This is a genomic window from Micromonospora sp. Mcm103 (assembly GCF_024519755.1).
GTDB classification, from domain to species: Bacteria; Actinomycetota; Actinomycetes; order Mycobacteriales; family Micromonosporaceae; genus Micromonospora; species Micromonospora aurantiaca.
Genome location: NZ_JALJRJ010000005.1, coordinates 1 through 56,002, shown reverse-complemented (window position 1 = coordinate 56,002; position 56,002 = coordinate 1). Strand labels below are relative to the sequence as shown.

The window sequence follows — 56,002 nt, the reverse complement described above, 5'->3', positions numbered from 1 at the left end:
AGACGGCCGACTTGAGCTTGTGCGGCGCGCGCAGGCCCCGGTAGCGCAGCTCCAGCGCGACCGCGAGCCCCACCGAGTCCTGCACGCCGTAGCGGCACCAGGTGTCGCCGACACAGGACTTCACGGTGCGCAGCGCCTTGCCGTACGCGTGGCCGGACTCGAAGCCCGCGTCGACGAGCCGGCGCCAGATCTGCGGCAGTTGGTCGACGCGCGCGCCGAACAGGTCGATCCGCTGCCCGCCGGTGATCTTCGTGTAGAGCCGGAAGTCGCGCGCCACCTCGCCGATCGCGATCAGCTTCTCCGGGGTGATCTCCCCGCCGGGGATCCGGGGCACCACCGAGTAGCTGCCGTCGCGTTGCAGGTTCGCCAGGAAGTGGTCGTTGGTGTCCTGCAGCGACGCCTGCTCGCCGTCGAGCACGTGCCCGGTGCCGAGCGAGGCCAGGATCGAGGCCACCACCGGCTTGCAGATGTCGCACCCGCTGCCGCGCCCGTGCTCGGCGACGAGCCGGGAGAACGTGCTGACGCCCCGCACCCGGATCAGGTCGAACAGCTCCTGCCGGCTGTGGTCGAAGTGCTCGCACAGCGCCGTCGACTGGCGTACCCCGGCGGCGTCCAGCAGCTGCTTGAGCATCGGCACGCAGGAGCCGCAGCTCGTACCGGCCCGGGTGCACGCCTTCAGCGCCGGCACGTCGGTCGCCCCGCCGGCGATCGCCGCGTCCAGGTCGGCCCGGGTCACCGCGTTGCAGGAGCAGACCTGCGCGCCGGCGGGCAACGCGCACGCACCGGCGCCCGCGCCGCCGGCCGGCGCCAGCAACGCCAGCGGGGGAGCGGGCAGCGGTCCGCCGACACTGGCGCGCAACGCCGGGTACGCGCTCGCGTCCCCGACCAGCACGCCGCCCAGCAGCGTCCGCGCGTCGTCGGAGAGGACCAGCTTCGCGTACGAGCGGGTGGCCGGGTCGGTGTACGTCACGTCGAGGCAGCCGGGGGTGACGCCGTGCGCGTCACCGAACGAGGCCACGTCCACGCCGAGCAGCTTGAGTTTCGTGGCGGTGTCCGCGCCGGGGAACGTGGCCGCGCCGCCGAGCAGCCGGTCCGCGACCACCTCGGCGGTGGCGTACCCGGGCGCGACCAGACCGTGGCAGACCCCGTCCACCGCCGCGCACTCGCCGACCGCCCAGATCCGCTCGTCGGCGGTCCGGCAGGACGCGTCCACCAGAACCCCGCCGCGCGGGCCCAGCGGCAGCCCGGCCGCGCGGGCCAGCTCGTCACGTGGCCGGATCCCGGCGGCCACCACCACCAGTTCCGCGTCGACCGCACGGCCGTCGGCCAGGTCGAGCGCGGCCACAGAGCCGTCCGGGCCGGGGCGCAGCGCCGTGGTTGCCACCCCGAGGTACGGCGTGACGCCCAGCTCCTCGACGTACCGCCGGAGCATCGCGCCGCCCGCCTCGTCCACCTGCACCGGCATGAGCCGGGGCGCGAACTCGACCACGCTGGTGGCGAGCCCGAGCAGCCGCAGCGCGTTCGCCGCCTCCAGCCCGAGCAGCCCGCCACCGATCACCGCCCCGGTACGGCGGCCCCGGGCGTGCTCCCGGATCGCGGCCAGGTCGTCCAGCGTCCGGTAGACGAAGACGCCTGGTAGATCGGTGCCGTCGACCGGCGGCACGAACGCGTACGAGCCGGTGGCCAGCACCAGCGCGTCGTACGGGTACTCGCCGGAGGCAGTGGTCACCACCCGCCGTGCCCGGTCGACGCCGGTGGCCGGTTCACCCAGTCGCAGGTCCACTCCGGCGTCGGGGGTGTGCAGGTTCAGTTCGCCGGCGTCCACCCCGTCGAAGACGGCCGAGAGCCGCACCCGGTCGTACGCCGCGCGCCGTTCCTCGGCGAGCACCGTGACCCGCCACCGTCCGTCGGTGTCCCGGGCCCGCAGCGCCTCGACGAAGCGCTGCCCCACCATGCCGTTGCCGACGACGACCAGCCGCTCGCTCATGACATGACCTCCACCGTCTCGCGTACCTCGTCGGTTGTGGACGGATCCGCCTCGGCGAGCCAGGCGGCGATGCCGGCCACCGCGTCCCGGCAGCTGCCGCAGCCGGTGGCGGCCCGGGTCGCCGCGGACAGCTCCGCCGCCGTCCGGGCGCCCGCCCGCCAGCACGCCACCAGCGCGCCCTTGCTCACGTCGTTGCACCGGCACACTGTCGCGGCGTCCGGCATCAGCGCCGGTGACGCGGCAGGTCCGGCCGGCGCCTCGCCGAACGCCCGGCCGAGCAGCAGCGAGCGCCGGTCCGCCGGCACCGGCGCGCCCCTGTCGAACAGCTGCACCACGGTGCCGACCGCCGGGTTGTCGCCGAGCAGGATCGCGCCGGTCAGCCGCTCGTCCCGGATGCGCAGCCGGGCGTATGTGCCCCGGGCCGGGTCGGCGAAGGTCAGCTCCTCGACCGGCGGCCCGTCCGGGTCGCCGGTCCCGTCCACGTCGCCCATCGCGGCCAGGTCGATGCCGGCCGCCTTGAGCCGGGTCACCGCCGGCCGGGGCCGGTACCGGGCCAGCGGGTCCGCGCCGGTCAGCACGTCGGCCACCACCCGGGCCTGCGCCCAGGCCGGCGCGACGAGCCCGGTCAGCGTCCCGTCGTGCTGGGCGCAGTCGCCGATCGCCGAGATCCGCCTGTCGCTCGTCCGCATCCGGTCGTCCACCACCACGCCCCGCTCGACGGCGAGTCCGGCCGCCGCGGCGAGCGCGGTGTCGGGGCGTACCCCGCAGCAGAGCACCAGCAGGTCGGCGTCGAGCGGTTCGGCGTCGCCCAGGTGCAGGCGGACGCCGCCGGCGCCGGCGCTCACGGCGGTGGCCGGCACCCCGAGCCGGGACCGGACGCCCAGGCCGGCGAGCGTGCCCGCGAGGACCGCGCCGGCCGGCGGGTCGAGCTGGCGTTCCATCAGGTGTCCGACCGGGTGGACCACAGTCACGTCGAGCGCCCGGGCGGCCAGCCCCCGGGCCGCCTCCAGACCCAGCAGCCCGCCCCCGAGCACGATCACGCGCCGCGCGCCCTCGGCGGCGGCGAGGATCCGCCGGCAGTCGCCGAGCGTGCGGAACGGGACGACCCGCTCGGGCAGCGGGGCGAGGCCGGGCAGCGGCGGCACCACGGCCCGGCTGCCGGTGGCGAGCACCAGGTGGTCGTACCCGTGCCGTTCGCCGTCGTCGGTGACCACCTCGCCGGCGGCCCGGTCCACGGCGGTGACGGCCGCGCCGGTGCGGACCTCGACGCCCGGCCCGACGGCTTCGACCAGCTCGACGTCCGGCTCGCCGATGCGTCCGGCGAGCAGCGTGGAGAGCATGATCCGGTTGTACGCGCGGTGCGGCTCCGCCCCGAGCACGGTGATCCGCCGGTTTCCGCCGCGTGCGTGCAGCTCGGCGGCGAGCCGGGCGCCGGCCATGCCGTAGCCGACGACGACTATGCGTTCGTTCATGCCGGCTCCACCCGGACCGCGCAGATCTTGAACTCGGGCATCCCGGAGACCGGGTCGAGCGCGTCGTTGGTGACCGAGTTGGCGCGTTGCGCGCCGGGCCAGTGGAACGGCGCGAAGACGGTGTCCGGCCGGATCGCCGTGCTGAGCCGGGCCGGTGCGCACAACTCACCCCGGCGGGAGACCACACGTACCGGTGCCCCCTCGGTCACGCCGATCCGTGCTGCCAGGTCCGGGTGCAGCTCGACGAAGCCGCCCGGTGCGGCGCGGCGCAAGGCGGCCACCCGCCGGGTCTGCGCGCCGGATTGGTATTGAGCCAGCACCCGGCCGGTGGTGAAGTGCAGCGGGTAGTCGGCGCACACCGGCTCGGCGGCCGGCCGGTGGGTCACCGGATGGAACCGGGCGCGGCCGTCCGGGGTGGGGAAGCGGTCGGCGAACAGCCGGGGCGTGTCCGGGCCGTCCCGGTCCGGGCAGGGCCAGAAGACGCCGGTGTCGGCGTCGATCCGGTCCCAGGTGATCCCGGCGTAGTCGGCCGGCCCGCCGGACGAGGCCCGGCCCAGCTCCGCGAACACCTCGCGCGGGTCGGCCGGCAGCGGCGTTCCGTCCCCGATCAGCCGTGCGGCGAGCGCGGCGAGGATCTCCAGCTCGGTACGGACCCCGGCCGGTGGCTCGCGCAGCGCGCGGCGGCGCAGCACCCGGCCCTCCAGATTGGTCATCGTGCCGTCCTCCTCGGCCCACTGGGCGACCGGCAGCACCACGTCGGCCAGCTCGGCCGTCTCGGAACGGACGAAGTCCGCCACCACGAGCAGGTCCAGGGCGCGCAGCCGGGACTCGACCCGCGCGGCGCGGGGCGCGGACACGACCGGGTTGGAACCGAACACCAGCAGCGCCCGCGCGCCGGACGGCGTGCCGAGCGCGTCCAGGAGCTGGTACGCCGGCACCCCCGGCCCGGGTAGCGAGTCCGGTTCGACGCCCCACACCCCGGCGACGTGCTCGCGGGCCGCCGGGTCGTCGATGCGCCGGTAGCCGGGGAGCTGATCGGCCTTCTGCCCGTGTTCCCGGCCGCCCTGCCCGTTGCCCTGCCCGGTCAGGCAGCCGTAACCCGAACCGGGGCGGCCGGGCAGGCCCAGGGCCAGCGCCAGGTTGATGAAGGCGGTGACCGTGTCGACGCCCTTGGCGTGCTGCTCGGCCCCCCGAGCGGTGAGAATGACCGCGCGGTCCACTGTGGCGAGCGCGCGGGCGGTCGCGTACAGGTCGGCCACCGGCACGCCGGAGAGCCGTTCCACCTCCGCCGGCCAGTAGCCGGCCACCGTCCGCCGGACGTCGTCGAAGCCGGTGGTCCGCTCCGCCACGTACGACCGGTCCAGCCAGCCCTCGGTGAGCGCGATGTGCAGCAGCGCGTTCGCCACCGCGAGGTCGGTGCCGGGCAGGGGTTGCAGGTGCAGGTCGGCCTGCCGGGCGGTGGCGGTGGCGCGCGGGTCGACAACGATCAGCCGGCCGCCGCGTTCCCGCAGGTCGGCGACGTGCCGCATCAGCGGCGGCATGGTCTCGGCCGGGTTCGCGCCGACCAGCAGCAACGTGTCCGCGTGGCCGAGGTCCGCGAGCGGGAACGGCAGTCCCCTGTCGATCCCGAACGCCCGGTTCCCGGCCGCGGCGGCCGACGACATGCACCAGCGACCGTTGTAGTCGATGTGCCGGGTCCGCAGCGTCACCCGCGCGAAGCGGCCCAGCGCGTACGCCTTCTCGTTGGTGAGGCCGCCGCCACCGAAGACCGCCACCGCGTCCGGCCCGTGCCGGTGCTGCACGTCCCGGACCCCGGCGGCGACACGGTCGAGCGCCTCGTCCCAGGTCGCCGGGCGCAGCTCGCCGCCGGGCCGGTCGCGCAGCAGCGGGGTGGTGAGCCGGTCCGGGTGGTCGAGCAGGTCGGCGGCGGTCCAGCCCTTCTGGCACAGCCCGCCCCGGTTGGTGGGGAAGTCGCGGGCGCCGACCTCGACACCGTCGCCGGTGGCGCGCAGCACCATGCCGCACTGCAAGGCGCAGTACGGGCAGTGCGTGGCGGCCTCGGCGGGGCGTGACCCCGTTCGCGTCGCCGTGCGTGCACCGTCTGTCATGTCGGAAAAGCGTGCCGTCGGGCGGTTTCCGGTCCGGGTCTGCTCTGTTTCGGTCCTGTCACGAGCGCTTCACACCGCACGCGGGTGACGAGACGTTCCGTAGGGCTTAGAATGTGGGACGAAAATCTCATATATCGGGAGGCATGATGAGCGTGGCGGACGCGTTCGACGCGGTGGCCGGCAGCTACGACCAGGCCCGACGCCGCCTGGTGCCCTGCTTCGACGCCTTCTACGGCACCGCTGTCGAGGTGGCCGCACCCCCGCTGCGCGCCGCGCTCGCCGCCGGGCGTACCCCCGAGGTGCTGGACCTGGGCGCGGGCACCGGCCTGCTGTCCCTGCTGCTGACCGCGGCCGTCCCCGGGGTCCACCTGACGCTCGTGGACGGTCCCCCCGGCATGCTCGCGGTGGCCGCCGGACACCTGGAGGAACGCGGCGTGGCGCACCGCACGGTCCACGCCGACCTGGCCGGCCCGCTGCCCGCCGGCCGGTACGACGCGGTGGTGTCCGCGCTGGCCATCCACCACCTCGACGACGAGGGCAAGCGTGCGCTGTACAAGCGGGCCGCCGACGCGCTCGTCCCCGGCGGGGTGTTCGTCAACGCCGAGCAGGTGGCCGGGCCCACCCCCGCGCTGGACCGCCGCTACGACGAGGTGTGGACGGCGCGGATCACCGAGCTGGGCTCCGACGCCGAGGAGATCGCCGGCGCCCGGGAGCGGATGCGGCACGACCGGCCGGCCCCGGTGGCAGACCAGTGCCGGTGGCTGACCGAGGCGGGCCTGGTGGACGTGGACTGCTTCTTCAAGGAGTGGCGTTTCGCGGTCTTCGGCGGTCAGCGGCCGGACGGTTCGGCGAGGTGATTCTCGAGCCGATCGGCGAAACGGGGCGCGCCGGCCTTCCGTAGATGGGCGATCAGTTCGGCCGCGTCCTTGTCCTCGGCGACCAGGCTGCGCCGGTAGTAGTCGATCTGCCACACCAACGTCCTCATGACCAGAGGCATCGAACGGTCGGCCACCCAGTTGAGGAACTCGTCGCCGGTGCGGACCGACAGCGATTCCCGTACGCATTCCGGCGGAAAGGCGCGCCGGTCGTCGGTCACCAGGATGTCGGCGCGGCTGTGCACGGCGGCGGCCAGCACGTGCCGGTCGTCCGGGTCCGGCGGGCACGGGACGTCGTTCGGCGAATAGCCGGTGACGAGGCCGTACGGGAACGCCTGGACGAAGCGGCGTCGCTGGCCGCCGATCGCCTGCTCGGAATGCTCGGGCCGCTTACGGCGCAGGCGATACATCCATTCCGCCAGAACGTCCTCGCTGTACCGCAGATCGAAGACGGCGCAGTCGCCTTCGAGCGCGAGAAGGCTGATCCAGTCGCGAAGGGTCCTGGAATAGAGAATGTTCGCGTCCAGGAACACCAGTGGGGCGCTGGGGATCACAGTGGACACCCTACCCAGCGCCCACTGGCCGGGCCCGGAACTACACGTCGTCGGTGAAACCCAGCGCGTCGGACTCCCACATCAGGGCCTCGTACGACTTCCGTCGCTCTTCCATCTGTCGTTGCCGGAATGCGAGGACGTCGCGGAGGAAGAGGCGTCGGTGGCTGCCGACCCGGTGCGACGCGATAGACCCGTTCTCCAGGAGGCGGACGAGTGTGGGGCGGGACATGCCGAGCAGCTTCGCCGCCTCGGTCGTCGTCAGTTCGCGGGAGATGGCGCTGATCGCGACGCCGTCGCCGCGGGCGAGCATCGCCGAGATCTGATGGAGGACGTCGAACATCTGGGCGGGAACCTCGACCTCTTCACCGTCCGCCGAGACGAGTCGGGCCACGCCTTCGCCCGCAGCGAGGGGGTGCCGCACGAGGAACTCCTCCATGGCGGCCGCCTTCTGGCGCTCCGCTCCCTCGGTGGGCATGACCGAGGCGGCCACGCCGGTGCTGAGGCTCATGACGGCTCCCTGGGGCAGATGTGCGTCCTAACCGTTCGGACTAACTCCATCGTCACCTCCAAGTGCAATATCCGCAACCGACTTCGGTTGTTTCACCTGTCGATGTCCTAATCCCCGATCGGTGGGGACGAGGATGACTGGTGGTCATACCGGTGGGTAGTCTTCCCGGCATGACCGCCAAGGTGACGCTGTCGTTCTCCGACGAGACGATCGAGGAGGCGCGCCGGTTCGCCAAGCGGGAAGGGCTCTCCCTCTCCGCCTGGATGGACCAGGCCGCCCGGGAGAAGGCGCTGCGCGAGGTCTTCACCGCGCACGCCGACGCGGTCGGCCGGGCCGGTCTGGACCTGGAAGCCGCCGCCCTGGCCGACGCCCAGGAAGTCGCGCTCGTCGACGACGCCCTGTTCGGCGGGCGCCCGCGTGCTGCGTAGGGGCGAGGTCTGGCGCATCTCCGGCGCCCGGGAACGGTTCGGTCTGGTGATCAGCTCCGACGTCTACAACGCCACTGCGGTACCCATCGTGATCGTGGCCGAGGTGGTGGAGGAGTCGCTGCTGCGCGACTCGCCGCTCGCCGTGCGGATGGGCGCGTACGTGGTGATGCCCGACCGCATCTCCTCACCGATGAAGAAGTGGTTCACCGAGTGCGTGGACGTGGCCGACACCGAGACCATGCAGCGGGTCGGCCGGGCGCTGCGGATCCTCCAGGAGCTGTGACCGCCTCACCGGCGCGCTCCGGCGGACGTGCGATCTCCGTTGCCGAGCCGACGCGCGCGGGGCACGCCCGGGAAACCACCGGCTGACAGCGTCGCCTCGTCATCGACGAGGAGGAGTGGCCCGTGAGCACGCTCGTTTCCGCACCCACGACGCCGCCGGCCACCACCGCCGGCCGGCTCACCGAATGGCGGCCGGAGGACCCGGCGTTCTGGGCGGCCGGCGGCGCCCGGGTGGCCCGGCGCAACCTGTACGTCTCGATCTTCGCCGAGCACGTCGGCTTCTCCGTGTGGAGCCTCTGGTCCGTCACGGTGCTGTTCCTGGGCCCCGAGTACGGCATCGACCCGGCCGGGAAGTTCCTGCTCACCGCCGTACCGGCCGCGCTGGGGGCGGTGCTGCGGCTGCCGTACACGCTGGCGGTGGCCCGCTTCGGCGGCCGGAACTGGACCATCGTGAGCGCGTTGCTGCTGCTCGTGCCGGCGGTGCCGATGGCGGTGCTGATCGAGCCCGGGGTGTCGTACGCCACGCTGATGGTGCTGGCCTGCCTGTCCGGCGTCGGCGGCGGCAACTTCGCCTCGTCGATGGCGAACATCAACCTGTTCTTCCCGGAGCGGCTCAAGGGCCGGGCGCTGGGGCTCAACGCCGGCGGCGGCAACCTGGGCGTACCAGCGGTGCAACTGGTGGGGCTGGCGGTGCTGGCGACCGCGGGCGCCGCGTACCCCCGGCTCGTGCCGGCGGTCTACCTGCCGCTGATCGTGCTGGCCGCGCTCGCCGCGGCCCGGTGGCTGGACAACGTGCCGGGGGCGCGCAACGAGCCGGGCGCGCTGCGCGCGGCGGCCCGCGACCCGCACACCTGGGTGATGTCGCTGCTCTACGTCGGCACGTTCGGCTCGTTCATCGGCTTCGGGTTCGCCTTCGGCCAGGTGCTCCAGCTCCAGTTCCACGACCGGTTCCCGACGCCCGTTGACGCGGCCTGGCTGACCTTCCTCGGCCCGCTGATCGGGTCGCTGATCCGGCCCGTCGGCGGTCAGCTCGCCGACCGGCTGGGCGGGGCCCGGGTCACGTTCTGGAACTTCGTGGCGATGGCCGCCGGCGCCGGTCTGGTGCTGTACGCGGCCCGGGAGCGCTCGTTCCCGCTCTACCTGGCCGGGTTCCTGGCGCTGTTCGTCTTCTCCGGGATCGGCAACGGCTCGACGTACAAGATGATCCCGGCGATCTTCCGGGCCCGGGCCGTCGCGGAGAGTGAGCTGACCGGCGACCCGGAGGCGGCGCAGCGGCGGGCCCGGCGCCTGTCCGGCGCGGTGATCGGGATCGCCGGGGCGGTCGGGGCCTCGGGTGGGGTGCTGGTGAACGTGGCGTTCCGGCAGTCGTTCCTGGCCTCCGGCACCGCCGACGCCGCCTACCTGGCCTTCATTGGCTGGTACGCGCTCTGTTTCCTGGTGACCTGGGTGGTCTACCTGCGTCCCGGGCCGCGTACGCTGGTCGGCGTGTGACCTGTGCCATGACGAATCCGCAGGCCACGCGCGGCGCGACCCCGTTTTGACCTGCCGCCGGGCGGCCGGGTATCGTTGCCTGCTGTTGTACGACATTCTTAGGCGTGCCGCATCAGGTACGCTTGGTCGTTCGTGCGCGCTGGTCCGGCTGGGTACTCCTGGTCACCTCGGCGCGCGACCCCAGACCGACGACGAGACAAGGTAGACCTGTGCGTACGTACAGCCCGAAGCCGGGTGAGATCGAGCGTCAGTGGCACGTCATCGACGCCTCTGATGTCGTGCTGGGCCGCCTGGCGACCCACGCCGCCACGCTCCTGCGTGGCAAGCACAAGCCGACTTTCGCGCCGCACGTCGACACGGGCGACTTCGTCGTCATCGTGAACGCGGGCAAGGTCGCGCTGACCGGCAACAAGCGCCAGACCAAGGTCGCTTACCGCCACTCCGGTTACCCGGGTGGTCTGAAGCGGGTCGGCTACGACGAGCTGCTGACCAAGCGGCCCGAGCGGGCCATCGAGCTGGCCGTGAAGGGCATGCTCCCGCACAACAAGCTGGGCCGTCAGCTTCTCAAGAAGCTGAAGGTCTACGCCGGTGCCGAGCACCCGCACACCGCGCAGCAGCCGGTGCCGTTCGAGATCAAGCAGATCGCGCAGTGAGCGCGGGCGAAGGAAGCAGCATGACCGACATCACCGCCACCGAGGTCGCCCCCGAGGCCACCGAGGCGCCGGCGCCCGTCGCGCGCGCGCCCCGTGGTGACCGCCCGATCCAGACCGTGGGTCGGCGCAAGGAAGCCATCGTCCGGGTTCGGATCGTTCCGGGCACCGGCAAGATCACCTGCAACGGCCGCGACCTCGAGGCCTACTTCCCGAGCAAGGTGCACCAGCAGCTCATCAAGGACCCGCTGGTCACCGCCGAGAAGCCCGAGGCGTTCGACGTGATCGCCAACCTGCGTGGCGGCGGCACCACCGGCCAGGCCGGCGCGCTGCGGCTCGCCATCGCCCGGGCGCTGATCGTCAGCGAGCCCGACGACCGCCCGGCCCTGAAGAAGGCCGGCTTCCTGACCCGTGACGCCCGGGTCAAGGAGAGCAAGAAGTACGGCCTCAAGAAGGCCCGCAAGGCTCCCCAGTACTCGAAGCGCTGATCATCACAAGCGTCTTGTACTTCTGACGGACGGCCGGTTCGCCTCCCCCATCCGGGAGGCGGACCGGCCGTTCCGCGTTTCTCCTCTCATCGGCAGTTCCACGGAGGTTGGCGGGTATGGGCCGGTTGTTCGGCACGGACGGCGTACGCGGGCGGGCGAACGCGGATCTCACCCCGGAGTTGGCGCTTGCGGTCGCGGTGGCCGCGGCCCACACGCTGGCCGAGACCGACAAGAGCCATCCGCCGCTCGCGGTGGTCGGCCGGGACACCCGGGCCAGCGGCGAGATGCTGGAGGCGGCGGTGGTCGCCGGGCTCACCAGCGCCGGCGCCAACGTGGTCCGGGTCGGCGTGCTGCCGACCCCGGCGGTGGCGTTCCTCACCGCCGAGGCCAAGGCCGACCTGGGCGTGATGCTCTCCGCCTCGCACAACCCGATGCCGGACAACGGCATCAAGCTGTTCGCCGCCGGCGGGCACAAGCTGCCCGACGAGATCGAGATGCGGATCGAGGAGGCGGTGAAGGCGAACGCCACCACCGCGTGGAAGCGTCCCGTCGGCGCCGGTGTCGGCCGCGTGCACGACCTGCTCGACGGCGCCGACCACTACGTGCAGCACCTGATCGGCACCGTGCCGCACCGCCTCGACGGGATCAAGGTCGTGGTCGACTGCGCCAACGGCGCGGCCGCCGACGTCGCCCCGGTCGCCTACCGGGAGGCCGGCGCCGAGGTGATCGCCATCCACGCCGAGCCGGACGGGCTCAACATCAACGACGAGTGCGGCTCGAACCACATCGAGGCGCTGCGCGCCGCGGTGGTCGAGCACGGCGCCCACCTCGGCATCGCCCACGACGGCGATGCCGACCGCTGCGTCGCGGTCACCGCCGACGGCGACGAGGTCGACGGCGACCAGGTCATGGCGATCCTCGCGCTGGCCATGCGGGACGCCGGCGAGCTGACCCAGGACACCCTGGTCGCCACCGTGATGAGCAACCTCGGTCTCCGCCTGGCCATGTCCGAGCACGGCATCCGGCTGGTCGAGACCAAGGTCGGTGACCGGTACGTGCTGGAGGAGCTGCGCGCCTCCGGCCTGGCGCTCGGCGGCGAGCAGAGCGGTCACATCGTGCTGCCCGCGTACGCCACCACCGGCGACGGCGTGCTGACCGGCCTGCACCTGATGGCGCGGATGGCCGCCACCGGCACCTCGCTGGCCGAGCTGGCCGCCGTGGTCACCAAGCTGCCCCAGGTGCTGATCAACGTGCCGGTCGGGGACCGTACCGTCGGCGCCGCCGCACCGGCCGTCCGGGCCGAGGTCGAGCGCGCCGAGGCCGAGCTGGGCGAGACCGGCCGGGTGCTGCTGCGCCCGTCCGGCACCGAGCCGCTGGTACGGGTCATGGTCGAGGCGGCCACCGAGGACACCGCGCGCGAGGTCGCCGAGCGCATCGCCGAGCACGTGCGGACCGCGAGCCCGGTCGCCTGAGCCACGCCGCCCGCCCGCTGGGGGACCTCCCTCCAGCGGGCGGTTCAGTCTCCGCGCAGACCACGCAGCCGGGTCACCGCCTCGGCCAGCACCTCCGGCCGCTTGCAGAACGCGAACCGGATCAGCCGCCGACCGGCCTCCACGTCGTCGTAGAACACCTGCGTCGGCACCGCCACCACGCCGCAGCGCTCCGGCAGCGACCGGCAGAACTCCACCCCGTCCCGGCCGCGCAGCGGCGTGACGTCGGCGGTCACGAAGTAGGTGCCCTCCGGCGGGAGCACACCGAACCCGGCGTCGGCCAGCCCGGCGGCGAGCTGGTCCCGGCGACGTTGCATGTCGTCCCGGAACCCGGTGAAGTACGCGTCCGGCAGCCCGAGCGCCACCGCCACCGCCGGTTGCAGCGGCCCGGCGTTGACGAACGTCAGGAACTGCTTCACCCGCAGCACCGCCGCCACCAGCGGCGCGGGGCCGCTCACCCAGCCGACCTTCCAGCCGGTGCAGGAGAACGTCTTGCCGGCCGACGAGATGCGCAGCGTCCGCTCCCACATCCCCGGCAGCGTGGCCGGCGGTACGTGCGGCGCGGCGGCGTCGGTGAACACCAGGTGCTCGTAGACCTCGTCGGTGACCGCGTACACGTCGTGTTCCCGGCACAGCTCGGCCACCGTCGTCAGTTCGTCGGCGGTGAAGACCTTGCCGGTCGGGTTGTGCGGCGAGTTCAGCAGCACCAGCCGGGTACGCGGCCCGAACGCGGCGCGCAGCTCGTCCGGGTCGAAGGCGTACCTGCCGTCGGGCCCGGGCCGCAGCGTCACCGGGCGGCGGACCGCCCCGGCCAGCGCGATCGAGGCGGCATACGAGTCGTAGTACGGCTCGAAGCAGATCACCTCGTCACCCGGCTCGCACAGCGCGAGGATGCTCGCCGCGATCGCCTCGGTCGCCCCGGCGGTCACCACGATCTCGCCGTCCGGGTCGTACTCCAGGCCCCAGAACCGGCGCTGGTGCTCGGCGACGGCGGCGCGCAGCGCGGGGATGCCGGGGCCGGGCGGGTACTGGTTGTGGCCGGTACGCAGCGCCTCGGCCGCGGCGGCGAGCATCTCCGGCGGGCCGTCGGTGTCCGGGAAGCCCTGCCCGAGGTTGACCGCGCCGGTACGCACGGCCAGCGCGGACATCTCGGCGAAGACGGTGGTGCCGAACGGCCGCATCCGGGCCACCAGGGGATCGGTCGTCGTCACGGCGGCCAGCCTACGGCCCGCCGCCGAGTGCTCACCAGCCGAAGCAGGTCGCGCCGTACTCGCCCGAGTCCTTGGAGACGACCTTGCCGTTGACGGTGATCCGGCAGGTCACGTCGCCGGACCCGACGGGGCTGGCGATGATCTGCACCCGCTCGCGGTCGTTCGCCGTGAAGCTCAGCCGCCAGGGCGTGTCCACGGCGCCGGGCTGGTGGAAGTTGGCGTCCGCGTCGTAGAACTGCACCTCGGCCTCGCCGTCGGTGGCTGTCACCTCGTACAGCACGGTGAACTTGCCGGGCCCGCCGGACGGGGTGGTGGCCGGCCGGGCCGGGGGCGCGGTCGGCTCGTCGGCCCACCCGTCGGGCTCGCCGTAGAACGGCTCGTCGTACCGGTCGCCGGAGGCCGTCCCGTCGTCCAGGCCCCGGCCGAGGAAGGACAGCCCGACGCAGCCGCAGACGATGATCGCCAGGACGGTGACGAGGCCGATCACCAGGCCGGCCACCCAGCCGCCGCCACCGCGGCGCGGCGGCATGCCCGGATACGCGTACGGCGGCGGGTAGGGGCCGGGTGGGTGGGACCCGGCTTTGTAGGGGCCGGGCGGGTAGGCGCCCGGTGTCCAGGCCGGCTGTGCCGGGAAGCCGGGGACGCCGGGCTGGGACGGCCATCCGGGCGTACCCGGGTGGTGCGGGTCGCCGGAGGCCGGTGGGACGGGTGGGCGCGGCGTGGCGGCCGGGTCGGCCGGAGCCGCCCACCCCGGTTCGCCCACCGGCCGTCCCGTACCGCTCGGTGGCATGGCCGGACCGGTCCCGGCGGACGCGCTCTCCGGGCCGGTGGCCGCCCAGGGGCTCGGAGCGGGCGGCGGCGACCAGGGCTCGGGCGGCGTCCACGGCTGCGGGGCGGCAAGCGGGTCCGGCGGCGTCCAGGAGGAGGGCTGCGGCGTGGCCGGCGCGGCGGTCGGGTCGGCCGGTCCGGGGGCCGGTTCGGGGGAGGGGGTCGTCTCGGACATGGGCTCAGCTCACAGGGGTACGGCGCGGACGACCGCGGAACGGTGGGGCCGGGGGACGGCGCCCGGCCTCAATGTAGGCGGTGGCGACCAGCCGTGCGGCCCCGGCCGGCGGTCCGCGCCCGGCGTCCCGAACCGGTCCGGACGGGCGGAACGACCTGGATGATGCTTTGTCCGGTAATCGCATCCCCGACGCTCGGTTCGCTCAAATTCAGTGATCGTTAACCGCCCTTCCGAGCACGCACGATGAGCGAAACTCGGTTAGGCTGCGGACCATGTGTGGAATCGTGGGTTACGCCGGTGCGCGCCCGGCGCTCGGCATCGTGCTTGACGGACTGCGGCGTCTCGAATACCGCGGCTACGACTCGGCCGGTGTCGCCGTGGTCTGCGAGGACGAACTGCTGACCGAGAAGAAGGCCGGCAAGCTCGCGAACCTGGAGAAGGTCCTCTCCGAGCGCGCGGCCGACAACCCCGAGGACTGCGCCGCCAGCCCGATCGGCATCGGCGACGGCACCACCGGGATCGGCCACACCCGCTGGGCCACGCACGGCGGCCCGACCGACCGCAACGCCCACCCGCACCTCTCCCCGGACGGCCGCGTCGCGGTGATCCACAACGGCATCATCGAGAACTTCGCGAAGCTCCGCGCCGAGCTGGAGGACGAGGGTGTCGAGTTCGCCAGCGACACCGACACCGAGTGCGCCGCGCACCTGATCGCCCGCGCGCTGGCCGACCTGCGCTCGGCCGGTGAGACCGACAGCCCGCAGCTCCTCGCCGCCGCCATGCGCGTGGTCTGCGGGCGCCTGGAGGGCGCGTTCACGCTGCTCGCCGTCGACGCCGGCATCCCCGGCGCGGTGGTCGGCGCCCGGCGCAACTCGCCGCTCGTGGTCGGCCGGGGCGACGGCGAGAACTACCTGGCCAGCGACGTCGCCGCGTTCATCGAGCACACCCGGGACGCGGTCGAGCTGGGGCAGGACCAGATCGTCCTGATCACCCCGGACAGCATCGACATCACCGACTTCCACGGTCAGCCGGCCAGCGGCACCGACTTCCACATCGACTGGGACTCGTCGGCCGCCGAGAAGGGCGGCTACGACTGGTTCATGCTCAAGGAGATCGAGGAGCAGCCGCAGGCCATCGCCGACACGCTGCTGGGCCGGCTCACCGAGACCGGCGAGATCGCCCTCGACGAGGTCCGCCTCAGCGAGCAGGACCTCCGCGACGTCGACAAGATCTTCATCGTCGCCTGCGGCACCTCGTACCACGCCGGCCTGGTCGCCAAGTACGCCATCGAGCACTGGACCCGCATCCCCTGCGAGGTGGAGCTGGCCAGCGAGTTCCGTTACCGCGACCCGGTGCTGGACCGCTCCACGCTGATCGTGGTGATCTCGCAGTCCGGCGAGACGATGGACACGCTGATGGCGCTGCGTCACGCCAAGGAGCAGAAGGCCCGCGTGCTGGCGATCTGCAACACCAACGGCTCGACCATCCCGCGCGAGTCCGACGCGGTGCTCTACACCCACGGCGGCCCGGAGATCGCTGTCGCCTCCACCAAGGCGTTCCTCACCCAGGTCGTCGCCTGCTACCTGATCGGCCTGCACCTGGCCCAGGTGCGCGGCATCAAGTTCGCCGACGAGGTGGGCGCGGTGGTGGCCCAGCTCCAGGAGATGCCGGGCAAGCTGCGGGAGCTGCTGGACCGGATCGAGCCGGTCCGCGAGCTGGGCCGCGAGTTGAAGTCCGAGCCGACGGTGCTGTTCATCGGCCGGCACGTGGGCTACCCGGTGGCGCTGGAGGGCGCGCTGAAGCTCAAGGAACTGGCGTACATGCACGCCGAGGGCTTCGCCGCCGGCGAGCTGAAGCACGGCCCGATCTCGCTTATCGACCAGGGCACGCCGGTGATCTGCATCGTGCCCTCCCCGGTCGGCCGGGGCATGCTGCACGACAAGGTCGTCTCCAACATCCAGGAGGTACGCGCGCGCGGCGCCCGCACCATCGTGATCGCCGAGGAGGGCGACCAGGCGGTGGTCCGCTACGCCGACCACCTGATCTACGTGCCGCGTACGCCGACGCTGCTGGCGCCGCTGGTGACCACGGTGCCGTTGCAGGTGCTGGCCGCCGAGATCGCCGCCGCCCGCGGGCACGACGTCGACCAGCCCCGGAACCTGGCCAAGTCCGTCACCGTCGAGTAGCCGATCTCGTCCACGGTCCCTCCGCCCGCACGACGGGTGGAGGGACCGCGTCGTCTCCGGCCGGCCTCGCGGACGGCCGCCGGAGGGCCGCAGGCGGTCGCCCGAAGGGCCGCGGGTGGTCATCGGCCCAGCACGATCCGGGCCATGCCGTCCAGCGCCGGGTTGTCCGGGTCCCAGTAGCCGGTGTGGCCGTGCGGGGCGCTCGGGAAGCGCCGGCCGCCGAAGCCCGGCGCGCTCGGGTCGGCGCCGAACCAGAGCCGCTCGCCGGGCCCGTCGAGCACGGCGAGCGCCGGACCGAGCGGCGTACCCGCGAGCAGCGCGCGGCGGGCCAACTCCTCCGGTGGACGTGCCAGCCGGATCACGTCGTCCGGCGCGGTCGACGACCAGACCTGACCGGCGGGCATCCGCAGCTCGGCGGCGTGGTCCACGCCGACCCCCGGCGAACCGACGAAGACCAGCGCGTCGGCGCTCAACCCGTGGTCGCGGGCGGCGGCGCCGACCACGAGCGAGCCGTAGCTGTGCCCGAGCACCGTCTGCCGGGCCGGCGGGCCCTCGTGCGCGGCCCGCAGCCCGTCCTGGAACCGGTGCAGCGCCGGGCCGGCGTCCTCGGCCTGCCGGGTGCCGGCCGCCTCGTTGAGGAAGTCCGGCGCGTCGTAGTCCAGCCAGAGCACCGCCGCCGCCTCCTCGCCCGGTCCGAGCGCCGCGCAGCGCTGCAACACCCGGGCCGCGCGGCCCAGCTCGGCCGGCGCGTCGGCGAGATCCGAGGTCATGCCCGGGACGTACGTGAGCACCGAGGCGGCGCGGTCCGGGTTGCCGAGCGCCACCACCGCCCGGCCGTCGCCGGCCGGGTCGAGCCCCAGCAGGTACGCCCGGGGCGCCCCGCCCGCGGCCAGCCGCTCGGTGAGCCCGTCCAACCCGCGTAGCGCCGCCTCGACAGCGGCGAGCCGGACCCGGCGGGACGCCTCCAACGGCCCGGCCGGAAGCGGGTGCAGCAGGGCGAGCCGCCGTACGAGCAACCGCTCCCGCCGGTCACCGAGCAGCAGCCGGTTGGCCTGGTCCCGGGCGGCTGCCGGTACGCCGTCGAGGCGCCCGATCCGGCCCGGTTCCCGCCCGACCAGCCAGCGCCGCTCGGCCGCGCTCAGACCGGCCCACCAGCGGCTCACCTCGGTCGGCCCGGCGCCGGGCCCGGGCCGGTACGCGGGCGGCACGCTCACCCAGCCGCGTACCGCAGCGGTGGCCAGTTCCGCCAGCCGGCCGGCCGCCTCCCGGTCGGCGGCGCCGGCGAGCGTCAGCGCACCCCGGATGCCGGCCCGCGCGTGGACCACCGCCGGTCCGGCCTGTGCCACCGGCCGCGCCGGGTCGGGCCGGACCGCTCCGGTGCGGTCGACGAGCAGGCCACCCGACTCGGCGCGGGCCACCTCGGCGCCGAGCCGGGCCTTCGCCGCGCCCAGCCGGGCGCCGAACTCGGCGAGCACCTGGTCGACCTCGACCAGGGCGGGAAGCACGTCGGTGAGGTCGGTGCGCAGGTCCCCGATCCGCCGTTGCGCCGCCGTCGCGGCGGCACCCGACCACCCGGGGCGAAGCGTGCCGATCCGGGCGGTAAACGCGTCGGCGCGCTGCCGTACCGGCGTGGTGAGGCCCCGCCACGCCGCCCCGGCGGTGGACCAGGCGCCCGGGTCGGCGCGCCAGAGCTGCGCGTAGCCGACCGGCGCGGCGGCGTCGGCACTCCCGCCGTTCACCGGAGCACCCCGGTGAGGCGGCGGGCGGCGCGTTCGTCGACCGCCTCGTAGCCGTCCGCGCCACGGCGCAACGCCTGAGCGGTGTCGGCCACCCGGGCGCCGAGCGCGCCGGACCAGCGCCGTACGGCGGACTCCAATTCGGTAAGCGCCATCGCGGATCGCCAGCCGTCCGGCGCCGCCACCAGCAACGACTCCGGCGCCGCGCCCGGCCCGCGAGCCAGCCGGTACGCATCGTCGGCCAGCTCGCGCGCCACCGATCGCAGCAGCTCCGGATCGACGTCGAACGGTTTCTCCACCACGTGCCCTCCCTCGCCCGGCGCCACCGGCCGGCTCCGGACACCGGGACGCTAGGCGGCACCCCGCGGTGGTCGCCGACCCCTGTGGACAACGTGCCGGGTTGTCCACAGGGCTTGTCCGCCGACCGGTCCGGGGCGCGTACCGCCGGTAGGGTGAGGCCGTGATCGGGGGAGCCGCGAGCGGAAGCTGAGCCGGCGCGACGAGCGGGGCGGGGTGGCATGAGACAGGTGTGGCGGGTCGCGGACGTTCGCGCGGCGGAGGCGGGCCTGATGGCCACCCTCCCGCCCGGTGCGCTCATGCAGCGGGCCGCGGCCGGGCTGGCCCGCCGCTGCGCGTTGCTGCTCGCCGACCGGGGCGGCGTCTACGGCGCCCGGGTGCTCGTGCTCGCCGGGTCCGGCGACAACGGCGGCGACGCCCTCTTCGCGGGCGCGCACCTGGCCCGCCGGGGCGCGGCGGTGACCGCGCTGCTCCTCACGCCGGGCCGGGCGCACGCCGAGGGCCTGGCCGCGCTGCGCGCCGCCGGCGGGCGCGTGGCCGACCGTCCGCCCGCGGTGGTCGACCTGGTGCTCGACGGCATCGTGGGCATCGGCGGCACCGGAGGGCTCCGCGAGACGGCCGAGCAACTGGCCGCGAGCCTGACCGGGCAACGCGGGCGCGACGGCACGCCCGCCACTGTGGTCGCGGTCGACGTGCCGAGCGGCGTCGCTGTCGACACCGGCCACGTCCCGCTCACCGATGCAGGGCGGCCCCGGGCGGTCCGCGCCGACGTGACTGTGGCCTTCGGCGCGCTCAAGCCCGCACTGGTCGTCGGCCCGGCCGCCGAGCTGGCCGGCGAGGTCGAGCTGGTCGACATCGGGCTGACGCCGTGGCTGCGCGGCACACCGGCGCTCCAGGTGATCGAGCAGGCGGACGTCGTCGAGTGGTGGCCGGCGCTGGGCGCGTCGTCGGAGAAGTACAGCAGGGGTGTGGTCGGCGTGGCCACCGGATCGGCCACCTACCCGGGCGCCGCGGTGCTCTCTGTCGCCGGGGCGCTCGCCGGCCCCACCGGCCTCGTCCGCTACGCCGGGAGCGCCAAGGGCGAGGTGCTGCACCAGCACCCGTCGGTGATCGCCACCGGCCGGGTCGCCGACGCGGGCCGGGTGCAGGCGTGGGTCTGCGGCTCCGGGCTCGGCACCGGCGAGGACTCCGCCGCCGAGCTGCGCGCGGTGCTGGCCGCGCCGGTGCCGGTGGTGCTCGACGCGGACGCGCTGACGCTGCTCGTCGACGGCAAGCTGGCCGATCGGCTGCGCGGCCGGGACGCGCCGATCGTGGTGACGCCGCACGACCGGGAGTACGCCCGGCTCTGTGGCGAGATGCCGGGGGAGGACCGGGTCGCCGCCGCGCTGCGGCTGGCCGCCTGGATGAACGCGGTGGTGCTGCTCAAGGGCGACCGCACGATCATCGGCACGCCGGACGGCCGCGCGTACGTGAACCCGACCGGCACCCCGGTGCTCGCCACCGGCGGCACCGGCGACGTGCTGGCCGGGCTGCTGGGCTCGCTGCTCGCCGCCGGGCTCGCGCCGGAGCGGGCGGCGGCCGCGGCGGCGTACCTGCACGGGTTGGCCGGCCGGGAGGCGGCGCGCGGCGGTCCGGTGACCGCGCCCGACGTGGCGGCGGCGTTGCGTCCGGTACTGGCCCGGCTGGGCTGATCCGGGCGGCGACGTCCGGGTGGCGACGGGCACCGCCCGGACGGCTCACGGCGCTGATGATCACTGACGGAAGTAGGCTGAGGACATGTGGCAGTCGGAGGTGCGCGTCGACCTGGACGCGATCCGGGAGAACGTGACCCGGCTCAAGGCCGGCACCAGCGCCGAGCTGATGGCGGTGGTCAAGGGCGACGGCTACGGCCACGGCATGGTGCCCGCCGCCCGGGCGGCGCTCGACGCGGGGGCGGACCAGCTAGGCGTCTGCACGCTGGACGAGGCGTTGCGGCTGCGTGAGGCGGGCATCACCGCGCCGGTGCTGGCCTGGCTGCTCGACCCCGGCCTGCCGCTGCACGACGGGATCACCGTCGGCGTCGACCTCGGCTGCGCCAGCCTCCCCCAGCTCGACGAGATGATCGAGGCGAGCCGCCGGGCGGACCGCGCGGCCCGGCTGCACCTCAAGATCGACACCGGGCTGGCCCGGGGCGGCGCCACCGTCGCCGACTGGCCGACGCTGCTGGAGGCCGCCGCGAAGGCCCAGGCCGACGGCCTGGTCGAGGTGGTCGGCGTGTGGAGCCACTTCGTGTACGCCGACTCGCCCGGCCACCCCACCACCGACCGCCAGCTCGCCGTGTTCCACGAAGGGCTGGAGATGGTGGCGCGCGCCGGGCTGCGTCCGCGCTACCGGCACCTGGCCAACTCGGCCGCTACGCTGACCCGGCCGGACACCCACTTCGACCTGGTCCGGCCCGGCATCGCCGTCTACGGCCTGTCGCCGGTCGCGGGTGAGCAGTTCGGCCTGCGTCCCGCCATGACCGCCCGCGCCCGGGTGATGCTCACCAAGCGCGTCGCGGCCGGCACCGGCGTCTCGTACGGGCACACCTACCTGACCGGGCAGGAGGCCAACCTCGCGGTGGTGCCGCTCGGCTACGCCGACGGGGTGCCCCGGCACGCCTCCAACACCGGCCCGGTGCACCTCGCCGGCAAGCGCCGGACCATCTCCGGGCGCGTCTGCATGGACCAGTTCGTGGTCGACTGCGGCGACGACGAGGTGGCCGCCGGCGACGTGGTGACGTTGTTCGGCAGTGGCGCGGACGGCGAGCCCACCGCCGACGACTGGGCCGAGGCGGTCGGCACCATCAACTACGAGATCGTGACCCGCTTCGGCGGCGTGCGTGTGCCCCGCGTCTACGACGGTGAGCGCGCATGAGTGTCCGGTTGCCGCGTCCGCGTACCGCCGCCGGCAAGGTCGCCGGGCTGGTCGGCGCCGCCGTCGGTGTGGCTGCCGCCGGGCTCGCGGCGGGCGTGGTGAGCGAGCGGGTCCTGGTCCGCCGGCTCAAGAACGACCCCACCGACAGGTACGCCGACGAGATCTTCGGCGAGCAGCGCTACGACGAGGCGTACCGGCTGGAGATGCCGGACGGCACCGACATCCACGTGGAGGTGGTCGAGCCGACCCGTCCGGTCGCCGGGCACCCGACGGTGGTGCTGGTGCACGGGTTCTGCCTGGACATGGGCACGTTCCACTTCCAGCGCAAGCGGCTCGCCGAGCGCGGCGACTACCGGGTGGTCGCGTACGACCAGCCGGGGCACGGCCGCTCCGGCCGGCTGGAGAGCGGCGAGTACGACCTGACCGCGCTGGGCCACACGCTGCGCCGGGTGCTCGACGAGGTGGCCCCGGAGGGTCCGCTGGTGCTGGTCGGGCACTCGATGGGCGGCATGACGATCATGGCGCTGGCCGAGCTGTACCCGGAGATGTTCGGTGACCGGGTGGTCGGCACCGTGCTGATGGCGACCTCGGGCGGCCTGGCGGCGGAGACCAAGCTGGTGGCGCCCGCGCTGCTCGGCCGCGTCGGCTCGCCGGTGCTCTACATGATGAGCAACGCCACCCGGTACGGCGGCACCGTGATCGACCGGGCGCGCCGGTCGACCTCGAACGTGGCCTGGCTGCTCACCCGCAAGTACGGCTTCGGCACGTCGAAGCCGAGCCCGGCCCTGGTGTCGTACGTCGAGATGATGAACTCGCGCACCTCGGCCGACACGGTCACCCGCTACCTGCGCACGATCGCCACCCACTCCCGGTTCCCGGCGCTGGCGGCGCTGGCCGGCACGCCGGTGCTGGTGATCGTGGGGGACAAGGACATGATCACGCCGGTGACGCACTCCGAGGAGATCGTCCGGCGGCTGCCGCACGCCGAGTTCGTGAAGATCGACGACAGCGGGCACGTGGTGATGCTGGAGCACGCCGACGAGGTGAACGCGGCGCTGGAGAGGTTCCTGGATTCGCTATGACGGTGATCGTGGAGCTGAAGACGGTCGACGACACCCACGAGTTCGGGCGGCGGCTTGCCGGTGTGCTGCGCGCCGGTGACCTGCTGCTGCTCAGCGGCCCGCTCGGGGCCGGCAAGACCGCGCTGACCCAGGGCATCGGCGCCGGTCTCGGCGTACGCGGGGACATCACCTCGCCCACCTTCGTCATCGCCCGGGTGCACCGGCCCGACCCGGCGCGGGGCGGCCGGGTGACGCTCGTGCACGCCGACGCGTACCGCCTGGGTGAGGCCGCCGACCCGCGCGCGGAGATCGACGACCTCGACCTGGACGCCTCGGTGGACGAGGCGGTCACCGTGGTGGAGTGGGGCGAGGGGATGGTCGAGCAGCTGGTCGACGCGCACCTGCGGGTACGCATCGACCGCCGCGACGACGACACCCGGGCGGTCACGCTGGAGCCGGTCGGCGGCGACTGGGCCGCCCGGGTCGCCGAACTGTCCTAGGGCTGAAGGGGCATCGTCCAGCAGTTGGAGTAGGCGGTGCGCCCCGCGAGCCGGTCGGTCAGCCAGGCCACCGCGTCGCCCTGATCGGTGATGAGCGGCGCCAGGTGGTTGGTGAGGAGCTTGTCGCCGAGGTTGGGCAGGCTGACGGCCTGGTAGGTCACGTTGGCGCCCTTGCGGCACCAGTCGACCGCCAGTTGGCGGGCCTGCCGGTGGGGCACGATGTCGTCCTGGACGCCTGTTGCCACGCGTACCGGGCCGGCGGGCTTGAGCGTGCCGATGCGCTGCCGGTCGAGGACGGCCTGGGCCTCGGGCGCGGCGGCGATGACGGCGGTGAGGGACCGTCCGCCGGTGATCCACCTGCTGCTCTTGGTGAACGCGTACCGGAGGATGGCGTCACCGACGCACATGGTCGAGGTGTCGGCGAGCGCCGCCCGGCCGGCGTCGTTGATGTTCGCCTCGATGACGTCCCGCACCGCCGGGTCGGACTGGGCGAAGCCGTTGAGCGACCAGCCCAGCGCCCCGGCCAGCGCGCTGCCGTCGATGCCGCCGATGACGGCCGTCAGGTCGGCCGGCGGCGCGCCGACGTAGGTTCCTGCGAGCGGCACGTCCGGCGCGTAGGTGGGCTGGAGTTCGGCGGCGGCGGCGCTGGCGCCGCCACCCTGGCTGTAGCCGTACAGGCCGACCCGGGACTGTGCGGTCACCGATGCTCCCGGCACCGTGCGGGCGGCGCGGGCCGCGTCGAGCAGGGCGCGTCCCTCGTCGAGGCGGTTGACGTACGTGTGCAGCCGGTCTGTCGCGCCCAGCCCGACGTAGTCGGTGACGACCACCGCGGCGCCGGTGGCGAGCAGGCGGTAGATCGCCAGGGCCTCGTAGCCGACGGACAGGGTGTCGCCGGTGAGGGTGAGCGGGTGTTGCAGGGCGAACGAGGGCGCGCACTGGTCGCCCTGCCCCATGGTGCCGGAGGCGACGGCGACCAGCGGGCGCGGTCCGGTGCCCCGCCACGCCGCCGACGGTTCGATGTAGGCGCCGGTCACGCCGACGGCCCGGCCGTTGGAGTCGGTGGACCTGTACATCAGGCGGGTGGCGGTGCCGGGCATCGGGCGGCCGTCGAGCCCGGGGATGCTCAGCCCGAGCGGCAGCGGCTCGGTACGGATCAGCGTGCCGTTGGTGGCGGGCAGGTCGGCGGGCGGGTGGTAGAAGGCGGGGATCGTCACGCCGCGGGAGACCACCGGCGTGGTGCCGTCGGCGGCTGCGGCTGCGCCGGATCCGGCCAGGTAGGTGGCTGCCGCCACGGCGACGGCCAGCATCCGGAGGCCGACCGCGCGGCGGGGGGAGGGGGCGGCGGAGGGCGTGCGGGGACGGGTGTTTCTCCTGCTCACGGGCACTCCTAGCGAGCATCGATGGTGGTGGATGCAAGCTAGCAGTGACGGTGTGGCGTAAGTAACTTGCCAGTAGGTTACGCTCCGGTAACTTTTCTCGTCCAGTACCCGGCCCCGCCGCCGACCGGGAGTGTCGGTCGCGGCTGGTAAGAAGGTGGCGACCGACGAGGAGAGGTTGCCGATGCCCGACGCCCCCACCCTGGACCTGCCGGCGCTGCTGCCGGAGGCCTGGCGTGCCGTGCTCACCCCCCACCTGGACCCGGACCGCACCGCGGCGCTGGCCGAGTTCGTCACCCGGGAGTACGCGACCGCCACTGTCTTCCCGCCGCTGGAGGACCTCTTCTCCGCCTACCGGCTGTGCGGGCCGGCCGACACCCGGGTGCTGATCCTCGGGCAGGACCCGTACCACAAGGCGGGCCAGGCGCACGGGCTGAGCTTCAGCGTGCGCGAGGGGGTGGCGGTGCCGCCGTCGCTGCGCAACGTCTTCAAGGAGCTGGGCGAGGACCTGGGCGTGCCGAAGCCGCGCAGCGGCAACCTCGACGGCTGGGCCGCGCAGGGTGTCCTGCTGCTCAACTCGGTGCTGACGGTCCGGCAGGCCACGCCCGGTTCGCACGCCAACAAGGGCTGGGAGGAGTTCACCGACGCCACCATCCGGGCGCTCGACGCGCTCGACCAGCGCGTGGTCTTCCTGCTCTGGGGCGGCTACGCGCGCAAGAAGGCGGCGCTGGTGACCAACCCGCAGCACGTGGTGCTGGAGGCCGGGCACCCGAGCCCGATGAACCCGCGCGGTTTCCTCGGCAGCCGCCCGTTCAGCGCCGCGAACAAGGCGCTGGCCGACGCGGGGCTGCCCACCATCGACTGGGAACGCTCAGCCGGCTGACCCGTCCGGCGCCTCGCCCGCCGCGGCGAGGCGCCGGCGGTACCGGGACAGCAGCTCGGCCGTGCGCCGGTCGGTCACCTCCACCTCGACCAGCGGCTCGACCGGGTACGTACCTTCACCGAGGCGGACCTCGATGGGATCGGGCAGTTCCTCGCACATCCGGGCCCGCAGTTCGCCGTAGCGGGTGAGCCAACGGTGCTCGCCCGGCTCCTCGGGCTCCGTGTGGATGCCGCCCCACTCCTGCCATCGGGCGTTCCAGCGCTGCGCGTAGATCCGATCGAGGAGCGCGCTGAACTGCGGCGAGTCCCGCCAGCGCACCGCGATCTCGACCGCGTCCACCGGCAGCGGCGCGCCCTGCAGCAGCGCCGCCGTGCCGCCCGACAGCACGTACGGCAGGTCGCCCAGGGCCTCCATGATCCGATCCAGCCGGAGAACTTCGAGCCGCTCGGCAAGCACCGTCCCGGCCATCTCGTCCAGCGCGGCGTCCAGGTGACTGTCCAGCGGCTCGACCTCGATCCGCAGTTGCCGGCCGAGCGCGGCGAGCAGGCGTTCCGCGGTGGTCAGGCTCGGCAGCCGGTCGCCGCGTTCGATCCGGGCGATGGCCGCCTGACTGAGCCCGGACCGAGCGGCCAGCGCCTGCTGGGTGAGGCCTGCTTGTTCGCGTTCACGCCGCAGGGTGCCGGCGATCTCTCGAACGAGGCGACTCTCCGTCATCTCCGGAGAATGGCAGTCCTCTTCTAAGTCTTATGCCTCTGAGTCATATTTATGACCCAGAGGCATAAGGCACTCACCTCTTCTCTTTAGTTCGGGCGCTACGCACCGTGAGTGGGCGAGCGGTGAGGGCGTGCCGGGCACGGGCGGGGCGGACGGCTAGGCTGGCTTACCGTGCTCGTACTCGTGGTGGACTCCTCGACGCCCGCGGTGACCGCGGCCCTTGCCGAGGTCTCGGCGGACGGCGTCGCGGTCCGCGCGTCCCGGTGCACAGTCGACGCCCGCGCCCACGGCGAGCTGCTCGCGCCGCAGGTCGACGCCGTGCTGGCGGATGTCGGCGTGCGCCCAGCCGACCTGGCCGCGATCGTCGCCGGCCTCGGCCCGGGTCCGTTCACCGGGCTGCGCGTCGGGCTGGTCACCGCCGCCGCCATGGGTCAGGTGCTCGGCGTACCGACGTACGGTGTCTGCTCGCTGGACGGGCTCGGCCACCCGGCGGCCGCCGGCGAGCCGGTGCTGGCGGCGAGCGACGCGCGGCGCCGGGAGATCTACTGGGCCGTCTACGACGGCGCCGGCCAGCGCCTGGTCGGCCCGGAGGTGGCGGCCCCGGCGGTGGCCGCCGAGCGGGCGCGCGACCTGGCGGTCACCGTCGCGGTCGGCGACGGCGCGCACCGGTACGCGGACGTGCTGGGGCTGCCGGTCCGCGACGAGCCGCGCTACCCGGACCCGCTGGCGCTGGCCCGGCTCGCCGCGCCGCGGATCCGCGCGGGCGCGCCCGGCGAGACGCTGACCCCGCTCTACCTGCGCCGCCCGGACGCGGTCGCGGCCACCGGCCACAAGCCGGTCCTGCCATGAGGCTGGGCCGGTTCCGCTGGTGGCACATCGACCAGGTGCTGCCCATCGAGGCGGACCTCTTCGGCGCCGAGCAGTGGTCGGCGGCGATGTTCTGGAACGAACTCGCCAACGGGCACTTCTACCTGGTCGCCACCGACGACGACGGCGCCGTGCTCGGCTACGCCGGGCTGGCCGTGTCCCCGCCCGACGAGGCGTGGGTGCAGAACGTCGCGGTGCGCCGGGACGCCCACCGCCGGGGGATCGGCCGGCTGCTGCTGGAGGCGCTGCTCGCCGAGGCGGCCCGGCGCGGCGCCCGCAGCACGCTGCTGGAGGTCGCCGCGGACAACGCGCCCGCGCAACGGCTCTACGCCGGCTACGGGTTCGAGCCGATCGGCGTACGGCGCGGCTACTACCAACCGAGCAACACCGACGCGCTGGTCATGCAGCGCAACGAGGACTGACGCGCATGGCTGACGAACCCCTGATCCTCGGCATCGAGACCTCCTGCGACGAGACCGGCGTGGGCATCGTGCGCGGGCACACGCTGCTCGCCGACGCGCTCGCCTCCAGCGTCGAGGAGCACGCCCGGTTCGGCGGTGTGGTGCCCGAGGTGGCCAGCCGCGCCCACCTGGAGGCCATCGTGCCGACCATGGACCGGGCGCTGCGCGAGGCGGGCGTCACCCTCGCCGACATCGACGCCATCGCCGTGACCTCCGGGCCGGGCCTGGCCGGCGCGCTGCTCGTCGGGGTCGCCGCCGCCAAGGGGTACGCGGTGGCGGCGGAGAAGCCGGTGTACGGCGTGAACCACCTCGCCGCGCACGTCGCTGTGGACACGCTCGAACACGGCCCGCTGCCCGAGCCCGCCATCGCGCTGCTGGTCTCCGGCGGGCACTCCTCGCTGCTGCGCGTCGACGACCTCGCACGCGACGTCGTACCGCTCGGCGCCACCATCGACGACGCGGCCGGCGAGGCGTTCGACAAGGTGGCCCGGCTGCTCGGGCTGCCGTTCCCCGGCGGGCCGTACATCGACCGCGAGGCGCGCGCCGGTGACCCGGCGTCGATCGCCTTCCCGCGCGGGCTGACCGCCGCGAAGGACCTGGCCGGGCACCGGTACGACTTCTCCTTCTCCGGCCTGAAGACGGCTGTGGCCCGCTGGGTGGAGTCACGGCAGCGGGCCGGTGAGCCGGTGCCGGTCGCCGATGTGGCCGCGTCCTTCCAGGAGGCGGTCTGCGACGTGCTGGTCGGCAAGGCGATCGACGCCTGCCGCACCAGCGGCATCGACACGCTTGTCATCGGCGGCGGTGTGGCGGCCAACTCCCGGCTGCGGGCGATGGCCGAGCAGCGGGCCGGCAGGCACGGCATCCGGGTGCGTACGCCCCGGCCGAAGCTCTGCACGGACAACGGCGCGATGGTGGCCGCGCTCGGCTCCCACCTGGTGGCCGCGGGCGTCGCGCCGAGCCGGCTGGACCTGCCGGCCGACTCGGCGATGCCGCTGACAGTGGTCAGCGTGTGAGCGGGGAGGAGACCGACATGATCGTCCGGATGTGGGAGGCGAAGGCCGAGCCGTACGGCTTCGCCGACCTGATCACCTGGGTCTGCGAGACCGCGCTGCCCGAGTTCGAGCACGACCCGATGCATGTCTCCAGCGAGGTGTTCTCCTCCACCGACCACCGGCTGGTGGTCATCTCCAAGTGGCGGAACAACCCCCGGGAACTGCCCGAACCGCCGGCCCGGCTGATCGCCCGCCCGCCGCACAGCTGGGACTTCACCCAGGTCGACCGCTGACGCCGCTGCTTCGCTAGGAGCGGCGGGTCAGCCGCCAGGTCGCGTACCCGCCGGTGCCGAGCGCGATCAGGAACACCGCCCACACCACGCCGGTGCCCACCTGGAGTCCACCGCCGCTGCCCACGTTGGCCTGGGCGGCGGCGACGAGCGAGTCGCTCTGCGCGGGCGGCAGCGCGGCCGGCGGCAACTGCTGCCAGCGCACCAGCCCGGTGCTCTCCAGCATGGTCATGTGGTCGTTGACGAAGGTGTTGGCGTCCTCGGCCAGCTTGCGCACGATCGGGTCGCGGGTGCTGGCCCGGACCGCGCCGATCACCGGGAAGATCTTGCCGTGGGCGACCCGCAGCCGGGTGACGAAGATCTGGTCGAACCGTGCGCCGGTGGCGTTCTGCATCTCGGTCAGCCACCCCTTCTGCTCGGCCGTCGGATCGGTCGGCAGGGTGGCGCCGAGCTTGTTGGCCGCCTCGACCACCAGCTGGTCCAGCTCCGCGTGCTGCTTGGCGATCTCCGCGCCGACCTCGCGTACCCGGGCGGACTGGCCCTTCTCGGCCGCCATCTGCCCGGCCGGCATCTCCCACAGCCCGGCCAGCCGTACGCCGTTGAGCAGCGTCATGTCGGCGGCGTTCATCTGCACGCCGGGGTTGGGTGCGGCCTGCGCCGTCCCGGGAACGACGCCGATCCCCGCGCCCAGCGCGGCGAGCAGCAGTACCACCCGGTGCGCCAGCTTGCGGCGTGCGGATTCCAGCGATGCCATGGTTGCGGTGCCTCCTCGGTCCGGACCGGTACGCGGGGTCGTGGACGGCCGCGCAAGCCGGCCGCCCGTCCGCACACTGGTACGGATCGGCGGGCCGATCAGTTCAGCGGGTCGGCGAGGAGTCGTTCGAACGCCAGCTCCGCGGCGCCGATCAGCGCCGCGTCGTCACCGAGCTTCGGGGTACGCAGCCGCACGTGCTCCAGGCACGCGGGCAGGCCGTTCGAGTTGAGCCGGCTGCGCACCTGAGCCGCCGAGGCCAGGTAGAGGTCACGCATGGTGCCGCCGAAGATGACCATCTCCGGGTTGAAGATGTTCACCAGATTCGCGACGCCGAAGCCGAGCCAGTCGCCAGCTTGCCGTACCGCGGTCTGGGCGCGGGCGTCACCACGGTCGGCGGCGTCGAAGACGGCGAGCAGCGCGTCCCGGCCACGTGCCTCGGACCGGCCGGCGGCGCGCAACAGCCCGTGCTCGCCGATCTCGGTCTCCCAGCAGCCGCGCCGGCCGCAGTCGCAGCGCACCCCGTCGCGGACCACCACCATGTGGCCGACCTCGCCGCCGTAGCCGCCGTGCCCTCTCAGCCGCCGCCCTCCGGCGATGATGCCCGCGCCCACGCCCACGTCGCCGTAGATGTAGATGACGTTGTCGCAGCCGACCGCCGCGCCCCGGGCGTGTTCGGCGTACGCGGCCACGTCGGCCACGTTGCCCACCGTGATCGGTACGTCTATCCCCAGCTCGACGGCGAGCGCCGCACCGATCGGCTCGTCCACCCAGCCGGTGGTCGGGCTGAGCCGGACCAGCCCGTCCTCCCGGCGGACCATGCCGCACACCGCCACCCCGGCGCCGACGCAGATCGCGTCCGGCGGCACCGACTGGTGCATCTCCTTGACCGCGCCGGCGAGCAGCGGAGCGGCCTCCCCGGCGACCAGGTTGCGCGGCCGGTCCATCTCCCGGCGGTCGAGCACCTCACCGCCGAGCCCGACCCGCGCGGCCCGCAGCCGGTCCACCTCGACGCTGTACGCGTACGCGTAGACCCGCTCCGACTCGGGCCGGACGACGAGTGACGGTCGTCCGGCCCGGCCGGTCTCCTTCGGCGTCCCCTCGCTGACCAGACCGGCGCCGGCCAGGTCCGCGGTCAGCGCGCCGATGGTGCTGCGGTTGAGGCCGAGCGCGGTGGTCAGCTCGGCCCGGGTGGTGGCCCCGTGCACGTGCACGTAGCGGAGCAATGCGCCCAGGTTCTGCCGACGGATCTCGTCCTGACTGGGGCCCGCGCGCATTGCCACTGCCATGGTGTTTCCGTACCCCGGGTCAGCGCGTGCCGGTGGCGGCGGCCCGCCGACGCGACAGCGCGTCGATGGTCGCGGCGGCGAGCAGCACCACGCCGGTGACCACGAACTTGACGCCCGAGCTGTATCCCATCAGTCCCATACCGTTGTCGATGACCGCTACCACCGCGCCACCGAGCACGGCGTCGAGGACCCGGCCCTTGCCGCCGAAGAGGCTGGTGCCGCCGATCACCGCCGCGCCGACGGCGTAGAGCAGTACGTTACTGCCACCGGTGTTGGGGTCGACCGAGTTGGCCCGGCTGGCAGCCACGATGCCGCCGATCGCGGCCATCGAGGAGCAGATGACGAAGACGGAGATGCGGATCCGGTCGACGTTGATGCCGGCCCGGCGGGCCGCCTCGGCGTTGCCGCCGACCGCGTAGATGTGCCGTCCGTAGCTGGTGCGCTGGAGCACGAACGTCCAAACGATCAGCAGGAGCGCGATGATCGGCACCACGATCGGCACGCCCTTGAGCGAGACGACGAGCACGTTACGGCTGCGCTCCAGGTTGAGCACGTAGACCGCCACGCCGAGGATCACGGCGAGGCCGGCGATCCGGCCGGCGACCACCGCGATCGGGTCGGTGATCAGGCCGCGGGCGGCCCGGTTGCGGTGCCGTAGCAGTTGCACGGCCGCGTAGCCGGCGACGGCCACGGCGGCGAGCGCCCAGCCCAGGGCGGGGGAGAGGTTGCGGTTGGCGATCGCGACGAGCACGTCGTCCCGGACCGCGATGTTGGCGCCCTCGTCCATGAGCGTCAGCACCACGCCCTGGAAGGCCAGGAACCCGGCGAGCGTGACCACGAAGGAGGGGATGCCCACCTTGGCGACCAGCAGGCCCAGCACGGTGCCGATCACCACACCGGTGACGACGGCGGCGAGCACCGCCACGTACCAGGGGTAGCCGAGCACTGTGACGACGTTGGCCAGGATCGCGGCGCAGACGCCGCTGGCGAAGCCGGCGGAGAGGTCGATCTCGCCGAGCAGAAGGACGAAGACCAGGCCCATGGCGATGAGCGTGACCGCCGCGCCCTGGGTGAACAGGTTCGCCAGGTTGCCGGCGGTGAAGAACGACGGGCGGGCGATGGAGAAGCCCACCGCCAGCGCCACGAGCATGACCACGGCGGGGAGCGCGCCGATGTCGCCGCCGCGCACCCGGCGCCAGTAGTTGTTCACGTGGCCGCCCAGGGTCGGTGTCGGGGCGACGCCGGCCGGGCCTTCCTTCTTCACGACGGTGGCGGTCATCGGACGGCTCCTGGGGTGGTGTCGGCGGGCGCGGCGCCGTTGCCGGCCGGCTCGCCGGTGAGGCCGAGGCTGCCGGAGCGGCCGGCGGTGATCAGCTCGACCACCTGCGAGTGGGTGATGTCTGTGGTCTTCACCTGGGCGACCATCTGGCCGAGGTAGAGCGCGGCGATCCGGTCGGAGACGGCGAAGACGTCGTTCATGTTGTGCGAGATGAGCACCACGGCCAGGCCGTTGTCGGCCAGCCGGCGCACCAGCTCCAGCACCTGGGCGGTCTGCGCGACGCCGAGTGCGGCGGTCGGCTCGTCCAGGATGACCAGCTTGCTGTTCCAGAGCACGGCCTTGGCGATGGCGACCGTCTGCCGCTGGCCGCCGGAGAGGCTTGCCACGTGCTGGCGCAGCGACTTCACGGTGCGCACGCTCAGCCCGGCGAGCGTCTCGGCGGCCATCTGCTCCATGGTCGGCTCGTCGAGCACGATGCCGCTGCGCTTCTCCCGGCCGAGGAACATGTTCTGCACGATGTCGAGGTTGTCGCAGAGCGCCAAGTCCTGGTAGACGACCTCGATCCCGAGGTCGGCGGCGTCCCGGGGGCTGTTGATGGTCACCGGCCGGCCGTCGAAGACGAACTCGCCGGCGTCGGTGGGGTGGATGCCGCTGATGCACTTGACCAGGGTCGACTTGCCGGCGCCGTTGTCGCCGACGAGCGCGGTCACCTCGCCTGCATGCGCGGCGAAGGCGACGTCACGCAGCACCTGGACGGGACCGAAGCTCTTGTCGATCCCGCGTAGCTCCAGCAGGGGGGTTGCGGACACGGGGTTCTCCTTTGGGCGGAGGGAGGTCTCGGATCCCGTCCGGCGCGGGCACCGCCCGGCACGGGGTCTTCCGTGCCGGGCGGCGCCGCCTGAGGCGGGTGGGTCAGCTCACGCCGGCGTCGGTGCAGAGCTTCGTGAAGGCACCGGTGCAGAGCTCTTCCTTGGTGACGTAGCCGTCGGCCACCACGTCCTTGACGTTGTCCTTGTAGATGGCCTTGGGCTCCAGCAGCACGGACGGGACGTCCCGGTTGCCCTCCGGGTCCTTGACCGTCTGGCCGGTGTCCTTCTTCTCGCCCTTGGCGAGCGCGATGGCCAGCTCGGCGGCGGCGTCCGCCTCCTTCTTGACCGCCTTGTAGACGGTCATGCACTGGTCACCGGCGAGGATGTTCTGCAGGCCCTCCTTGGTGGCGTCCTGACCGGTCACCGGGACCTTGCCGTTGAGCTTGTTCTTCTTCAGCACCGAGATGGCCGCGTTGCCGAGACCGTCGTTGGCGGCGAGCACGCCGTCGATCTTGCCGCCGGCCTTGGTCATCTGCTGCTCGAAGATCGTGGCGGCCTGCGCGTTGTCCCAGGCCGGCACCGAGTCGTCGGCGACCTTGGTGTACTCCTTCGAGTCGAACTTCGGCTTGAGCACCGAGTCGTACCCGTTCTTGAACAGGGTGGCGTTGTTGTCGGTCGGCGAGCCGTTGAGGTACGCGATCGACGGGTTCTTGACGCCCTTGTCGGTCAGGCACTTGCTCAGGCCCTCGCCCTGGAGCTTGCCGACCGCCTCGTTGTCGAAGCTGACGTAGTACTGGGCGGAGCCGCCCAGGGTCAGCCGGTCGTAGTCGATGGTCGCCACGCCCTGCGACTTGGCCTTGTCGAGCACGGCCTTGCCGGTGCCGGAGTCCAGGTTGACGATCATCAGGACGTTGACGCCGTTGGTGATCATCTGGTCGGCGATGGTCTGGAACGCGGTCTTGTCGTTCTGCGCGTTCTGGATGTCGGACTCGACGCCGGCCGCGTCGAACGCCGCCTTGAGGTACTTGCGGTCCGCGCCCTCCCAGCGGGCGGAGGACTTGCTGTCCGGCAGGATCACGCCGATCTTCGGCTTCTTGGCGTTGGAGCCGCCGCCGGCCTCGTCGGAAGAACCGCCGTTGTCACCGCAGGCGGCCATGCTGCCGGTCGCGAGGAGACCGACGGCCGCGAAGGTGAGGAAGCCCTTGCGCATGTGCAGGGTCCTTTCGGAGGTGGGGGAGTGGTGATGTTTTGTTGTGTCCGGCAACGTATTCCCCGCCCTCCATCAGTCGCAAGACTGTCGAGGTCAGAAGTTTGTTGGAGGCGGTAACAATTCCGCAACGTCGGCGACACGCCCGCCCCGTGGGTGCGGCTCCTCGCGGAGCCCGCGCAGGTGGCAGGTGGCGTGGCGGACGGCGGTGCGGGGTGTGGCGCCAGGGTCGGGCCGGAGTGCCACATTCCGTGACGGTCTCTTGACGCGGTGCGGAAGTTCCACGAAGATCCAGCTATACATCGACAGGCGTTCACGTCTTCCTCCGTATGGGAGCGCTGTCGACGCGACTCACAGGGGTGTCCTCATGCGTGTCGAATTCTGCTCCGCACATGACAGGTCGCGCCCGTGAGTGCCGCCGAACTCCTCGCCACCATGTCGATCTGCGTGGTCTCGGCGGTCCTCGTCTGCTCCGGCCTCGGCAAGCTGGCCGCGCCCAGGCATGCTCGCCAGCTCTTCATGGCGCTCCTGCCGGTGCGTCGCGGCACGGCCCTCTCGCTGGTGCGGGCGGTTGCGGTCGTCGAGGCCGTCGTCGGTGCGGCCCTGCTCGTGCCGGCCGGCCGGCCGGCCGCCGCCGCGGCGACCGCCGGCCTGGGGGCCGGCTTCGCGGGGGCCGGTCTCGCGGGTCGGCAGCGCGGGACGACGTTGCCCTGCGGATGCTTCGGTCGGCCAGAGGGCCGTCCGCTGGGTGTGCGGAACGTCCTGATCGGGCTCGCGCTCGTGGGCTTCGGCACCGCGCTCCTGCTCACCTCGCCGGCGGCTCTCCCGGCCGACCGGATGGCCGTCGTGGCCGCGAGTCTCGTCGCGGGCATGGCCCTGCTGTTGTGGCGCGGCATGGTCGTCGACCTGGTCCGGCCCCCGACGCGCCCGGCCGGCGCGGAGCTGTCTAAGGAGATCGCTGGATGAGTTACCTCTTCGGGTTCGGGTTGCTGGTGGTCGCGGGCGCCGTGGTGGTGCTCTTCGCGATGCTGGGCGAGCTGTACGCGCGCTCCGGCGGCATGGAGGGCGCGGGCGCGCCCGGCGGCGGCAGCGGCACCGTCCGGTTGCTCGACGGAGCCCGCGTCGGGTCGCGGCCGGAGCGCTGGCCCGCCGGTCTGGCGGAGGTCGCCACCGCGGACCTGCGGGTGGTGCTGGTGTTCAGCACCTCCTGCAACAGCTGCGAGAAGGCGGCCGGCGAGGTCGGCGACCTGGCCGACACGCGTGACTTCGCCGTCCTGATCTCGACGATCGACCAGGAGCGCGGCGAGGACTTCATGACCCGACACGAACTGGCGGGACTCCCGCACCACATCGACGTGGGTGGCGAATGGGTGGCGGAAGAACTGGGCGTGATGACCAGCCCGTCGGCGCTGGTCTTCCGGCACGGGCGCCTGGTTTCGGCATTGTTGTTCACCGATCTGGCGGCGCTCAGCGCCGCCGTCTTCCCGGTCAAGGAGGCTGTTGGGAATGAATGAGGAGAAAATGACGGCGACAGGCCGTCGCGGGGGTAGCCGGCGAGGCTTCCTCGCAAAGATCGGCGTCGCCGGCCTGGTGGCGTCGGGGGCGGTCTTCGCCCGCTCGACGCCGGCGATGGCGGGCAACTACCAGTGCTGCAACCTCGTCTACGTCCCACCGAACATCTCGTACTCGACGTGCAGTTCGGCCACCTACAAGTACATCTGGTACTGCTCGGTCAACGCCTACCTGCACTGCAACTGCTGCGAGAAGAAGACCAGCTCGGGCAAAATCACCGGATCCGGCGCCCACTGCCAGTACAACTGAGCCCGCCGATGGTCGTCTGGCTCGTCGTCGGCATCGCGGGAGCGGTGCTGCAGATTCTCAGTCCTTGAGGCCTCTCCATGGCTGGGGTCGCCAGCCCTATGTTGAGGCGGAACGTATCTGAAGGACTTCGATTCCTGGCGGGCCTCGCGGTCGGCGGACTCGTCGCCGGAATGGTTCTCGCCGTGCCGGTCTACCTGATCGGATCGGCGGTCGGGGAACTGGTCCCCGAGACATGGCGGGTCGTGGCCCTCGTCGCACTCGCGGTGCTGTTCGGCGTCCTGGATCTGCTCGATCGGACGCCGCACATCTGGCGACAGGTGCCGCAGCGACTGGTCCGGACCCTGCCGGCCGGCACGCTCGGGGTGGTCTGGGGAATCGACCTGGGTCTGCTCTTCACCACGCAGAAGACCACGTCGCTGATCTGGTTGGCCACGGCGGGCGTCGTGCTTGTCGCACCCGGATCCGCGCCGTTGGTGCTGGTTGTCACGGCCCTCACCGTGACCCTCCTGGTCACTCTCTGGAGCCTGACCAGGAAGGCCGCCGAGATCGAGGAAAGGAGTGACCGGCTATGGGTGAGTCGGGTTCGACGGGTCTCCGGAACGGCGATGCTGCTGCTGGCGGCAGCCCTCGCCGTGACCGTCGTTTCCCCGTGACCCCCACTCTGGAACCCGACACGACCCAGGGGCAGGTGGTGATCACCAGGTTCCACTGCGGTGATCTGGTGCGCGTGCTGGTCGTCCTGCTGCTGCATCTGCGGGTGAAGCGGGACGTCCGTCGCCATGCCGAGGGCTTCCTCGGCATCAGGCTGCTCGTGCGGTGGCGGGAGCGGACGGTGTGGAGCATCTCGCTCTGGCGGGATCTCGACAGCGTCTACTCGATGGGCGGGGTGTCCAGGCACGTCGCCGCGTCGAGGGTGCCCGCGAAGCTCGGCGTCACCACCAGTTGCGACATCTTCTGCCACGTCGGTGAGTGGACCCGGGTCATGTTCGGCGGCGGCAGGTGTCCGTCCCGGCCCGGCGGACGCTCCGGAGATTGATGTCCAAACACATGTGAACAACAGGTTCTGCTAATCGGGAGGAGTCCCAGAATGCCTTTGCCAACCGACCGCGGCGTCGTGGTCATCGACGTCGAGGACGACGGTACGAGCACCGTGCGCATCTGTGCGGAGGTCGTGAACGGCGCACCCGTCGACGTCTTCGCGGAACACCACGGCGCCGTGCACGTCCGTGTGCACAACGACGTCCCGATGTTCACCCAGGGGCGGCGTAGCGTCTCCAAGCGGATCGCCGAGGTCTACGACGACAACGGCACGATCAACGTCGGCCGGGTCCGCGGCGCGGCCTGATCCGTTAGTCGGCGCGGGGGACGGGCCGGTCGTGCCGGCGGCCGGTCCTCCGCGCGTTTCCCGTTCTCGTGTTCCCCGTCCCGCCAGACGGGCGGACAGCGGGGCGGCCCGCGCGTCCGTCACCGGGTGGACAGCGGAGCGACCTGCGCGTCCGTCAACGTCAACAGGTCGGTCGGGGCCAGCTCGACCTGGAGCCCGCGCCGGCCCGCCGAGACGTAGACGGTGGGATGGGCGAGCGCCGACGAGTCCAGCACCGTGGGCAGCCGCCGGCGCTGGCCGAGCGGGCTGATCCCGCCGCGCACGTAGCCGGTGGCCCGCTCGGCCACCGCCCGGTCGGCCATGGCCGACCGCTTACCGCCGACGGCCGCGGCGAGGGCCTTGAGGTCCAGTTCGCCGGTGACCGGCACGACCGCCACGGTCAGCGCGCCGTCGACCTCGGCGACCAGCGACTTGAACACCCGCTCCGGCGGCACTCCCAGAGCCGCCGCGACCAGCGCGCCGTAGTTCGGCGCGTCCGGGGAGACGTCGTACGGATGGGTGCTGTGCGCGATCCTCCGCTTCACCAGCAGCGCCGTCGCCGGAGTGCCCTGTCCCGCCATGACCGTCACGCTAACCGGGCGCGGCGCGGGTGGGCGAGTTGAAAACACCCGCGCCCCGAGGCGCGGGACGACCGGCGCGTCGGGTGCGGGCAGGGCCGCACCACCTCGTCGGACGGCAGCCCGGCCGGTCGGCGCCAGCCCGACGGGCCGGTCGGCGCCTACCCGCCGGGCCGGCAGACCAGCACCGTCGGCGCGCCGGCCACGCGGGTCAGCACCAGGCCGGCCGCCTCGTCGCCGGCCAGCCTCAGGTCACGGCGCAGCTTCTCTGGCTCCAGCGCCGACCCGCGTTTGCGGATCTCGACCCGCCCGACCCGCCGTTCCCGCAGCAGGGCGCGCAGCCGCTTCAACGAGAACGGCAGCACGTCGGTGATCTCCAGGCAGCGGGCGAACGGGGTGGGCCGGGCCTCGTCGGCGTACAGGTAGGCGATCGAGGGGTCGGCGAGCGTGGCGTCGAGGTCGGTGGCCAGCTCGGCGACCAGGTGCGCGCGTACCACCGCCGGATCCGGGTCGTAGAGGAAGCGCCGGACCGGTCCCACCGGCGCCTCCTGTGCGCCCGTGCCGGTTAGGTGATAGGAAGGGACCCTTTTACTACCGGAGGCGTTAATAGGGGGCCCTTCCTTCTCGCGCAGCACTGTGGCGCGGCGCGGGACCTCGGCCAGGTCACCGCACCAGAGCGCCGCCTCGACCAGGTCGCCGTCCACGCTCACCCACTCCGCCTCGGCGCCGCCCGGGATCAGCGCGTGGTCCAGCCCGGGTGCCACCTTCACCGCGGTGCGCGGCACCCGCGCGGCCAGGCCGGTGACGAAGTCCCACGGCGGGGAGTAGGCGTTCGGGTCGAAGACGCGCCGCCCGGTGCCGGCCCGCCGCCGCGCCGGGTCGCAGAACACCGCGTCGACCCCGCTCACGTCGAACGCCGTGGCGTCACCGCACTCGACTGTCACCAGGTCGGCGAGCCCGGCCGCCTCGGCGTTCGCGGCGGCCATCGTGGCGGTGAGCGGGTCGGCCTCCACCGCGTACACCCGGATGCCGGCGCGGGCCGCGGCGAGCGCGTCGGCCCCCAGCCCGCACCCCAGGTCGGCCAGCGTGGTCACGCCCGCGGCGCGCAGCCGCGCGGCGCGCCGGTCCGCGACCACGCGGCGGGTGGCCTGCTCCAGCCCCGCCCGGGTGAGGAACATCCCGGCCGCGAAAGGGCCGAACTTGCCTGCCGCCCGGCGGCGCAGCTCCGCCTGGGTCAGCGCCGCGGCCGCGAGCCCGCCGGGGATGCCGGCCGAGCGCAGCGCGGCCGCCGCCGCCAGCGGGTCGCCGCCGGCCACCCGCTCGGCCGCGGCGAGCGCCGCCGACCCCTCGGGGGTACGCAGCGCGGCTAGCTGGTCGAGATCCACGCGCTCATTCTCCCGGCCCGGTTCCGGCGCGACACGGAGGGCGACGCGTTGGCACTCTCCTTGACGGAGTGCTAGCCGAGGAATAACCTGCGATTAGCACTCTCACCCTGAGGGTGCCAACGCCCGAGCCTCGTGCCCGGGGGTTGAGCGCCAGGCGGACCGGCACCCGCGACGACGGCCCCGCCCGGTGGCATGTGGCAGATTGACGCTGGTCGGCGTGCCGGCCGGCAACGACACCAAGTACCCGGGAGGGTATGCCCGTGACTACCGCGACCAAGGTTGCGATCAAGCCGCTCGAGGACCGCATCGTGGTCCAGGCGAACGAGGCCGAGACCACCACCGCCTCGGGCATCGTGATCCCCGACACCGCCAAGGAGAAGCCGCAGGAGGGCACCGTCCTCGCTGTCGGCCCGGGCCGGATCGACGACAAGGGCAACCGCGTGCCGATCGACGTGAAGGTCGGCGACACCGTCCTCTACTCGAAGTACGGCGGCACCGAGGTCAAGTACGCCGGCGAGGAGTACCTGGTGCTCTCCGCCCGCGACGTCCTCGCGGTCATCGAGAAGTAAGCAACCGATCAGTGTCGTTGCCCCGGTCCGGCTCGCCGGGCCGGGGCAACGTCGCTTCGAAGGGATACTGATGGCGAAGATCCTCAGCTTCTCGGACGACGCCCGGCACCTGCTCGAGCACGGTGTCAACGCCCTCGCGGACGCGGTGAAGGTCACCCTCGGCCCGCGCGGGCGCAACGTCGTCCTGGACAAGAAGTTCGGTGCGCCCACGATCACCAACGACGGCGTGACCATCGCCAAGGAGATCGAGCTCACCAACCCGTACGAGAACCTCGGCGCGCAGCTGGTCAAGGAGGTGGCGACCAAGACCAACGACGTCGCCGGCGACGGGACCACCACCGCCACCGTGCTGGCCCAGGCCATGGTCCGTGAGGGCCTGCGCAACGTGGCCGCCGGCACCAACCCGACCGGCCTGAAGCGGGGCATCGACGCGGCGGCCGCCAAGGTCTCCGAGGCGCTGCTCGGCAAGGCCGTCGAGGTCTCCAGCAAGGAGTCGATCGCGCACGTCGCGACCGTCTCCGCGCAGGACGCCGCCATCGGTGAGCTGATCGCCGAGGCGATGGAGAAGGTCGGCCGCGACGGTGTCATCACCGTCGAGGAGGGCTCCGCGCTCACCACCGAGCTGGAGGTGACCGAGGGTCTCCAGTTCGACAAGGGCTTCATCTCCCCGAACTTCGTCACCGACCTGGAGGCGCAGGAGGCGGTCCTGGAGGACCCGTACATCCTGATCACCACCCAGAAGATCTCGGCGATCGAGGAGCTGCTGCCGCTGCTGGAGAAGGTCCTCCAGAACAACAAGCCGCTGCTCATCGTCGCCGAGGACGTCGAGGGCCAGGCCCTGTCCACGCTCGTGGTGAACGCGCTGCGCAAGACCGTCAAGGTCTGCGCGGTCAAGGCCCCCGGCTTCGGCGACCGCCGCAAGGCGATGCTCCAGGACATGGCGATCCTCACCGGTGCCGAGCTGGTCGCCCCGGAGCTGGGCTACAAGCTCGACCAGGTCGGCCTGGAGGTGCTGGGCACCGCCCGCCGCGTCGTGGTCGACAAGGAGAACACCACTGTCGTCGACGGTGGCGGCCAGGCCGCCGAGGTCGCCGACCGGGTCGCGCAGATCCGTAAGGAGATCGAGGCCTCCGACTCCGAGTGGGACCGGGAGAAGCTGGCCGAGCGGCTGGCGAAGCTCTCCGGCGGCATCGCCGTGATCAAGGTCGGCGCGGCCACCGAGGTCGAGATGAAGGAGCGCAAGCACCGCATCGAGGACGCCATCGCCGCGACCAAGGCCGCGGTCGAGGAGGGTACGGTTCCGGGTGGCGGCGCCGCCCTGGCCCAGATCCTGCCGGCGCTCGACGACGACCTGGGCTTCACCGGTGACGAGAAGGTCGGCGTCTCGATCGTGCGCAAGTCGCTCGTCGAGCCGCTGCGCTGGATCGCCCAGAACGCCGGCCACGACGGCTACGTGGTGGTGCAGAAGGTCGTCGGCCAGGACTGGGGCTACGGCCTCGACGCCGCCACCGGCGAGTACGTCGACCTGGCCAAGTCCGGCATCATCGACCCGGTGAAGGTGACCCGCAACGCGGTCAGCAACGCCGCCTCGATCGCCGGCCTGCTGCTCACCACCGAGAGCCTCGTGGTGGAGAAGCCGGCCGAGCCGGAGCCGGCCGGCGGTGGGCACGGCCACTCGCACGGCCACGGCCACGGCCACCAGCACGGCCCGGGCTTCTGACCCGAGTAGTACGCCCCGCCGTCAGGGCACACCGCCGACCCGGTGGTGTGCCCTGACGCGTATGTCCTTACGGAACGCTGACGGAATTGGCAGCCGGCCCGGCGGGTCGACCAGACTGGGTGCCGTGAGCACCCTCTCCCGCCGCCGCGCGGCGCTGGCCGGTGTCGTCGCCGCAGTGGTGGCACTCGGCACCGCCGAACCCGTGGCGGTCCTGACCGGTCCCCGGTCCGCGCCGCTCGTCGCCGTCGGCGGACTCGTCGTCGACCTGGTGCCCGAGCCGCTCAAGCAGTTCGCCATCGACGTCTTCGGCACGTACGACAAGATCGCCCTGCTGGTCGGGACGGCGCTGCTGCTGGCCGCCTTCGGGGCGCTGCTCGGCCTGGCGGCGGCCCGGCGGCTGGTGATCGGCCTGGCCGGCGTCGCCGCGTTCACGGTGCTCGGCGTCGCCGCCGCGCTGACCCGGGCCGGCGCGGACGCGTTCGACGCGCTGCCCTCCCTGGTCGGCGGCGGACTGGGCGCGCTGACGCTCTGGACGTTCGTGGCCGGTCCGCTGGGGCCCGGCCGGGGCGCGGCCGCGCAGCCGGCACCGCCTCCGGTGGTCGCCGCGCTCGCGGGGGAGGAGAAGACCCCGGGTGGCTGGGAACCGGTCCGGCACGACGACGACGCGGAGTCGCGGCGGCGGTTCCTGCGTGGCGCCGGGCTGCTCACCGGTGCGGCGGCGGTGGCCGGGCTGGGCGGGCACTGGCTGGCGGGCCGGCGCGGCGTGTCGGCGGCCCGGGAAGCGGTGACGCTGCCCGCCCCTGTGGCACCCGCCCCGCAGGTGCCGGCCGGAGCGGACCTGTCACTGCCCCGGCTGGCGCCGTACGTGACGCCGAACCGGGAGTTCTACCGGATCGACACCGCGCTGGTGGTGCCGCAGGTGGACCCGGTCACCTGGCGGCTGCGGATCCACGGGCGGGTGCGCAACCCGATCGAGCTGAGCTTCGACGACCTGCTGGCCCGTCCGATGGTCGAGCGGTACGTGACGCTGGCCTGCGTCTCCAACGAGGTGGGCGGCGACCTGATCGGCAACGCGCGCTGGCTCGGCGTACCGATCAAGGAACTGCTCGACGAGGCCGACCCGGCCGACGGCGCGGACCAGGTGGTGGGCCGCGCGGTCGACGGCTGGACCTGCGGCACGCCCACCTCGGTGCTGCGCGACGGCCGGGACGCGCTGCTCGCGGTCGGCATGAACGGCGAGCCGCTGCCGATCCAGCACGGCTTCCCGGTGCGGATGGTGGTGCCGGGCCTCTACGGGTACGTGTCGGCCTGCAAGTGGCTCACCGAACTGGAGCTGACCAGCTTCGCCGACTTCGACGCGTACTGGGTGCCGCGCGGCTGGTCCGCGCAGGGCCCGATCAAGACGCAGTCCCGGATCGACACACCCCGGCCCCGCAGCCGCCCGGCCGCCGGCCCGGTGACGGTGGCCGGTGTGGCGTGGGCGCAGCACCGCGGCATCCGTCGCGTCGAGGTACGCGTCGACGGCGGCGCCTGGCAGGAGGCGACACTGGCGCCGGCGGTGTCGGCGGACACCTGGGTGCAGTGGTCCTGGCGATGGGACGCGACGCCGGGCGAGCACACGCTCCAGGTGCGAGCGACCGACACGACAGGTGAGACCCAGACGGAACAGCCCGCCCCGGTCGCCCCCGACGGCGCAACCGGATGGCACACAGTGAGAGTCACGGTCACCTGACCCGGCCGCCCCACCTCCGAAAGATCAACACCAGTTCCCCGAAGTGGTGGCATCAAAGGCTCAGTGATATGACCACCTCGCCGAGCTGGTGTTGATCACGCGAGGGCCGGGGCGGGACGACACGACGCCGCGCCCCGGGGTTGCGGGGCGCGGCGTCGGAGGTCGTGGAACCGGTCAGGCGACCTTGCGCTGGTCCGGCACGGCGGTGTTGTGCGGCCGGCCGAGGCGCGCCTCCAGCCGGGCGATGTCCACCTTGGTCTGGCGGCGGTCGGCCAGGTCCTCCCAGCCGAGGGCGAGAAGGCGCAGCCGCTCGGACTCGCTGAACCCGCCCCAGACGCCGTACGGCTCGCGCACGGAGAGCGCGTGGGCGGCGCACTCGGCGCGAACCGGGCAGGCGCGGCAGACCGACTTGGCGCCCATCTCGCGGCGCAGCCGGGAGGAGCCGCGCTCGCCGTCCGGGTGGAAGAACTGCGCGCTGTCGCGGCCACGGCAGGCCCCGAGCCGCTGCCAGTCCCAGAGCTCGTCGATCGGTCCAGGCAGCCTACGTACGTTCGACATCAGCACCCCTCCTCCCGCGCGGCACCGCGGAGAATGTTCGTTGCCAGCTACCGGGCGGCGGTCCGCGCGGGATGCCGGTTCCGGATGAACCCCTCGGTACCCGAGTGGTCCGCGCCTCACACATCTGTGATCGAAAACGTCGGACACTCGGCGGCATATGCCCCATCTGTCGGAAAAGTTCGGATGATTGCCCGGAACCCCCTCCCGACCCCACCTCCGCATGGTCTGCTCTGAGTCGGAGAGGAGACCACTGTGCGTAGTGTTCTTGTGTGCGTTCGGACACCATTGGCGGCCCAGCATCTGACCTCCGCGGCGGCGCGGCTCGGGCTGTCCGGCGTCGTCCGGACGGCCGTCTCCGATCCGGAGGTGATGTTGCGGCTCGCGGAGCGTCCGGTGGACGTGGTGCTCGCCGACACCGCGCTGACCCGCCCGGACAGCGCCGGCTTCGTCCGGCGGGTGCTGGCCCGCGCCCCGCAGGCGGCGGTGCTGCTGCTCGGCGCCGAGGAGTCGGAGTCGGCGGCGGCCACCATCAGCGCCGGAGCCCGGGGCCTGATCCAGAACGCCGACCACGACCTGACCAGCGCGGTCGCCAAGGCGCTGCTGCTGCTGTCCGCCCCCGGGCGGAGCAACAGGAACCGGGTGGCCGACACCGCCCGGGACGCGGCGGCGGTGGGCGGGCCGGCCCGGCCGGCGGCGCCGGGGCGTACCCAGGGTGGGCCCGGCTGGCCGGCGACGGCGCCGGTGGACGCCGCGGGCCTGCCCACAGTGGTGCCCGTGCAGCGGGGTGAGGACCCGGACGACCCGGCGGCGGCCGACGGCGCGGAGGCGCCCCGGGCGGGTGCGGCCCAGCGGCCGGCGCGGACGCCGCGCAGCGCGATCGGGCTGACCGAGCGGGAGCTTCAGGTGCTGCTCGGCATGGCCGAGGGCAAGAGCAACGCGGAGATCGGGCGGGAGCTGTTCGTCTCCGAGGACACGGTCAAGACGCACGCCCGGCGGCTGTTCCGCAAGCTCGGCGCGCGCGACCGGGCGCACGCCGTGGCGGCCGGGTTCCGGGCGGGCCTGGTCGCCTGACCCGCGCGGGGATCACTCCTGCGCGGAGTCGTCGGTGCCCTCGGTGAGCGTGTCGTGCACGCCGTCGGCGTACCCGCGGGCGTAGTCCCAGCTCACGTAGTGGTCCGGGTCCGGGTCGTAGGCCGGCTCGTGCACCCGGGGACGCCCCGAGTTGAGCAGGTGGCGCAGGTTGCCGCGGAGCAGGTCCCAGTCGAAGTAGTGCGGCTCGCGGCAGTCCTCGCACTCGATCACCAGGCCGCGCACGCCGATCGGCTGGAGCAACGCCTGGTAGATCTCCAGATCGGCGAGATCCTCAAGGACGTCCTGGCGCTCGACCTCGGTCAGCGGGTCGAGCGCGTCGTCGTCGCCGGGATCGTGCAGGCCGGCAGCCGGATCGGCCGGGTCGCCGTTGAACGGGTCGATGGGCTCGTCGTGCACCCCCTCACCGTAGACCCCGAGCCGCCGGAAAGCCCGCCCCAGCCCGTGCTGTGGCCCTGCCTACCCTCGGGCCCGCCGCTGCCCGGGCGCGGACGGGTAGGTGGGTACGATGAGGCGACGCGCCGTCACCCGGCGCCTGCCGGTGCCCCCGCGCGCCGCCTCGCTGCAGCCCGTTCGACCAGCTCAGGGGAGCAATCGTGGAGAATTCGCCCAGCACCGAGATCCCGGCCGGCGCCGACGGCGGGGAGCTGGGTGACCATCTGCCCGAGCTGCCTGCGGGTTCGGCCCGCGTGGTGCCGCTCGGGCTGACCTTCGACGACGTCCTGCTGCAGCCGGGCGAGTCGGACGTCGTCCCCAGCCGCGTCAACACCCGCACCCGCCTCACCCGCAACATCGAGCTGACCGTGCCGCTGCTGTCCAGCGCGATGGACACCGTCACCGAGGCGCGGATGGCGATCGCGATGGCCCGCCAGGGCGGCATCGGCGTGCTGCACCGCAACCTCTCCGTCGAGGACCAGGCGCTCCAGGTCGACCTGGTGAAGCGCTCCGAGTCCGGCATGATCACCAACCCGGTGACCGCCAGCCCGGACGACACGCTGCGCGAGGTCGACGCGCTCTGCGGGCGTTACCGCATCTCCGGTGTGCCGGTGGTGGACGGGCAGGGCCAGCTCGTCGGCATCGTCACCAACCGCGACATGCGGTTCGTCTCCGACCCGGCCACGCCGGTGCGCGAGATCATGACCCGCACCCCGCTGATCACCGCGCCGGTCGGCGTGAGCAAGGACGACGCGCTCGGCCTGCTGCGCCAGCACAAGATCGAGAAGCTGCCGATCGTGGACGCGGGCGGCAAGCTGCGCGGCCTGATCACGGTGAAGGACTTCACCAAGAGCGAGCAGTACCCGAACGCCACCAAGGACGACGCGGGCCGGCTCCGGGTCGCCGCCGCGGTCGGCGTCGGCGAGGACGGCTACAAGCGGGCCCGTGCCCTGGTCGACGCCGGCGTGGACGTCGTCATCGTGGACACCGCGCACGGCCACCAGCGCGCCGTGCTGGAGATGGTCGCCCGGCTCAAGCGGGACGTCGGCATCGACATCGTGGGCGGCAACATCGCCACGTACGCGGGCGCGAAGGCGCTCGTCGAGGCCGGCGCGGACGGCGTGAAGGTGGGCGTCGGCCCGGGCGCCATCTGCACCACCCGGATCGTGGCCGGGGTCGGCGTACCGCAGATCACCGCGATCATGGAGGCGGCCCGTGCCGCCCGCCCGGCCGGCGTGCCTGTCATCGGTGACGGCGGCATCCAATACTCCGGCGACATCGCCAAGGCGCTCGTCGCCGGCGCCGACACGGTGATGCTCGGCAGCCTGCTCGCAGGCTGCGAGGAGAGCCCCGGCGAGCTGATCTTCATCAACGGCAAGCAGTACAAGGCGTACCGCGGGATGGGCTCGCTCGGCGCGATGCAGTCGCGCGGCCAGGGCAAGTCCTACTCCAAGGACCGCTACTTCCAGCAGGACGTGCTCGCCGAGGACAAGCTGGTCCCGGAGGGCGTCGAGGGTCAGGTGCCCTACCGGGGGCCGCTGTCCGCCGTCGCCCACCAGCTCACCGGTGGGCTGCGCGCCGCCATGGGGTACGTGGGCGCGGAGAGCATCCCGGAGCTGCACCGGCGTGGCCAGCTCATCCGGATCACCGCGGCCGGGCTCAAGGAGAGCCACCCGCACGACATCCAGATGACCGTCGAGGCGCCCAACTACCACTCCCGCTGACCCACCACCCCCAACCACCTGGAGTCCCTCATGCGTGACGTGGTCGAGATCGGGCTGGGCAAGACCGCGCAGCGCGGCTACCACCTGGACGACATCGCCATCGTGCCGAGCCGCCGCACCCGGGACGTCGACGACGTCTCCACCGCGTGGCAGCTCGACGCGTACCAGTTCGGCATCCCGTGCGTCGCGCACCCCTCCGACGCGACCATGAGCCCGGCCTCGGCGGTCCGGCTCGGCCAGCTCGGCGGCCTCGGCGTACTCAACGTCGAGGGCCTGTGGACCCGGTACGAGAACCCGGCCAAGATCCTGGAGGAGCTGGCCGGTCTCGGCGAGGACGCGCGGGCGACCAAGCGCCTCCAGGAGGTCTACGCCGAGCCGATCCGTCCCGACCTGATCGCCGAGCGGGTCCGCGAGCTGCGCGAGGGCGGCGGGACGGTGGCGGTGCGGGTCTCCCCGCAGCACACCCTGGCGCTGGCCCCGGTGATCCTGGACGCCGGCGTGGACATCCTGGTCATCCAGGGCACGCTCGTCTCGGCGGAGCACGTCTCCACCACCGACGAGCCGCTGAACCTCAAGGAGTTCATCGCCGACCTGGACCTGCCTGTCGTCGTCGGCGGCTGCACCGACTACAAGACCGCGCTGCACCTGATGCGTACCGGCGCGGCCGGTGTGATCGTGGGCATCGGCGGCGACGACTGGTCGACCACCGAGTCGGTGCTCGGCATCCGGGTGCCGATGGCCACCGCCATCGCCGACGCCGCCGCTGCCCGCCGCGACTACCTGGACGAGACCGGCGGCCGGTACGTGCACCTGATCGCCGACGGCGACATGCAGACCTCCGGCGACATCGCCAAGGCGCTCGGCTGCGGCGCGGACGCGGTGATGCTCGGCGAGCCGCTGTCGCTGTGCGAGGAGGCCCCGGCCGGCGGCGCCTGGTGGCACTCCGCGGCCAGCCACCCGTCGCTGCCCCGTGGCGCGTTCGAGGTGGCCGGCGAGCCGCTCGGCTCGATGGAGAAGCTGCTGTTCGGCCCGGCCGACGAGCCGGACGGCCAGCTCAACCTCTTCGGCGGCCTGCGCCGCGCGATGGCCAAGTGCGGCTACCGCGACCTCAAGGAGTTCCAGAAGGTCGGGCTCGTCCTCGACCGCTGACACCGCTGATCATCGGCTGAGCACCGCGTGACGGCGCGGGCGGCGGCGCGGACGTGTTCCGGCCCCGCCCGCGCCGTCGCGCGTCTAGGCTCGCCGGGTGAGACGGGGGCGGGTCTGGGCGGCAGGGCTGGCGGCGGCGGCGCTCGCGCTGGGCGGCTGCACCGGCGGAGACGACGGCAACGGGTTCCGGCCGGGCGCGGCGGACGCCGGTGACCCGTACGTGCCGGGGGCCGGCAACGGCGGCTACGACGTGGGCCACTACGCGCTGGACGTGCGCTACGACCCGGCGAGCGACCGGCTCACCGGCACCGCCACGCTGACCGTCACCGCGACCCGGGCGCTGTCCCGGTTCCAGCTCGACCTGGCCGGGCTGGACGTCGAGCGGGTGCGGGTGGACGGCGCGGCGGCGAAGCACCGCCACGACGGCACCGAGCTGATCGTCACGCCGCCGCGCGGGCTGCCGTCGGGGAGGCGGTTCACCGTCGAGGTCGCGTACGGCGGGGTGCCGCAGCCGCTGCCCAACGCCGAACTCGGCGACGGCGGCTTCCACGCCACCCCGGACGGCGCGATAGCGCTCGGCCAGCCCGAGTCGGCGAGCACCTGGTACCCGGTGAACGACCACCCGTCGGACAAGGCCACATACGACCTCGCGGTCACCGTGCCGGACGGGCTCGCCGCGCTGTCCAACGGCATGCCGCAGGGCAGGACGTCGGGCGGCGGCTGGACCACCTGGCGCTGGTCCGAGCGCGCGCCGATGGCCAGCTACCTGAGCACGCTGGTGATCGGCGACTACCGGGTCAGCAGCGGCACCCACGCCGGGAAGCCGCTTGTCACCGCCGTCGCCGCGGCGCTGCCCGCGGACGGGCCGGCCGCCGCGTCGGTGGCCCGCACCGGCGAGGTCGCCGACTTCCTGGCCGCGCGCTTCGGCCCGTACCCGTTCGAGGCGTACGGCGGCGTGGTGGTCGCCGACGAGCGCATCCGGTACGCGCTGGAGACGCAGAGCCGGCCGGTCTACGGGCCGGCGTTCTTCCGCGACGGCCTGCCGAACACCGAGGTGGTCGCGCACGAGCTGGCCCACCAGTGGTTCGGCGACAGCGTCTCGGTGGCCCGGTGGAGCGACATCTGGCTCAACGAGGGCTTCGCCACGTACGCCGAATGGCTCTGGGCCGAGCACGACGGCGGGCGCACAGTGGCGCAGACAGTCGCCGAACGGTACGCGGACACCGACTGGTCGAAGCCCACAGTCGACCCGGGCCGGGCCGGGATGTTCGGCGACGCGGTCTACCAGCGGGGCGCGCTCGCGGTGCACGCGCTGCGCCGCGCGCTGGGCGACGAGACGTTCTACCGCGTGCTGCGCGGCTGGCTGGCGCAGCACCGCGACGGCAACGTCACCACCGCCGACTTCGTCGGGTACGCCGAACGCACGTCCGGACGTCCGCTGCGGGCGCTGCTGGACGCCTGGCTCGTCGGTGGCACGCCGCCGGGACTGCCGTGACGCACGCGTGACCGCCGCTGGGTAGGCTGCCGCGTCGGAGCGGCCCGTGGGCGGGGCCGCCGAACGGGCCCCGGGAGGGATCGAGGCGATGACGCGGCGCGGCGCACGACGACGGATCGGGTTGCTGACCTGCGGCACGCTGCTGGTAGCCGGCTGCGGTTCGGCCGAGCCGGACCCGGGTCCGTCGTCCCCGGCCGGCCCGGCACCGGCGACCTCGCGCAGCTTCGCACCGGGCGCGGCCGGCGCCGGCGATCCGTACTTCCCGAGCTACGGCAACGGCGGGTACGACGTCGCGCACTACACCGTGAAGGTGCGCTACGACCCGGAGACGGACAAGCTCAGCGGCACCACCACGCTGCGGGCCACCGCCACCGCCAACCTGTCCGCGTTCAACCTGGACCTGGCCGGGCTGACCGTCCGGTCGGTCACAGTGGACGGCACCGCCGCCCGGCACAGCCGCACCGACGACGAGCTGGTGATCACCCCGGCGATCGGGCTGACCTCCGGCAACGGCTTCACCGCCGAGATCCGGTACGACGGCCGGCCGGAGCCGCTGCGGAACGAGGCGCTGGGCGAGGGCGGCTGGCTGCACACGACCGACGGGGCGATCGCGCTCGGTCAGCCGGAGTCGGCGAGCACCTGGTTCCCGGTCAACGACCACCCGTCGGACAAGGCCACCTACGACATGGAGATCACCGTCCCGAAGGGACTCACGGCGGTCTCCAACGGCGTGCCGAAGGGGAAGACGACAAGCGGCGCCTGGACCACCTGGAAGTGGTCGGAGACCGCGCCGGCGGCCAGCTACCTGACCACGGTGGCGATCGGGAAGTTCCGGGTCACCACCGGGGAGCACAAGGGACGGCCGGTCTACAACGCGGTCACCACCCAGGTGGCGGAGGGTGCGCCGGACCGGTCCCTCGCGCGCACGATCGAGGTCGCCGACTACCTGGAGAGCGTCTTCGGGCCGTACCCGTTCGACTCGTACGGCGGCGTGGTGATCGACGACGAGCGCATCCGGTACGCGCTGGAGACGCAGAGCCGGCCGGTCTACTCGGCGAGCTTCTTCCGGCAGGGCGACAACACCGGCGTGGTCGCGCACGAGCTGGCCCACCAGTGGTACGGCAACAGCGTGTCGATCCAGCGCTGGCAGGACATCTGGCTCAACGAGGGGCTGGCCACGTACGCCGAGTGGCTGTGGGCGGAGCACGACGGCTCGACCACCGTGCAGCGCGCGTTCGAGCAGAAGTACGCGAACGCCGGCGGGCAGGTGTGGCGTACGCCGCCGGGCAAGCCGGGCGTGACGAACCTGTTCAGCCGCTCGGTCTACGACCGGGGCGGGATGACTGTGCACGCGCTGCGGGTGGCGGTGGGCGACACCGCGTTCTTCGCGATCCTGCGCACCTGGGCCGCGGAGCGGAAGAACGGCAACGCCACCACCGCCGACTTCGTGGCGCTGGCCGAGCGGATCACCGGCAAGAAGCTGGCGAAGGTCTTCGATCCGTGGCTGTACGGCACCGAGCGCCCGCCCGCTCCGAAGCCGCTGTAGGCGTCAGTTCTTGACGCGCAGCGACGGGTGGGCGGCCAGGAACGCGTCGGCCCGTCCGCCGCGCAGCGCGGTGAGGAAGTCACGGCCGAGCGGCTTGAGCTGCTCACCCCGGTACGCGCCGCCGCTGCTCACCCCGGCGCCGGGCAGCACGACCAGCGTGAGCCGGTCGGCCGGCAGGCCACCCAGGACGTACGCGTAGTCGATCAGATTCCGGCCGCCCCCGGCGTACACCAGGGTCTTGCCCAGCGCGGCGACCACCTGCTCGACCCGCTGCGGGTCGCGGGCGGTGCCCTGGTCGAGGATCTTGCGGGCCAGTGCCCGGAGCAGTTGCTGCTGGTGCCGCTGCCGGGTGTAGTCGCCGCCCGCGGTGTAGCGCTGCCGCGCGTAGTCGAGCGCCTGCCAGCCGGTCAGGTGGCGGGTGCCCTTCTCGTAGACCATCTGCGGCCCGGTGTAGCCGCCGCCGGTCAGCGTCCGCATGGTGCCGTCCGGGCGGCGGTGCCGGGAGGCGACCTGCTGGTCGACGTAGAGGTCCACCCCGCCGAGCGTGTCCACCAGCTTGTCGAAGCCGCCGAACGTGATCACCGCGCCGGCGTCGATGCGCAGGCCGGTGTAGCGGGAGACGGTGGTGCGCAGCAGCTCGTACCCCTGGGCGGTGCTGGGGTTGCGCTTGTCGCCCGGCACCCGGCTGCCGTAGCTCATCGCGTGGGTGAGCTTTGTGCGGCCGCCCGGGTAGCGGGCCTTCGGGTAGGCGGGGATGTCTACGACCAGGTCGCGGGGGAGCGAGAACAGGTACGCCCGGTCCAGCCCGGCCGGTACGTGCAGCAGCAGTACCGCGTCGGCGTGCGGCTCCCAGCCGGGGATGCTGACCCGGGTGTCCACGCCGACGAGCAGCAGGTTGAGCGGGCCCTTCAGGTCGGCGCCGGGCGGGGGTGTCGGGCTGGCGGTGGTCGGGGCGGGCGTCGGTGAGGCCGGCGGCGCGGTGCTCGGGCCGGCGACCGGGGCGGCCGGGCGGTTCGCCACTAGCCGGGTGGTCACCACCGCTCCGGTGGCCACCAGCAGCGCCGCCACCAGTGCGGCCAGGCCCAGCAGGCGTCGTCTCGTCACGTTCGTTCCTCCCCGTGGTGTTCGACGCGCCGGGAGCCGCCGGAGGTTGCCGCGGCGGGAATCCCGGCGAATCGAGCGCTCTGCATGATCTGCGAAAAACACTCGCTGGCGCCATAGCTACCGGTCGGTAATGATGCGTTCATGCGTTACGACGTGCTCGTCATCGGTTCGGGCTTCGGCGGCAGCGTCACCGCGCTCCGGCTGGCCGAGAAGGGCTACACGGTGGGCGTCCTGGAGGCGGGGCGGCGCTTCGCCGACGACGAGTTCCCGCGTACGTCCTGGCGGGCGCGACGGTTCCTCTGGGCGCCCCGGCTCGGCTGCTTCGGGCTCCAGCGGATCACGCTGCTGCGCTCGGCCGACCGTAAGGCCGGCGGCGGCGTGCTGGTGCTCTCCGGCGCCGGTGTGGGCGGCGGCTCGCTCGTCTACGCGAACACGCTCTACGAGCCGCTCGACGCGTTCTACGCCGACCCGCAGTGGCGGGACATCACCGACTGGCGCGACGAGTTGGCCCGCCACTACGACCAGGCGAAGCGGATGCTCGGCGTCACCACGTACCCGATCGACACCCGCGCGGACCAGGCCGTCCGCGCGGTGGCCGAGCGGATGGGGGTGGCGCACACCTACCACCCGACGCCGGTCGGGGTGCACATCGGGCGGCCCGGCGAGCGGGTGGCCGATCCGTACTTCGGCGGGGCCGGACCGGACCGCACCGGGTGCAGCCACTGCGGGTCGTGCATGACCGGCTGCCGGCACGGCGCCAAGAACACGCTGGTGAAGAACTACCTCTGGCTGGCCGAGCGGCTCGGCGTGCAGGTGCACCCGCTGACCACGGTCACCGCAGTCCGCCCCGACCCGGCCGGCGGGTACGCGGTGCACACCGAACGCACCGGCGCCTGGCTGCGCAAGCGGCGCGAGGTGATCCACGCCGACCAGGTGGTCTTCGCGGCCGGCGCGCTCGGCACCCAGCGGCTGCTGCACGAGATGAAGGCGACCGGCGCGCTGCCGGCGCTCTCGCCCCGGCTGGGCGAGCTGACCCGCACCAACTCCGAGGCCATCCTCGGCGCCTCGGTGGCGCCCGGCGCGGCCCGGAAGCGCGGCCTCGACTTCACCGAGGGGGTGGCGATCACCAGCTCGTTCCACCCCGACCCGCAGACCCACATCGAGCCGGTCCGCTACGGCAAGGGCTCCAACGCGATGGGCCTGCTCCAGTCGCTGCTCGTCGACGGCGGTCCCCGCCGGGCCCGGCGCTGGCTGGGCAGCATCGTCCGGCAGCCCCTGCTGGCGGCGCGGATGCTGTCGGTACGCCGGTGGTCCGAGCGCACCGTGATCGCGCTCGTCATGCAGTCGGTCGACAACTCGCTGACCACCCGCTACCGCCGGGGACGGCTGGTCTCCGGCCCCGGCCACGGCGCGCCCAACCCGACCTGGATCCCGGCCGGCAACACCGCGGCCCGGCTGCTCGCCGAGGAGATCGGCGGCACCCCGGGCGGAGCGGTCACCGAGCCGTTCAACATCCCGGTGACTGCGCACATCCTCGGCGGCGCGGTCATCGGCGCCACACCGGACGAGGGCGTGATCGACCCCTGGCACCGGGTGTACGGCCACCCGGGGCTGCACGTGGTGGACGGCGCGGCGGTCTCGGCGAACCTGGGCGTCAACCCGTCGCTGACGATCACCGCGCAGGCCGAGCGGGCCATGTCGTACTGGCCGAACAAGGACGAGGCGGACCCGCGTCCGGCGCTCGGGTCGGCGTACACCCGGGTGGAGCCGGTCCCGCCGCGGCGGCCCGCCGTCCCCGCGCACGCCCCCGCCGCCCTGCGGTGAGGAGGCCGTCGCAAGGTTCCCCCCGCCACACCGCCGGGGCGCGTCCGCGCGGCCGGTGACTGTCGGTAGGCTTTGCGCACATGAGCACGCCTCGCCCCGTCCTCGTGGTGGACTTCGGAGCCCAGTACGCCCAGCTCATCGCGCGCCGTGTCCGCGAGGCGAAGGTCTACTCGGAGATCGTCCCGCATTCCATGCCGGTGTCCGAGATGCTGGCGAAGAACCCGGCCGCGATCATCCTGTCCGGTGGCCCGTCCAGCGTCTACGCGCCGGGCGCCCCGCAGATCGACGCCGGCATGTTCGAGACCGGCGTACCGGTCTTCGGCATCTGCTACGGCTTCCAGGCCATGGCCCAGGCGCTTGGCGGCACCGTCGCGCGCACCGGCAACCGCGAGTACGGCGGCACCCCGCTGCGCCCGCGCCTGACCGAGCCCGGCGTGCTGCTGCGCGACCTGCCGGCCGACCTGCCGGTCTGGATGAGCCACGGCGACTGCGTCACCGAGGCGCCGGAGGGCTTCACCGTGACCGCCGAGTCGGCGGGCGCCCCGGTCGCCGCGTTCGAGGACCTGGCCGGCCGCCGGGCCGGCGTGCAGTTCCACCCCGAGGTCGGGCACACCGCGCACGGCCAGGAGATGCTCACCCGCTTCCTGTACGACATCGCCGGCATCGCGCCCACCTGGACGCCGTCGAACATCATCGACGAGCAGGTCGCCCGGATCCGCGAGCAGGTGGGCGACAAGGAGGTCATCTGCGGCCTCTCCGGCGGCGTCGACTCGGCGGTCGCTGCGGCGCTCGTGCACCGCGCCGTGGGCGACCAGCTCACCTGCGTGTTCGTGGACCACGGTCTGCTGCGGGCCGGTGAGGCCGAGCAGGTCGAGAAGGACTACGTCGCGGCGACCGGCATCAAGCTCAAGGTGGTCGACGCGCGGGAGCGGTTCCTCGGCGCGCTCGCCGGGGTGACCGACCCGGAGCAGAAGCGCAAGATCATCGGCCGGGAGTTCATCCGCGTCTTCGAGGCCGCCGCGCGGGAGATCGCCGCGCACGGCGACGTGGAATTCCTCGTGCAGGGCACGCTCTACCCGGACGTGGTCGAGTCCGGCGGCGGCACCGGCACCGCGAACATCAAGAGCCACCACAACGTCGGCGGCCTGCCCGAGGACCTGAAGTTCTCCCTGGTCGAGCCGCTGCGCACGCTGTTCAAGGACGAGGTCCGCACGATCGGCCTGGAGCTGGGACTGCCCGAGGCGATGGTGTGGCGGCACCCGTTCCCCGGCCCGGGCCTGGCCATCCGGATCATCGGCGCGGTCGACGAGGAGCGCCTCGCCGTGCTCCGCAAGGCCGACCTGATCGCCCGGCAGGAGCTGACCGCGGCCGGTCTGGACCGGGGCGTCTGGCAGTTCCCGGTGGTGCTGCTGGCCGACGTCCGCAGCGTCGGGGTGCAGGGCGACGGGCGCACCTACGGTCACCCGGTGGTGCTGCGCCCGGTCTCCAGCGAGGACGCGATGACCGCCGACTGGTCCCGGCTGCCCTACGACGTGGTGGCCCGGATCTCCACCCGGATCACCAACGAGGTCGCCGAGGTCAACCGCGTGGTGCTGGACGTCACCAGCAAGCCGCCGGGCACCATCGAGTGGGAGTGACGCGGCTCAGGCCGCCGGCGGCGTCTGCGGTCCGGCCTGCGGCCCGCCCGGCGTCCGCGGCTCGGCCGGCCCGGCCGGCGGGACCGGCCCGGCCGGCGGGACCGGCGGCCACCCGGGCGCGGTCCCCGGCGGG

Annotated in this window: 54 protein-coding genes (1 of these 54 cut by a window edge); 33 read left to right on the top strand and 21 right to left on the bottom strand. The window is 73.2% G+C overall.

All coding sequences use genetic code 11. The features are described from left to right. The 3 genes in view from nirB to OC439_RS09225 are tightly spaced (each overlapping or abutting the next) and all read right to left on the bottom strand, a layout consistent with a single transcriptional unit that may run on beyond the window. A protein-coding gene (gene nirB, locus OC439_RS09235; protein ID WP_262013072.1) for a nitrite reductase large subunit NirB crosses the window boundary here: on the bottom strand, positions 1–1,987 show its 5' portion. 536 nt of this gene lie to the left of the window's left edge; 1,987 of the gene's 2,523 nt are visible here — the first part of the coding sequence; its start codon is at positions 1,985–1,987; its stop codon lies off the left edge, out of view. Continuing rightward, positions 1,984–3,459 (bottom strand): FAD-dependent oxidoreductase, encoded by a 1,476-nt coding sequence (locus tag OC439_RS09230; protein WP_262013071.1) that lies wholly within the window; start codon positions 3,457–3,459, stop codon positions 1,984–1,986. The genes nirB and OC439_RS09230 overlap by 4 nt, the downstream gene beginning before the upstream one ends. Further along, complete coding sequence (locus OC439_RS09225; protein ID WP_262013070.1) at positions 3,456–5,567, bottom strand: molybdopterin oxidoreductase family protein; 2,112 nt, start codon at positions 5,565–5,567, stop codon at positions 3,456–3,458. The genes OC439_RS09230 and OC439_RS09225 overlap by 4 nt, the downstream gene beginning before the upstream one ends. A 146-nt stretch (positions 5,568–5,713) precedes the next feature. Here OC439_RS09225 and OC439_RS09220 point away from each other — a divergent pair, with 146 nt between their 5' ends. Continuing rightward, positions 5,714–6,424 carry a class I SAM-dependent methyltransferase gene (locus tag OC439_RS09220; protein ID WP_262013069.1) on the top strand — a complete coding sequence of 237 codons (711 nt, stop codon included), beginning with the start codon at positions 5,714–5,716 and terminating at the stop codon, positions 6,422–6,424. Here OC439_RS09220 and OC439_RS09215 read toward each other — a convergent pair. Both OC439_RS09215 and OC439_RS09210 read right to left on the bottom strand, forming a co-directional pair. Then, positions 6,397–6,996, bottom strand: a complete 600-nt coding sequence (locus tag OC439_RS09215) for a PIN domain-containing protein (RefSeq protein ID WP_262013068.1) — start codon at positions 6,994–6,996, stop codon at positions 6,397–6,399. The genes OC439_RS09220 and OC439_RS09215 overlap by 28 nt on opposite strands. 40 nt (positions 6,997–7,036) lie before the next feature. Continuing rightward, positions 7,037–7,504 (bottom strand): helix-turn-helix domain-containing protein, encoded by a 468-nt coding sequence (locus OC439_RS09210; protein ID WP_262013067.1) that lies wholly within the window; start codon positions 7,502–7,504, stop codon positions 7,037–7,039. Between the two features lie 170 nt (positions 7,505–7,674). Between OC439_RS09210 and OC439_RS09205 the strand changes: the two genes are divergently transcribed. From OC439_RS09205 to glmM, 6 genes are all read left to right on the top strand, one after another. After that, positions 7,675–7,932, top strand: coding sequence for a DUF6364 family protein (locus tag OC439_RS09205; protein ID WP_030269378.1), 258 nt, complete (start codon positions 7,675–7,677; stop codon positions 7,930–7,932). After that, positions 7,922–8,215 carry a type II toxin-antitoxin system PemK/MazF family toxin gene (locus OC439_RS09200; protein WP_091426307.1) on the top strand — a complete coding sequence of 98 codons (294 nt, stop codon included), beginning with the start codon at positions 7,922–7,924 and terminating at the stop codon, positions 8,213–8,215. The genes OC439_RS09205 and OC439_RS09200 overlap by 11 nt, the downstream gene beginning before the upstream one ends. Before the next feature lie 122 nt (positions 8,216–8,337). Continuing rightward, on the top strand, positions 8,338–9,705 hold the full coding sequence (locus OC439_RS09195; RefSeq protein WP_262013066.1) for an MFS transporter: 1,368 nt from the start codon (positions 8,338–8,340) through the stop codon (positions 9,703–9,705). 209 nt (positions 9,706–9,914) lie between these two features. Continuing rightward, positions 9,915–10,358, top strand: coding sequence for a 50S ribosomal protein L13 (gene rplM / locus OC439_RS09190; RefSeq protein ID WP_013288574.1), 444 nt, complete (start codon positions 9,915–9,917; stop codon positions 10,356–10,358). 20 nt (positions 10,359–10,378) lie between these two features. Continuing rightward, positions 10,379–10,843 (top strand): 30S ribosomal protein S9, encoded by a 465-nt coding sequence (rpsI, locus tag OC439_RS09185; protein ID WP_018784602.1) that lies wholly within the window; start codon positions 10,379–10,381, stop codon positions 10,841–10,843. A 116-nt stretch (positions 10,844–10,959) separates the two neighbouring features. Continuing rightward, positions 10,960–12,315, top strand: a complete 1,356-nt coding sequence (gene glmM / locus OC439_RS09180) for a phosphoglucosamine mutase (RefSeq protein ID WP_262013065.1) — start codon at positions 10,960–10,962, stop codon at positions 12,313–12,315. A 44-nt stretch (positions 12,316–12,359) separates the two neighbouring features. Here the strand turns inward: glmM and OC439_RS09175 are convergent, their stop codons facing one another. Continuing rightward, positions 12,360–13,544, bottom strand: coding sequence for a pyridoxal phosphate-dependent aminotransferase (locus OC439_RS09175; RefSeq protein WP_262013064.1), 1,185 nt, complete (start codon positions 13,542–13,544; stop codon positions 12,360–12,362). Positions 13,545–13,575: 31 nt separating this feature from the next. Beyond that, positions 13,576–14,547 (bottom strand): MmpS family transport accessory protein, encoded by a 972-nt coding sequence (locus OC439_RS09170; RefSeq protein WP_262013063.1) that lies wholly within the window; start codon positions 14,545–14,547, stop codon positions 13,576–13,578. A gap of 272 nt (positions 14,548–14,819) precedes the next feature. On the opposite strand from OC439_RS09170, the gene glmS reads away from it, so the two are divergent. After that, positions 14,820–16,733 carry a glutamine--fructose-6-phosphate transaminase (isomerizing) gene (gene glmS, locus OC439_RS09165; RefSeq protein ID WP_135242042.1) on the top strand — a complete coding sequence of 638 codons (1,914 nt, stop codon included), beginning with the start codon at positions 14,820–14,822 and terminating at the stop codon, positions 16,731–16,733. Positions 16,734–16,852: 119 nt separating this feature from the next. Here glmS and OC439_RS09160 read toward each other — a convergent pair whose 3' ends face one another. Both OC439_RS09160 and OC439_RS09155 read right to left on the bottom strand, forming a co-directional pair. Further along, a complete protein-coding gene (locus tag OC439_RS09160; RefSeq protein ID WP_262013062.1) occupies positions 16,853–18,472 on the bottom strand; it encodes an alpha/beta hydrolase family protein in 1,620 nt (539 codons plus the stop codon). Beyond that, a complete protein-coding gene (locus tag OC439_RS09155; protein WP_262013061.1) occupies positions 18,469–18,771 on the bottom strand; it encodes a type VII secretion target in 303 nt (100 codons plus the stop codon). The genes OC439_RS09160 and OC439_RS09155 overlap by 4 nt, the downstream gene beginning before the upstream one ends. A gap of 216 nt (positions 18,772–18,987) precedes the next feature. Here OC439_RS09155 and OC439_RS09150 point away from each other — a divergent pair, with 216 nt between their 5' ends. The 4 genes from OC439_RS09150 (at position 18,988) to tsaE (ending at position 23,222) form a co-directional block, all read left to right on the top strand. Continuing rightward, positions 18,988–20,457: an NAD(P)H-hydrate dehydratase gene (locus OC439_RS09150; RefSeq protein WP_262013060.1), complete on the top strand. Its 1,470-nt coding sequence runs from the start codon at positions 18,988–18,990 to the stop codon at positions 20,455–20,457. An 85-nt stretch (positions 20,458–20,542) separates the two neighbouring features. Further along, positions 20,543–21,661, top strand: coding sequence for an alanine racemase (alr, locus tag OC439_RS09145; RefSeq protein WP_262013059.1), 1,119 nt, complete (start codon positions 20,543–20,545; stop codon positions 21,659–21,661). Then, positions 21,658–22,743, top strand: a complete 1,086-nt coding sequence (locus OC439_RS09140) for an alpha/beta fold hydrolase (protein ID WP_262013058.1) — start codon at positions 21,658–21,660, stop codon at positions 22,741–22,743. The genes alr and OC439_RS09140 overlap by 4 nt, the downstream gene beginning before the upstream one ends. Continuing rightward, positions 22,740–23,222: a tRNA (adenosine(37)-N6)-threonylcarbamoyltransferase complex ATPase subunit type 1 TsaE gene (tsaE, locus tag OC439_RS09135; RefSeq protein ID WP_194801390.1), complete on the top strand. Its 483-nt coding sequence runs from the start codon at positions 22,740–22,742 to the stop codon at positions 23,220–23,222. The genes OC439_RS09140 and tsaE overlap by 4 nt, the downstream gene beginning before the upstream one ends. On the opposite strand, the gene OC439_RS09130 is transcribed toward tsaE, so the two are convergent. After that, the gene (locus OC439_RS09130) at positions 23,219–24,601 is read right to left on the bottom strand and encodes a lipase family protein (RefSeq protein WP_262013057.1); all 1,383 of its coding nucleotides are present in this window, start codon (positions 24,599–24,601) and stop codon (positions 23,219–23,221) included. The two genes, tsaE and OC439_RS09130, sit on opposite strands and share 4 nt — an antisense overlap. Before the next feature lie 181 nt (positions 24,602–24,782). Here OC439_RS09130 and ung point away from each other — a divergent pair, with 181 nt between their 5' ends. Further along, positions 24,783–25,481 (top strand): uracil-DNA glycosylase, encoded by a 699-nt coding sequence (gene ung, locus OC439_RS09125; protein ID WP_262013056.1) that lies wholly within the window; start codon positions 24,783–24,785, stop codon positions 25,479–25,481. Here ung and OC439_RS09120 read toward each other — a convergent pair. After that, positions 25,470–26,195: a helix-turn-helix domain-containing protein gene (locus OC439_RS09120; protein ID WP_262013055.1), complete on the bottom strand. Its 726-nt coding sequence runs from the start codon at positions 26,193–26,195 to the stop codon at positions 25,470–25,472. The two genes, ung and OC439_RS09120, sit on opposite strands and share 12 nt — an antisense overlap. Before the next feature lie 171 nt (positions 26,196–26,366). Here OC439_RS09120 and tsaB point away from each other — a divergent pair, with 171 nt between their 5' ends. The 4 genes from tsaB to OC439_RS09100 are packed head-to-tail and all read left to right on the top strand — an operon-like array spanning position 26,367 to position 28,808. Next, complete coding sequence (gene tsaB, locus OC439_RS09115; RefSeq protein ID WP_262013054.1) at positions 26,367–27,044, top strand: tRNA (adenosine(37)-N6)-threonylcarbamoyltransferase complex dimerization subunit type 1 TsaB; 678 nt, start codon at positions 26,367–26,369, stop codon at positions 27,042–27,044. Then, entirely contained in the window at positions 27,041–27,484 is a 444-nt protein-coding gene (rimI, locus tag OC439_RS09110) for a ribosomal protein S18-alanine N-acetyltransferase (protein ID WP_262013053.1), read from the top strand. Before tsaB ends, rimI begins: the two co-directional genes overlap by 4 nt. Positions 27,485–27,489: 5 nt before the next feature. Next, positions 27,490–28,536 carry a tRNA (adenosine(37)-N6)-threonylcarbamoyltransferase complex transferase subunit TsaD gene (gene tsaD, locus OC439_RS09105; RefSeq protein ID WP_262013052.1) on the top strand — a complete coding sequence of 349 codons (1,047 nt, stop codon included), beginning with the start codon at positions 27,490–27,492 and terminating at the stop codon, positions 28,534–28,536. A 17-nt stretch (positions 28,537–28,553) separates the two neighbouring features. Beyond that, a complete protein-coding gene (locus OC439_RS09100; RefSeq protein ID WP_091426737.1) occupies positions 28,554–28,808 on the top strand; it encodes a hypothetical protein in 255 nt (84 codons plus the stop codon). Positions 28,809–28,821: 13 nt separating this feature from the next. Here the strand turns inward: OC439_RS09100 and OC439_RS09095 are convergent, their stop codons facing one another. The 5 genes from OC439_RS09095 to OC439_RS09075 all read right to left on the bottom strand — a co-directional run bounded on the left by OC439_RS09095 (position 28,822) and on the right by OC439_RS09075 (position 34,143). Beyond that, on the bottom strand, positions 28,822–29,559 hold the full coding sequence (locus OC439_RS09095) for a DUF4142 domain-containing protein (protein WP_194801382.1): 738 nt from the start codon (positions 29,557–29,559) through the stop codon (positions 28,822–28,824). 98 nt (positions 29,560–29,657) lie between these two features. Next, the gene (locus tag OC439_RS09090; protein ID WP_262013264.1) at positions 29,658–30,833 is read right to left on the bottom strand and encodes an ROK family protein; all 1,176 of its coding nucleotides are present in this window, start codon (positions 30,831–30,833) and stop codon (positions 29,658–29,660) included. A gap of 31 nt (positions 30,834–30,864) precedes the next feature. Next, positions 30,865–32,124 (bottom strand): sugar ABC transporter permease, encoded by a 1,260-nt coding sequence (locus tag OC439_RS09085; protein WP_262013051.1) that lies wholly within the window; start codon positions 32,122–32,124, stop codon positions 30,865–30,867. Further along, a complete protein-coding gene (locus OC439_RS09080; RefSeq protein ID WP_262013050.1) occupies positions 32,121–32,933 on the bottom strand; it encodes an ATP-binding cassette domain-containing protein in 813 nt (270 codons plus the stop codon). Before OC439_RS09080 ends, OC439_RS09085 begins: the two co-directional genes overlap by 4 nt. 103 nt (positions 32,934–33,036) lie before the next feature. After that, the gene (locus tag OC439_RS09075) at positions 33,037–34,143 is read right to left on the bottom strand and encodes a sugar ABC transporter substrate-binding protein (protein WP_262013049.1); all 1,107 of its coding nucleotides are present in this window, start codon (positions 34,141–34,143) and stop codon (positions 33,037–33,039) included. Positions 34,144–34,548: 405 nt separating this feature from the next. Between OC439_RS09075 and OC439_RS09070 the strand changes: the two genes are divergently transcribed. The 6 genes from OC439_RS09070 (at position 34,549) to OC439_RS09045 (ending at position 37,306) form a co-directional block, all read left to right on the top strand. Beyond that, positions 34,549–35,106, top strand: a complete 558-nt coding sequence (locus tag OC439_RS09070; protein ID WP_262013048.1) for a MauE/DoxX family redox-associated membrane protein — start codon at positions 34,549–34,551, stop codon at positions 35,104–35,106. Next, positions 35,103–35,654, top strand: a complete 552-nt coding sequence (locus tag OC439_RS09065; RefSeq protein WP_262013047.1) for a hypothetical protein — start codon at positions 35,103–35,105, stop codon at positions 35,652–35,654. Before OC439_RS09070 ends, OC439_RS09065 begins: the two co-directional genes overlap by 4 nt. Positions 35,655–35,661: 7 nt before the next feature. Then, on the top strand, positions 35,662–35,961 hold the full coding sequence (locus OC439_RS09060) for a hypothetical protein (RefSeq protein WP_262013046.1): 300 nt from the start codon (positions 35,662–35,664) through the stop codon (positions 35,959–35,961). 182 nt (positions 35,962–36,143) lie between these two features. After that, positions 36,144–36,614: a hypothetical protein gene (locus tag OC439_RS09055; RefSeq protein ID WP_262013045.1), complete on the top strand. Its 471-nt coding sequence runs from the start codon at positions 36,144–36,146 to the stop codon at positions 36,612–36,614. Then, positions 36,611–36,997, top strand: coding sequence for a hypothetical protein (locus OC439_RS09050; protein WP_262013044.1), 387 nt, complete (start codon positions 36,611–36,613; stop codon positions 36,995–36,997). Before OC439_RS09055 ends, OC439_RS09050 begins: the two co-directional genes overlap by 4 nt. A gap of 51 nt (positions 36,998–37,048) precedes the next feature. Further along, a complete protein-coding gene (locus OC439_RS09045; protein WP_141721744.1) occupies positions 37,049–37,306 on the top strand; it encodes a hypothetical protein in 258 nt (85 codons plus the stop codon). Positions 37,307–37,425: 119 nt separating this feature from the next. Here OC439_RS09045 and ybaK read toward each other — a convergent pair whose 3' ends face one another. Then, positions 37,426–37,905, bottom strand: a complete 480-nt coding sequence (gene ybaK, locus OC439_RS09040; protein WP_262013043.1) for a Cys-tRNA(Pro) deacylase — start codon at positions 37,903–37,905, stop codon at positions 37,426–37,428. Positions 37,906–38,063: 158 nt separating this feature from the next. Next, the gene (locus tag OC439_RS09035; RefSeq protein WP_262013042.1) at positions 38,064–39,287 is read right to left on the bottom strand and encodes a THUMP-like domain-containing protein; all 1,224 of its coding nucleotides are present in this window, start codon (positions 39,285–39,287) and stop codon (positions 38,064–38,066) included. Positions 39,288–39,541: 254 nt separating this feature from the next. Between OC439_RS09035 and groES the strand changes: the two genes are divergently transcribed. From groES to OC439_RS09020, 3 genes are all read left to right on the top strand, one after another. Then, positions 39,542–39,856 carry a co-chaperone GroES gene (groES, locus tag OC439_RS09030; RefSeq protein ID WP_018222648.1) on the top strand — a complete coding sequence of 105 codons (315 nt, stop codon included), beginning with the start codon at positions 39,542–39,544 and terminating at the stop codon, positions 39,854–39,856. A 70-nt stretch (positions 39,857–39,926) separates the two neighbouring features. Next, a complete protein-coding gene (gene groL / locus OC439_RS09025) occupies positions 39,927–41,576 on the top strand; it encodes a chaperonin GroEL (RefSeq protein WP_262013041.1) in 1,650 nt (549 codons plus the stop codon). A 61-nt stretch (positions 41,577–41,637) separates the two neighbouring features. Beyond that, the gene (locus OC439_RS09020) at positions 41,638–43,308 is read left to right on the top strand and encodes a sulfite oxidase (RefSeq protein WP_410054904.1); all 1,671 of its coding nucleotides are present in this window, start codon (positions 41,638–41,640) and stop codon (positions 43,306–43,308) included. A gap of 174 nt (positions 43,309–43,482) precedes the next feature. On the opposite strand, the gene OC439_RS09015 is transcribed toward OC439_RS09020, so the two are convergent. Continuing rightward, on the bottom strand, positions 43,483–43,866 hold the full coding sequence (locus OC439_RS09015) for a WhiB family transcriptional regulator (protein ID WP_013288543.1): 384 nt from the start codon (positions 43,864–43,866) through the stop codon (positions 43,483–43,485). 252 nt (positions 43,867–44,118) lie between these two features. On the opposite strand from OC439_RS09015, the gene OC439_RS09010 reads away from it, so the two are divergent. Beyond that, positions 44,119–44,937, top strand: coding sequence for a helix-turn-helix transcriptional regulator (locus tag OC439_RS09010; protein WP_262013039.1), 819 nt, complete (start codon positions 44,119–44,121; stop codon positions 44,935–44,937). A gap of 12 nt (positions 44,938–44,949) precedes the next feature. On the opposite strand, the gene OC439_RS09005 is transcribed toward OC439_RS09010, so the two are convergent. Next, on the bottom strand, positions 44,950–45,354 hold the full coding sequence (locus OC439_RS09005) for a DUF5319 domain-containing protein (RefSeq protein ID WP_194801374.1): 405 nt from the start codon (positions 45,352–45,354) through the stop codon (positions 44,950–44,952). 197 nt (positions 45,355–45,551) lie between these two features. Here OC439_RS09005 and guaB point away from each other — a divergent pair, with 197 nt between their 5' ends. The 4 genes from guaB (at position 45,552) to OC439_RS08985 (ending at position 51,304) form a co-directional block, all read left to right on the top strand. Continuing rightward, entirely contained in the window at positions 45,552–47,114 is a 1,563-nt protein-coding gene (gene guaB, locus OC439_RS09000) for an IMP dehydrogenase (RefSeq protein WP_262013038.1), read from the top strand. 30 nt (positions 47,115–47,144) lie between these two features. Next, positions 47,145–48,263 carry a GuaB3 family IMP dehydrogenase-related protein gene (locus tag OC439_RS08995; RefSeq protein WP_013288539.1) on the top strand — a complete coding sequence of 373 codons (1,119 nt, stop codon included), beginning with the start codon at positions 47,145–47,147 and terminating at the stop codon, positions 48,261–48,263. Between the two features lie 97 nt (positions 48,264–48,360). Beyond that, positions 48,361–49,758, top strand: a complete 1,398-nt coding sequence (locus OC439_RS08990; RefSeq protein WP_410054903.1) for a M1 family metallopeptidase — start codon at positions 48,361–48,363, stop codon at positions 49,756–49,758. An 88-nt stretch (positions 49,759–49,846) separates the two neighbouring features. Beyond that, positions 49,847–51,304: a M1 family metallopeptidase gene (locus OC439_RS08985; RefSeq protein WP_262013037.1), complete on the top strand. Its 1,458-nt coding sequence runs from the start codon at positions 49,847–49,849 to the stop codon at positions 51,302–51,304. Positions 51,305–51,307: 3 nt separating this feature from the next. On the opposite strand, the gene OC439_RS08980 is transcribed toward OC439_RS08985, so the two are convergent. Next, complete coding sequence (locus OC439_RS08980) at positions 51,308–52,408, bottom strand: LCP family protein (protein ID WP_262013036.1); 1,101 nt, start codon at positions 52,406–52,408, stop codon at positions 51,308–51,310. Positions 52,409–52,549: 141 nt separating this feature from the next. Here OC439_RS08980 and OC439_RS08975 point away from each other — a divergent pair, with 141 nt between their 5' ends. Beyond that, a complete protein-coding gene (locus tag OC439_RS08975; RefSeq protein WP_262013035.1) occupies positions 52,550–54,232 on the top strand; it encodes an FAD-dependent oxidoreductase in 1,683 nt (560 codons plus the stop codon). A gap of 80 nt (positions 54,233–54,312) precedes the next feature. Then, positions 54,313–55,869, top strand: coding sequence for a glutamine-hydrolyzing GMP synthase (gene guaA / locus OC439_RS08970; protein WP_262013034.1), 1,557 nt, complete (start codon positions 54,313–54,315; stop codon positions 55,867–55,869). Positions 55,870–56,002 lie beyond the last annotated feature (133 nt).

What these genes read in the sequence shown, in the direction of transcription:
- OC439_RS09210 (WP_262013067.1), bottom strand. Translation starts at nt 7,504, where the DNA reads ATGAGCCTCAGCACCGGCGTGGCCGCCTCGGTCATGCCCACCGAGGGA.
- OC439_RS09170 (WP_262013063.1), bottom strand. Translation starts at nt 14,547, where the DNA reads ATGTCCGAGACGACCCCCTCCCCCGAACCGGCCCCCGGACCGGCCGAC.
- OC439_RS09150 (WP_262013060.1), top strand. Translation starts at nt 18,988, where the DNA reads ATGAGACAGGTGTGGCGGGTCGCGGACGTTCGCGCGGCGGAGGCGGGC.
- rimI (WP_262013053.1), top strand. Translation starts at nt 27,041, where the DNA reads ATGAGGCTGGGCCGGTTCCGCTGGTGGCACATCGACCAGGTGCTGCCC.
- groES (WP_018222648.1), top strand. Translation starts at nt 39,542, where the DNA reads ATGCCCGTGACTACCGCGACCAAGGTTGCGATCAAGCCGCTCGAGGAC.
- OC439_RS09100 (WP_091426737.1), top strand. Translation starts at nt 28,554, where the DNA reads ATGATCGTCCGGATGTGGGAGGCGAAGGCCGAGCCGTACGGCTTCGCC.
- OC439_RS09205 (WP_030269378.1), top strand. Translation starts at nt 7,675, where the DNA reads ATGACCGCCAAGGTGACGCTGTCGTTCTCCGACGAGACGATCGAGGAG.
- ung (WP_262013056.1), top strand. Translation starts at nt 24,783, where the DNA reads ATGCCCGACGCCCCCACCCTGGACCTGCCGGCGCTGCTGCCGGAGGCC.
- OC439_RS09090 (WP_262013264.1), bottom strand. Translation starts at nt 30,833, where the DNA reads ATGCGCGCGGGCCCCAGTCAGGACGAGATCCGTCGGCAGAACCTGGGC.
- OC439_RS09085 (WP_262013051.1), bottom strand. Translation starts at nt 32,124, where the DNA reads ATGACCGCCACCGTCGTGAAGAAGGAAGGCCCGGCCGGCGTCGCCCCG.
- OC439_RS08975 (WP_262013035.1), top strand. Translation starts at nt 52,550, where the DNA reads ATGCGTTACGACGTGCTCGTCATCGGTTCGGGCTTCGGCGGCAGCGTC.
- OC439_RS09060 (WP_262013046.1), top strand. Translation starts at nt 35,662, where the DNA reads ATGACGGCGACAGGCCGTCGCGGGGGTAGCCGGCGAGGCTTCCTCGCA.
- OC439_RS09020 (WP_410054904.1), top strand. Translation starts at nt 41,638, where the DNA reads ATGTCCTTACGGAACGCTGACGGAATTGGCAGCCGGCCCGGCGGGTCG.
- OC439_RS09140 (WP_262013058.1), top strand. Translation starts at nt 21,658, where the DNA reads ATGAGTGTCCGGTTGCCGCGTCCGCGTACCGCCGCCGGCAAGGTCGCC.
- ybaK (WP_262013043.1), bottom strand. Translation starts at nt 37,905, where the DNA reads ATGGCGGGACAGGGCACTCCGGCGACGGCGCTGCTGGTGAAGCGGAGG.
- OC439_RS09065 (WP_262013047.1), top strand. Translation starts at nt 35,103, where the DNA reads ATGAGTTACCTCTTCGGGTTCGGGTTGCTGGTGGTCGCGGGCGCCGTG.
- OC439_RS09015 (WP_013288543.1), bottom strand. Translation starts at nt 43,866, where the DNA reads ATGTCGAACGTACGTAGGCTGCCTGGACCGATCGACGAGCTCTGGGAC.
- OC439_RS09095 (WP_194801382.1), bottom strand. Translation starts at nt 29,559, where the DNA reads ATGGCATCGCTGGAATCCGCACGCCGCAAGCTGGCGCACCGGGTGGTA.
- glmM (WP_262013065.1), top strand. Translation starts at nt 10,960, where the DNA reads ATGGGCCGGTTGTTCGGCACGGACGGCGTACGCGGGCGGGCGAACGCG.
- groL (WP_262013041.1), top strand. Translation starts at nt 39,927, where the DNA reads ATGGCGAAGATCCTCAGCTTCTCGGACGACGCCCGGCACCTGCTCGAG.
- glmS (WP_135242042.1), top strand. Translation starts at nt 14,820, where the DNA reads ATGTGTGGAATCGTGGGTTACGCCGGTGCGCGCCCGGCGCTCGGCATC.
- rpsI (WP_018784602.1), top strand. Translation starts at nt 10,379, where the DNA reads ATGACCGACATCACCGCCACCGAGGTCGCCCCCGAGGCCACCGAGGCG.
- OC439_RS09075 (WP_262013049.1), bottom strand. Translation starts at nt 34,143, where the DNA reads ATGCGCAAGGGCTTCCTCACCTTCGCGGCCGTCGGTCTCCTCGCGACC.
- OC439_RS09225 (WP_262013070.1), bottom strand. Translation starts at nt 5,567, where the DNA reads ATGACAGACGGTGCACGCACGGCGACGCGAACGGGGTCACGCCCCGCC.
- OC439_RS09230 (WP_262013071.1), bottom strand. Translation starts at nt 3,459, where the DNA reads ATGAACGAACGCATAGTCGTCGTCGGCTACGGCATGGCCGGCGCCCGG.
- OC439_RS09120 (WP_262013055.1), bottom strand. Translation starts at nt 26,195, where the DNA reads ATGACGGAGAGTCGCCTCGTTCGAGAGATCGCCGGCACCCTGCGGCGT.
- tsaE (WP_194801390.1), top strand. Translation starts at nt 22,740, where the DNA reads ATGACGGTGATCGTGGAGCTGAAGACGGTCGACGACACCCACGAGTTC.
- alr (WP_262013059.1), top strand. Translation starts at nt 20,543, where the DNA reads ATGTGGCAGTCGGAGGTGCGCGTCGACCTGGACGCGATCCGGGAGAAC.
- OC439_RS08995 (WP_013288539.1), top strand. Translation starts at nt 47,145, where the DNA reads ATGCGTGACGTGGTCGAGATCGGGCTGGGCAAGACCGCGCAGCGCGGC.
- OC439_RS09045 (WP_141721744.1), top strand. Translation starts at nt 37,049, where the DNA reads ATGCCTTTGCCAACCGACCGCGGCGTCGTGGTCATCGACGTCGAGGAC.
- guaA (WP_262013034.1), top strand. Translation starts at nt 54,313, where the DNA reads ATGAGCACGCCTCGCCCCGTCCTCGTGGTGGACTTCGGAGCCCAGTAC.
- OC439_RS09220 (WP_262013069.1), top strand. Translation starts at nt 5,714, where the DNA reads ATGAGCGTGGCGGACGCGTTCGACGCGGTGGCCGGCAGCTACGACCAG.
- OC439_RS08985 (WP_262013037.1), top strand. Translation starts at nt 49,847, where the DNA reads ATGACGCGGCGCGGCGCACGACGACGGATCGGGTTGCTGACCTGCGGC.
- tsaD (WP_262013052.1), top strand. Translation starts at nt 27,490, where the DNA reads ATGGCTGACGAACCCCTGATCCTCGGCATCGAGACCTCCTGCGACGAG.